55 protein-coding genes (2 of these 55 cut by a window edge) are annotated in these 55816 nt (G+C 72.6%); 25 read left to right on the top strand and 30 right to left on the bottom strand.

Annotation, left to right across the window (positions count from 1 at the left end):
• Positions 1-1539: the 3' portion of a sigma-54-dependent Fis family transcriptional regulator gene (locus AA23TX_RS18005; RefSeq protein WP_439328769.1), read on the top strand. It extends 258 nt beyond the left edge of the window; 1539 of the gene's 1797 nt are visible here — the last part of the coding sequence; its start codon lies off the left edge, out of view; the stop codon is at positions 1537-1539.
• Between the two features lie 142 nt (positions 1540-1681).
• Here the strand turns inward: AA23TX_RS18005 and AA23TX_RS18000 are convergent, their stop codons facing one another.
• On the bottom strand, positions 1682-2836 hold the full coding sequence (locus AA23TX_RS18000) for an FAD-dependent monooxygenase (protein ID WP_155543654.1): 1155 nt from the start codon (positions 2834-2836) through the stop codon (positions 1682-1684).
• Between the two features lie 92 nt (positions 2837-2928).
• On the opposite strand from AA23TX_RS18000, the gene AA23TX_RS17995 reads away from it, so the two are divergent.
• Together AA23TX_RS17995 and AA23TX_RS17990 are read left to right on the top strand one after the other, a co-directional pair.
• A complete protein-coding gene (locus AA23TX_RS17995; RefSeq protein ID WP_155543653.1) occupies positions 2929-3504 on the top strand; it encodes a TetR/AcrR family transcriptional regulator in 576 nt (191 codons plus the stop codon).
• 26 nt (positions 3505-3530) lie between these two features.
• Positions 3531-3965 carry a DUF5655 domain-containing protein gene (locus AA23TX_RS17990; RefSeq protein ID WP_155543652.1) on the top strand — a complete coding sequence of 145 codons (435 nt, stop codon included), beginning with the start codon at positions 3531-3533 and terminating at the stop codon, positions 3963-3965.
• Between the two features lie 4 nt (positions 3966-3969).
• Here AA23TX_RS17990 and AA23TX_RS17985 read toward each other — a convergent pair whose 3' ends face one another.
• The gene (locus tag AA23TX_RS17985; protein WP_196425369.1) at positions 3970-5223 is read right to left on the bottom strand and encodes a YncE family protein; all 1254 of its coding nucleotides are present in this window, start codon (positions 5221-5223) and stop codon (positions 3970-3972) included.
• A gap of 172 nt (positions 5224-5395) precedes the next feature.
• Between AA23TX_RS17985 and AA23TX_RS17980 the strand changes: the two genes are divergently transcribed.
• The gene (locus tag AA23TX_RS17980) at positions 5396-6511 is read left to right on the top strand and encodes a helix-turn-helix domain-containing protein (RefSeq protein ID WP_230862553.1); all 1116 of its coding nucleotides are present in this window, start codon (positions 5396-5398) and stop codon (positions 6509-6511) included.
• A 15-nt stretch (positions 6512-6526) separates the two neighbouring features.
• On the opposite strand, the gene AA23TX_RS17975 is transcribed toward AA23TX_RS17980, so the two are convergent.
• From AA23TX_RS17975 to AA23TX_RS17960, 4 genes are all read right to left on the bottom strand, one after another.
• Positions 6527-6736: a hypervirulence associated TUDOR domain-containing protein gene (locus AA23TX_RS17975; RefSeq protein ID WP_155543651.1), complete on the bottom strand. Its 210-nt coding sequence runs from the start codon at positions 6734-6736 to the stop codon at positions 6527-6529.
• Between the two features lie 19 nt (positions 6737-6755).
• The gene (locus tag AA23TX_RS17970) at positions 6756-7973 is read right to left on the bottom strand and encodes an FAD-dependent monooxygenase (RefSeq protein ID WP_155543650.1); all 1218 of its coding nucleotides are present in this window, start codon (positions 7971-7973) and stop codon (positions 6756-6758) included.
• A 31-nt stretch (positions 7974-8004) separates the two neighbouring features.
• Entirely contained in the window at positions 8005-11025 is a 3021-nt protein-coding gene (locus tag AA23TX_RS17965) for an ATP-binding protein (RefSeq protein WP_155543649.1), read from the bottom strand.
• Positions 11026-11101: 76 nt separating this feature from the next.
• Positions 11102-12223 carry an epoxide hydrolase family protein gene (locus AA23TX_RS17960; protein WP_155544507.1) on the bottom strand — a complete coding sequence of 374 codons (1122 nt, stop codon included), beginning with the start codon at positions 12221-12223 and terminating at the stop codon, positions 11102-11104.
• A gap of 53 nt (positions 12224-12276) precedes the next feature.
• On the opposite strand from AA23TX_RS17960, the gene AA23TX_RS17955 reads away from it, so the two are divergent.
• Complete coding sequence (locus AA23TX_RS17955) at positions 12277-13242, top strand: helix-turn-helix transcriptional regulator (RefSeq protein ID WP_155543648.1); 966 nt, start codon at positions 12277-12279, stop codon at positions 13240-13242.
• Here AA23TX_RS17955 and AA23TX_RS17950 read toward each other — a convergent pair.
• Positions 13211-13690, bottom strand: coding sequence for an SRPBCC family protein (locus AA23TX_RS17950; protein ID WP_155543647.1), 480 nt, complete (start codon positions 13688-13690; stop codon positions 13211-13213). The genes AA23TX_RS17955 and AA23TX_RS17950 overlap by 32 nt on opposite strands.
• A 1-nt stretch (position 13691) precedes the next feature.
• A complete protein-coding gene (locus AA23TX_RS17945; protein WP_155543646.1) occupies positions 13692-14027 on the bottom strand; it encodes an ArsR/SmtB family transcription factor in 336 nt (111 codons plus the stop codon).
• Positions 14028-14117: 90 nt separating this feature from the next.
• Here AA23TX_RS17945 and AA23TX_RS17940 point away from each other — a divergent pair, with 90 nt between their 5' ends.
• The 6 genes from AA23TX_RS17940 to AA23TX_RS17915 all read left to right on the top strand — a co-directional run bounded on the left by AA23TX_RS17940 (position 14118) and on the right by AA23TX_RS17915 (position 20247).
• A complete protein-coding gene (locus AA23TX_RS17940) occupies positions 14118-15314 on the top strand; it encodes an ROK family transcriptional regulator (RefSeq protein ID WP_155543645.1) in 1197 nt (398 codons plus the stop codon).
• Between the two features lie 101 nt (positions 15315-15415).
• Positions 15416-16435, top strand: coding sequence for an ABC transporter substrate-binding protein (locus AA23TX_RS17935; protein WP_155543644.1), 1020 nt, complete (start codon positions 15416-15418; stop codon positions 16433-16435).
• Positions 16432-17205, top strand: coding sequence for an ABC transporter ATP-binding protein (locus AA23TX_RS17930; protein WP_155543643.1), 774 nt, complete (start codon positions 16432-16434; stop codon positions 17203-17205). Before AA23TX_RS17935 ends, AA23TX_RS17930 begins: the two co-directional genes overlap by 4 nt.
• Complete coding sequence (locus tag AA23TX_RS17925) at positions 17202-18044, top strand: ABC transporter permease (RefSeq protein ID WP_155543642.1); 843 nt, start codon at positions 17202-17204, stop codon at positions 18042-18044. The genes AA23TX_RS17930 and AA23TX_RS17925 overlap by 4 nt, the downstream gene beginning before the upstream one ends.
• Positions 18041-19354 carry an LLM class flavin-dependent oxidoreductase gene (locus AA23TX_RS17920; protein WP_155543641.1) on the top strand — a complete coding sequence of 438 codons (1314 nt, stop codon included), beginning with the start codon at positions 18041-18043 and terminating at the stop codon, positions 19352-19354. Before AA23TX_RS17925 ends, AA23TX_RS17920 begins: the two co-directional genes overlap by 4 nt.
• Positions 19351-20247 (top strand): TauD/TfdA dioxygenase family protein, encoded by an 897-nt coding sequence (locus AA23TX_RS17915; RefSeq protein ID WP_155543640.1) that lies wholly within the window; start codon positions 19351-19353, stop codon positions 20245-20247. Before AA23TX_RS17920 ends, AA23TX_RS17915 begins: the two co-directional genes overlap by 4 nt.
• Before the next feature lie 24 nt (positions 20248-20271).
• Here AA23TX_RS17915 and AA23TX_RS17910 read toward each other — a convergent pair whose 3' ends face one another.
• The 3 genes from AA23TX_RS17910 to AA23TX_RS17900 all read right to left on the bottom strand — a co-directional run bounded on the left by AA23TX_RS17910 (position 20272) and on the right by AA23TX_RS17900 (position 22367).
• On the bottom strand, positions 20272-21459 hold the full coding sequence (locus AA23TX_RS17910) for an amidohydrolase (protein WP_155543639.1): 1188 nt from the start codon (positions 21457-21459) through the stop codon (positions 20272-20274).
• Between the two features lie 63 nt (positions 21460-21522).
• Positions 21523-22002, bottom strand: coding sequence for a hemerythrin domain-containing protein (locus AA23TX_RS17905; RefSeq protein ID WP_155543638.1), 480 nt, complete (start codon positions 22000-22002; stop codon positions 21523-21525).
• Between the two features lie 8 nt (positions 22003-22010).
• The gene (locus AA23TX_RS17900; RefSeq protein ID WP_155543637.1) at positions 22011-22367 is read right to left on the bottom strand and encodes a hypothetical protein; all 357 of its coding nucleotides are present in this window, start codon (positions 22365-22367) and stop codon (positions 22011-22013) included.
• 98 nt (positions 22368-22465) lie between these two features.
• Here AA23TX_RS17900 and AA23TX_RS17895 point away from each other — a divergent pair, with 98 nt between their 5' ends.
• Entirely contained in the window at positions 22466-23551 is a 1086-nt protein-coding gene (locus tag AA23TX_RS17895; RefSeq protein WP_155543636.1) for a carboxylate-amine ligase, read from the top strand.
• On the opposite strand, the gene AA23TX_RS17890 is transcribed toward AA23TX_RS17895, so the two are convergent.
• Positions 23548-23934 carry an STAS domain-containing protein gene (locus AA23TX_RS17890; protein ID WP_155543635.1) on the bottom strand — a complete coding sequence of 129 codons (387 nt, stop codon included), beginning with the start codon at positions 23932-23934 and terminating at the stop codon, positions 23548-23550. The genes AA23TX_RS17895 and AA23TX_RS17890 overlap by 4 nt on opposite strands.
• Before the next feature lie 125 nt (positions 23935-24059).
• Here AA23TX_RS17890 and AA23TX_RS49630 point away from each other — a divergent pair, with 125 nt between their 5' ends.
• Positions 24060-24224: a hypothetical protein gene (locus AA23TX_RS49630; protein WP_196425367.1), complete on the top strand. Its 165-nt coding sequence runs from the start codon at positions 24060-24062 to the stop codon at positions 24222-24224.
• Between the two features lie 74 nt (positions 24225-24298).
• Here AA23TX_RS49630 and AA23TX_RS17885 read toward each other — a convergent pair whose 3' ends face one another.
• Complete coding sequence (locus AA23TX_RS17885; protein ID WP_155543634.1) at positions 24299-25060, bottom strand: ATP-binding protein; 762 nt, start codon at positions 25058-25060, stop codon at positions 24299-24301.
• Positions 25061-25433: 373 nt separating this feature from the next.
• Between AA23TX_RS17885 and AA23TX_RS17875 the strand changes: the two genes are divergently transcribed.
• The 3 genes from AA23TX_RS17875 to AA23TX_RS17865 all read left to right on the top strand — a co-directional run bounded on the left by AA23TX_RS17875 (position 25434) and on the right by AA23TX_RS17865 (position 28515).
• The gene (locus tag AA23TX_RS17875) at positions 25434-26936 is read left to right on the top strand and encodes an FAD-dependent oxidoreductase (protein ID WP_155543632.1); all 1503 of its coding nucleotides are present in this window, start codon (positions 25434-25436) and stop codon (positions 26934-26936) included.
• A gap of 96 nt (positions 26937-27032) precedes the next feature.
• Positions 27033-28046 (top strand): DNA topoisomerase IB, encoded by a 1014-nt coding sequence (locus AA23TX_RS17870; protein ID WP_155543631.1) that lies wholly within the window; start codon positions 27033-27035, stop codon positions 28044-28046.
• Between the two features lie 133 nt (positions 28047-28179).
• Complete coding sequence (locus tag AA23TX_RS17865) at positions 28180-28515, top strand: hypothetical protein (protein ID WP_230862552.1); 336 nt, start codon at positions 28180-28182, stop codon at positions 28513-28515.
• A gap of 63 nt (positions 28516-28578) precedes the next feature.
• Here AA23TX_RS17865 and AA23TX_RS17860 read toward each other — a convergent pair whose 3' ends face one another.
• Positions 28579-28956, bottom strand: coding sequence for a VOC family protein (locus tag AA23TX_RS17860; protein WP_155543630.1), 378 nt, complete (start codon positions 28954-28956; stop codon positions 28579-28581).
• Between the two features lie 4 nt (positions 28957-28960).
• Positions 28961-29977 (bottom strand): YihY/virulence factor BrkB family protein, encoded by a 1017-nt coding sequence (locus AA23TX_RS17855; protein ID WP_155543629.1) that lies wholly within the window; start codon positions 29975-29977, stop codon positions 28961-28963.
• Positions 29978-30031: 54 nt separating this feature from the next.
• Here AA23TX_RS17855 and AA23TX_RS17850 point away from each other — a divergent pair, with 54 nt between their 5' ends.
• Positions 30032-30496, top strand: a complete 465-nt coding sequence (locus tag AA23TX_RS17850; protein ID WP_155543628.1) for an SRPBCC family protein — start codon at positions 30032-30034, stop codon at positions 30494-30496.
• A 21-nt stretch (positions 30497-30517) separates the two neighbouring features.
• Here AA23TX_RS17850 and AA23TX_RS17845 read toward each other — a convergent pair whose 3' ends face one another.
• The 5 genes from AA23TX_RS17845 to AA23TX_RS17825 all read right to left on the bottom strand — a co-directional run bounded on the left by AA23TX_RS17845 (position 30518) and on the right by AA23TX_RS17825 (position 36320).
• Entirely contained in the window at positions 30518-32110 is a 1593-nt protein-coding gene (locus AA23TX_RS17845) for a phytoene desaturase family protein (protein WP_155543627.1), read from the bottom strand.
• Positions 32111-32127: 17 nt separating this feature from the next.
• Positions 32128-33204, bottom strand: coding sequence for an NAD-dependent epimerase/dehydratase family protein (locus tag AA23TX_RS17840; RefSeq protein WP_155543626.1), 1077 nt, complete (start codon positions 33202-33204; stop codon positions 32128-32130).
• Between the two features lie 235 nt (positions 33205-33439).
• Positions 33440-34630, bottom strand: a complete 1191-nt coding sequence (locus tag AA23TX_RS17835; protein ID WP_155543625.1) for a zinc-dependent alcohol dehydrogenase — start codon at positions 34628-34630, stop codon at positions 33440-33442.
• 79 nt (positions 34631-34709) lie between these two features.
• Positions 34710-35705, bottom strand: a complete 996-nt coding sequence (locus AA23TX_RS17830; RefSeq protein ID WP_155543624.1) for an inorganic phosphate transporter — start codon at positions 35703-35705, stop codon at positions 34710-34712.
• On the bottom strand, positions 35706-36320 hold the full coding sequence (locus AA23TX_RS17825; protein ID WP_155543623.1) for a DUF47 domain-containing protein: 615 nt from the start codon (positions 36318-36320) through the stop codon (positions 35706-35708).
• 205 nt (positions 36321-36525) lie between these two features.
• On the opposite strand from AA23TX_RS17825, the gene AA23TX_RS17820 reads away from it, so the two are divergent.
• Complete coding sequence (locus AA23TX_RS17820; protein ID WP_155543622.1) at positions 36526-37131, top strand: flavodoxin family protein; 606 nt, start codon at positions 36526-36528, stop codon at positions 37129-37131.
• A 4-nt stretch (positions 37132-37135) separates the two neighbouring features.
• On the opposite strand, the gene AA23TX_RS17815 is transcribed toward AA23TX_RS17820, so the two are convergent.
• Positions 37136-38308, bottom strand: coding sequence for an FUSC family protein (locus AA23TX_RS17815; protein ID WP_155543621.1), 1173 nt, complete (start codon positions 38306-38308; stop codon positions 37136-37138).
• 297 nt (positions 38309-38605) lie between these two features.
• On the opposite strand from AA23TX_RS17815, the gene AA23TX_RS17810 reads away from it, so the two are divergent.
• Genes AA23TX_RS17810 through AA23TX_RS17800 form a run of 3 tightly spaced genes read left to right on the top strand, consistent with a single transcriptional unit; the run spans position 38606 to position 39815 of the window.
• Positions 38606-39031: a DUF4383 domain-containing protein gene (locus tag AA23TX_RS17810; RefSeq protein WP_155543620.1), complete on the top strand. Its 426-nt coding sequence runs from the start codon at positions 38606-38608 to the stop codon at positions 39029-39031.
• Positions 39028-39456 (top strand): hypothetical protein, encoded by a 429-nt coding sequence (locus AA23TX_RS17805; protein ID WP_155543619.1) that lies wholly within the window; start codon positions 39028-39030, stop codon positions 39454-39456. Before AA23TX_RS17810 ends, AA23TX_RS17805 begins: the two co-directional genes overlap by 4 nt.
• Positions 39453-39815, top strand: a complete 363-nt coding sequence (locus tag AA23TX_RS17800; protein WP_155543618.1) for a VOC family protein — start codon at positions 39453-39455, stop codon at positions 39813-39815. The genes AA23TX_RS17805 and AA23TX_RS17800 overlap by 4 nt, the downstream gene beginning before the upstream one ends.
• Position 39816: 1 nt before the next feature.
• Here the strand turns inward: AA23TX_RS17800 and AA23TX_RS17795 are convergent, their stop codons facing one another.
• Both AA23TX_RS17795 and AA23TX_RS17790 read right to left on the bottom strand, forming a co-directional pair.
• Complete coding sequence (locus AA23TX_RS17795; RefSeq protein WP_155543617.1) at positions 39817-40251, bottom strand: DUF6292 family protein; 435 nt, start codon at positions 40249-40251, stop codon at positions 39817-39819.
• 59 nt (positions 40252-40310) lie between these two features.
• Positions 40311-40967, bottom strand: a complete 657-nt coding sequence (locus tag AA23TX_RS17790; RefSeq protein ID WP_155543616.1) for a phosphoribosyltransferase — start codon at positions 40965-40967, stop codon at positions 40311-40313.
• Positions 40968-41149: 182 nt separating this feature from the next.
• Here AA23TX_RS17790 and AA23TX_RS17785 point away from each other — a divergent pair, with 182 nt between their 5' ends.
• The gene (locus tag AA23TX_RS17785; RefSeq protein ID WP_155543615.1) at positions 41150-42586 is read left to right on the top strand and encodes a glycoside hydrolase family 76 protein; all 1437 of its coding nucleotides are present in this window, start codon (positions 41150-41152) and stop codon (positions 42584-42586) included.
• A gap of 53 nt (positions 42587-42639) precedes the next feature.
• On the opposite strand, the gene htpG is transcribed toward AA23TX_RS17785, so the two are convergent.
• Complete coding sequence (gene htpG / locus AA23TX_RS17780; RefSeq protein ID WP_196425366.1) at positions 42640-44544, bottom strand: molecular chaperone HtpG; 1905 nt, start codon at positions 44542-44544, stop codon at positions 42640-42642.
• A 163-nt stretch (positions 44545-44707) separates the two neighbouring features.
• Between htpG and AA23TX_RS17775 the strand changes: the two genes are divergently transcribed.
• The 3 genes from AA23TX_RS17775 to AA23TX_RS17765 all read left to right on the top strand — a co-directional run bounded on the left by AA23TX_RS17775 (position 44708) and on the right by AA23TX_RS17765 (position 47667).
• Positions 44708-45646 carry a CE1 family esterase gene (locus AA23TX_RS17775; protein ID WP_155543613.1) on the top strand — a complete coding sequence of 313 codons (939 nt, stop codon included), beginning with the start codon at positions 44708-44710 and terminating at the stop codon, positions 45644-45646.
• 62 nt (positions 45647-45708) lie between these two features.
• Positions 45709-46170, top strand: coding sequence for an HNH endonuclease (locus AA23TX_RS17770; RefSeq protein ID WP_155543612.1), 462 nt, complete (start codon positions 45709-45711; stop codon positions 46168-46170).
• 138 nt (positions 46171-46308) lie between these two features.
• Positions 46309-47667: a protein kinase domain-containing protein gene (locus AA23TX_RS17765; protein ID WP_155543611.1), complete on the top strand. Its 1359-nt coding sequence runs from the start codon at positions 46309-46311 to the stop codon at positions 47665-47667.
• Between the two features lie 6 nt (positions 47668-47673).
• On the opposite strand, the gene AA23TX_RS17760 is transcribed toward AA23TX_RS17765, so the two are convergent.
• The 6 genes in view from AA23TX_RS17760 to AA23TX_RS17735 are tightly spaced (at most 2 nt apart) and all read right to left on the bottom strand, a layout consistent with a single transcriptional unit that may run on beyond the window.
• A complete protein-coding gene (locus AA23TX_RS17760; RefSeq protein WP_155543610.1) occupies positions 47674-49497 on the bottom strand; it encodes a sialidase family protein in 1824 nt (607 codons plus the stop codon).
• A gap of 2 nt (positions 49498-49499) precedes the next feature.
• A complete protein-coding gene (locus tag AA23TX_RS17755; RefSeq protein ID WP_155543609.1) occupies positions 49500-51461 on the bottom strand; it encodes a beta-galactosidase in 1962 nt (653 codons plus the stop codon).
• The gene (locus tag AA23TX_RS17750; RefSeq protein WP_155543608.1) at positions 51461-52384 is read right to left on the bottom strand and encodes a dihydrodipicolinate synthase family protein; all 924 of its coding nucleotides are present in this window, start codon (positions 52382-52384) and stop codon (positions 51461-51463) included. The genes AA23TX_RS17755 and AA23TX_RS17750 overlap by 1 nt, the downstream gene beginning before the upstream one ends.
• A complete protein-coding gene (locus tag AA23TX_RS17745; protein ID WP_155543607.1) occupies positions 52384-53328 on the bottom strand; it encodes an oligopeptide/dipeptide ABC transporter ATP-binding protein in 945 nt (314 codons plus the stop codon). The genes AA23TX_RS17750 and AA23TX_RS17745 overlap by 1 nt, the downstream gene beginning before the upstream one ends.
• Positions 53325-55229 carry a dipeptide/oligopeptide/nickel ABC transporter permease/ATP-binding protein gene (locus tag AA23TX_RS17740; RefSeq protein WP_155543606.1) on the bottom strand — a complete coding sequence of 635 codons (1905 nt, stop codon included), beginning with the start codon at positions 55227-55229 and terminating at the stop codon, positions 53325-53327. The genes AA23TX_RS17745 and AA23TX_RS17740 overlap by 4 nt, the downstream gene beginning before the upstream one ends.
• Positions 55226-55816: the 3' portion of an ABC transporter permease gene (locus tag AA23TX_RS17735; RefSeq protein ID WP_155543605.1), read on the bottom strand. Its footprint extends 369 nt past the window's final position; the window shows 591 of its 960 coding nt (coding positions 370-960); the start codon falls outside the window, past its right edge — the gene reads right to left on this strand; the stop codon is at positions 55226-55228. Before AA23TX_RS17735 ends, AA23TX_RS17740 begins: the two co-directional genes overlap by 4 nt.

The raw sequence follows: 55816 nt of genomic DNA, 5'->3' as shown, positions 1-55816 counted from the left end.
CTGATCCTCACCGACGCCAGCGGCGTCGTGCTGACCCAGCGGACCGGCGACGCGGACCTGAAGCGGCACCTCGAACGCGTCGAGCTGGTGCCCGGGTTCAGCTACGGCGAGCAGTCCGTCGGGACCAACGGCATCGGCACCGCGCTGGAGGACGGCCGCGCGACCACGGTGTTCGGCCACGAGCACTACGCCGAGCACCTGGAGAACCTGGCGTGCGCGGGCGTGCCGATCCACCACCCGATCTCCGGCAAGAAGATCGGCGCGGTCGACCTCACCTGCTGGTACAAGGACGCGGGCGGCCTGCTCATCGCGCTGGCCCGCTCGACCGCCGAGCAGATCCGGCAGGCACTGCTGCGACACGGTGACCTGCGGGAGATGATCCTGTTCCAGGCGTACCTGCAGACCTGCCGCCGCTGGACCGGCATCGTGCTGGCGTTCAACGAGGACATCGTGATGATGAACGACCGGGCGCGCCAGCTGCTCGACCCGGTCGACCAGTCGGTGCTGCTGAGCCACGCCACCGAGGCGCTGGCCGACGGGCGCCGGACGTCGGCGACGCTCGCGCTCTCCAGCGGCCTGCGCGTGCGCGTGTTCTGCCGCCGCGTCCCGGGCCAGCGGGAGACCGACACCGCGGGCGGCGTGCTGTCGGTGAAGCTGATCGAGGCCGACGAGACCCTGGCCGTGCCGTCGACGCCGATGCTGCCGATGTACCTGCCGGGCGTGGTCGGGCAGGCGCCGCTGTGGCTGCGCTGCGGGCACGAGCTCGACACCGGCCACGAGCGCGGCGAGTGGGTCGCGCTGGAAGGCGAGGCGGGGACCGGGAAGCTGACCCTGGCGAAGGGGCTGCACCAGCGTCACCACCCGGCGGCGCGGCTGCTGTCGGTCGACGCGGCGGTGACGACCGGCACGGACTGGGCGGCCGAGCTGCTGCGCGAACACCTCGACGCCCCGATCCGCACCCTGGTGATCCGCCACGCCGACCGGCTCACGGCGCCGGCGGCGAACGCCCTGTCGGCGACGTTGCGGGAGCTGCGCGAGCGGGCCGACGCGCCGTGGGTCGTCGTCACGCTCGTGCCGGAGGCCGAGACGAAGCCGGCGCTGGCGGAGCTGCTGAAGTCGTTCCCGCGGACGGTTCGGGTCCCGCCGCTGCGCCACCACGTCGAGGACCTGGCGGAGCTGGTCCCGCTGGTGCTGAGCAAGCTCGGCTACGGCGGCAGGCTCACCTGCTCGGCGGCGGCGCTGCACCTGCTGATGCGGGCGGAGTGGCCGGGCAACACCGGCCAGCTCTACCAGGTGCTGCGGAAGGTGGCCCAGCGCCGCCGGGCGGGGACCATCCGCCCGGGCGACCTCCCGGCCGAGTTCCACACGGTCGCGCGGCGGCCGCTGAACCGGTTCGAGTCGATCGAGCGCGACGCGATCGTGCGCTGCCTCGAAGACGCGGACGGCAACAAGGTCCGCGCGGCGAAGCTGCTGGGCATCTCCCGGGCGACGATCTACCGCAAGATCCACGAGTACGGGATCGTGCCGCCGACCCGCTAGCCCGACGGCTCGTGCTCATCGAGCTGTTCGCCTGACCAGAGGTCGGCACGTACTCGGCTACCTGTTCCTGCCGAACGCGCGGGGCCGCGGGTATGCCCCCCGAGACCTGCGCGGTTGTGCTCGGCTGGTTCGCCGGGGAGTGTCAGCGGGCGGCGAGTTCGGACAGCTGGTAAGCCAGCTTCTCCCGCATCGGCGGCAGCGAGAACACCGTCTTCAGCACGGTGTTGCGCAGCAGCCGGGCCGGGCGGGGGCGCAGCGTCGCCATCCGTGTCATCCGGTCGGTGAACGCCACCACGCCCGTCGCGATCGGGCGGCGGGTGGTCTCGTACTCGTCCAGCAGCGCGTCCGGCTCGCCGGCGGCCACCCGGGCCAGCAGGCGGCCGAGCGCGACCGCGTCCTGGATGCCGGTGTTCATGCCCTGGCCGCCGGCCGGGCTGTGCACGTGGGCCGCGTCGCCGGCCAGCAGCACCCGGCCCGCGCGGTAGTGGTCGGCCACCCGGTGGTGCACCCGGAACCGTGAGCTCCACACGACCTCGGTGACCCGCGACCGCGCGCCCTCCGGTCCGCGAGCGTCCACAATGGACTGGATGTCGGCGATCCCGGGGTGCTCGGGAGCCTCGGCGACCGTCGCGACCACCCGGTAGCGGTCGTCGCTGCCGGGCAGCGGCGCCACCACCGTCACGCCCTCCGGCGACAGGTGCAGGCTGACCTCCGCGCGGTCGAGCGGCCAGCTCATCCGGACGTCGGCCAGCACGAACGACTCCGCGTAGCTGGCGCCGGTGAACCCGATGCCGGTCTGCTCGCGGACGGTGCTGTGCATGCCGTCGGCACCGACCACGTACTGCGCGCGCACGGTGCCCCCGGTCGTCGTGACCGTGACGCCCGTGTCGTCGCCGGCGACGGCGGTGACCTCGTACGGCCGGTGCACGTCGCCGCCCAGCTCGCGCAAGCGCGCCAGCAGCACGGCTTCGGTGCGGTCCTGCGGCACCATCAGCGTGTACGGGTAAGCCGTGGGCAGCCCGCCGAAGGGCACCTTGGCGAGCACCGTGGCGCCGTCGCGGACGGTGAACGTCGGCACGACGACGCCCAGCTCCTTCAGCCGCTCGGTGACGCCGAGCTCGGCCAGCACCTCCAGGGTCCGGGCGTGCACCACGCAGGCCCGGGACGTGTTCGCGCCCTCGGCCTGGCGGTCGAGCAGCACGAAATCGACGCCGGCCTCGGCGAGGACGATCGCGGTGGCCAGGCCGACGGGGCCGGCGCCGGAGATCAGGACGTCGGTACGGGTGGGCAGGGACATGACGGCACCTCCGAGTTTGCCAACAACTGTTGGCATCACGGTAGGCACGCCCGGACTGGCTTGTCAACAAGTGTTGGCCTACACTCGTTGGCATGACCGAGTCACCGCGCCGATCGGACGCCACCCGGGCGACCATCCTCGAAGCCGCGCGCCGCCGGTTCGCCGCCGACGGCTTCCGCCGCGCGACGATCCGCGCCATCGCCGCCGACGCGGACATCGACCCGTCGATGGTGATGCGCTACTACGGCAGCAAGGACGGCCTGTTCGCGGCGGCCGTGGACGTCGAGCTGGACCTGCCGGACCTGGCCGCGGCCGACCCGGGCACCGTCGGCGAGCTGCTGACCCGGCAGTTCCTGGCGCTGTGGGAGCGGCCGCCGACCGACGAGATCCTGCTGACGCTGCTGCGGTCGGCGGTGGCCGACGACGCCGTGGTCGAGAAGATGCGGCAGGTGTTCGCCGGCCAGGTCACGCCGGCGGTCCTGCGATTCGGCGACCCGGCCGACGCCCCGCGCCGCGCGGGGCTGGTGGTGAGCCAGCTGCTCGGCCTGGCGTTGACGCGCTACGTCCTGCGCCTGCCCCCGGTGGTCGCGCTGACGCCGGCGGAGGTCGTCGCCGAGGTCGGCCCGACGGTGCAGCGCTACCTGGCGGGGGTCACTTCGGCGGGTTGACGGCCTCGGCGAGCACAAGCACCGCCGTGACTGCCATCCTGGACGGCATGCCGACCCGGTGGACGTGCCCGCGCTGCGATCGCGAGTTCGCGCGCGCCGGCCAGGGCCACACGTGCGTCCCCGGCTGCACCGTCGACGAGACGTTCGCCGGCCGCGACCCGCGGTTCCGCGCGATCTACGACGCGGTCGCCGAGCACCTGCGGTCCCTGGGCGACGTCCACGAGGACGCCGTCAAGGTCGGGGTCTTCCTCAAGCGGGAGCGGAAGCTGGCCGAGCTGCGGCCGCGGTCCCAGGACGTCCTGGTCTACCTCTTCCTGCCCCGCCCGATCGAGACGGCCCGCATCGCCCCGGCCCGATGGGCGAGCGGACCCCGCGTGGGACACCAGCTCAAGCTGCGCGAAGTGTCCGATGTGGACGACGAAGTCCGCGAGTGGCTGACGATCGCCTTCGACTTCGCCTGAGGCCTCAGGCGGCCGGGCCGGTCCAGCCTTCCGGCACGTGCCCGATCCGGACCCGCTGCGGGTGGTCGCCGACCGGCACCGAGACGAGCTTCCGCCCCGTCGCGAAGTCGATCGCCGTCACCTGGTCCGCGCCGGCTTCGGAGATGACGCACGCGCTGCCGTCGCCGCTCACCGTCGCCCAGTACGGCTTCACCGCGGGCACCAGCGTGCCCTGCTGCAGGGTCGCGCGGTCGACGACCGTCGCGTAGTCGTCCATCGTGCCCGCGACGCAGAGCTTGGTCCCGGCCGGGTTCATCGACAGGCCGTGGTGGCGGGAGTCGTTGACGAACGTGGTGCGGTCGTCGCTCGTGGCCGGGTTCTTCGGCAGCTCCTTGAGCCGCGTGATCCGGTCGCTCGCGACGTCGTACTCCAGGAAGCCGTTGAAGAACGACACCTGGAAGTACAACGTGGACTCGTCCGGGGTGAAGGCGACCGGCCGGACGGCGTCCGAGAGGTCCCGGCGGCCGAAGGCGTCGAGGCGATCGCGCATGTCGATCACCTTGACCTGGCGGAACGTCGTGGCGTCGACGACCGTGATGCGCCGGTCCCCCTTGGTGAAGTCCCAGCCGGGGTCGTCGAGGTTCGTGTCGACGTTGCCGATCGACATGTTCCACAGGTACCGGCCGCCGTCGGTGAACACGTTCTCGTGCGGCTTGTCCCCCGTGGCGAACGAGCCGAGCTGCTGCCCGGTGCCGATGTCCAGCACGTGCACGGTGTTCGACGTCGAGGCGGACACGGCGACGCGGCGGCCGTCCGGCGAAACCGCCATGTGGTCGGCGCGGAACCCGGAAACCGGGAAGCGCCAGTTGATCCGGCCGGTGGCGAGGCTGATCGAGACGACGTCGGCGAAGCTCGGCCGCGACGCCACCACCGAGGATCCGTCCGGGGTGGTGTACATGTCGTCGACGAACTGGTCGTGCCCCTCGCCGGGCCCGTTGCGGATGCCGAGGAAGAACGCCAGCTTGATCGGGTTGAGGTAGATCTCCCGCAGCCGGTCGTCCTTGTCCGGGATGATGTTCACCCGCCCGATCTTCGCGAAGGAACCGCGGGACTGGATGACGTCGGCCGTCCCCTCCCAGTTGTTGCCGACGAACATCACCTCCCGCAGGGCGGCGGGTGCACCGGTCGCCGGCACCGCCGCGCCGGTCGTCAGCAGGAGGGCCGCGGCCAGGCACGAGAGGTACGAGCGCCGTCGGCGGGTGCTCGGGAGAATGCGCACGGAAGACACCTTTCGACGCTGAAGAGGTGCGGCGGTGGTTTTTGCGCGGGACAGGGGTTACTGTCCGGTATTGCCACGATAACCGGCCCCGGGAGCTCCTCCGGTAGGGCCGATCGCCCAACGTCGGGGGTGGCGGGTTGTGGCCGTGCCACAACGGGTCCGGGAGGTGCCGGTGACGCCGCTGCTCCGCCGGATCCTCGACGACCTGGCCGGGGACGAGACCGTGCTGGACGAGCTGGTGAAGGCCGCGCGCAGCGAGTCCGCCGAGGTCGCGCGGCTCCCGGAAGCCGAGAACCGGCGGCACATCCAGGTGCTGCTGTCGGCCGCGCTGCGGGCGACGGCGAGTCCCGGCGAAGCCGACTACACGGCCGCGGAGGCACTGGGCGCCGATCGCGCCGCGCAGGGTGTCCCGCTCACCGAGCTCCTGCGCGGGGTCCAGGCGGGCCGCACGCACGCGGGGCGCGTCGCCGTCGAACGCGCCCGGGCGGCGGGCGTGCCCGACGACCTCATCCTCGAGACGGTCCTCGACGCCGGTCGCTACACCGGCGCGCTGGAGCACCACATCGTCAAGGGCTACCACGCGGCCGAGCTCCAGCTGTCCCGCACGGTGCGCGACGCCCGGACCCAGCTGCTGCGGTCCCTGCTGCTCGCCGGGCACCCGCCCGCGCCCGAGGAGCTCCGCCGAGCGGGCCTGCACCCCGACGTCCGGTACTTCTGCGTGGTGTCCGACGTGAGCGACCCGGCGCGGGCGCGCACCCTCGAGCAGGCGCTGCTGGAGTTCGGCGGGGTCTACGGGCTGGTCGAGGGCAGGCTCACCGGACTGGCGGCCCGGTCACCCGCGCGCGTCCCGCTGGACGGCGACGTCCTGCTGGTCGTCGCCCCGGCCGTCGCCTTGGCCGAGCTGCCCGAGGTCCACCGCCTCTGCACGGCGGCGGCGCGCCTCGCCGGGCCCGGCTGCCACGACCTGACGGCGCTGGCGAGCGAACTCGCCCTGACCGCGCAGCCGGTCCTCGGCGGCCTCCTCACCACGGCCTTGCTCGGCGCGCTGGACCCGGCGAACCCGTTCCACCGCGAGCTGGCGGGGACGGCGCTGGCGTACCTCGACCACGGCCAGCGCCTCCGTCCGACGGCGGAGGCCCTGCACCTGCACCCGAACACGGTCCGGTACCGCCTGGACCGGCTGGCGGAGCTGACCCCGTTGGCACTGGCGGAAAACAGCGGGTGCCGGGTCCTCGACGCCGTGCGCTCGTGGTGGGCCCTGCACTGCTGGCTCACCACGCCGGGGTAGGTCGCCGGGGCGCCGTCAGGCGGGGTGCAGCTTGTCCGGGTGGTGAACGGCGGTCTTCCCGGACTTCTCGCTCTTGACGAGGTACTGCGGTTCGTCCGGCGACGCCTTCACGGCACGCTTACCCGCGTGCGTGTCCTCGGTGATCTTCTCCTCGACGGTCCCGATCGAGCTCTCGTTGCCCGCGTCCCAGCGGACGCGGTCGCCCTTCTTGAAATCCTCGCTCATGGGTGCCGGGTACCCGTGATCACCGCGGATACGCACCCGCGTAGTCCTTCAGCACCAGAGCGTTCGCCGCTTCGCGAATCGGGCGGGCCATCTGCTCCAGGACGCGGTTGCGGCCCGGGAGGTACGGCATCAGCCTGATCATCCGGGTGTTGAACCACGCGAACGCCCGCGACCGCGGGATGATCCCGCGCAACGCCGTCTTCGCCAGGGCCTGGTTCTTCTCGATGTACGGGCGCATTTCGCTCTCGTAGCGGGCGAACGCCACCGTGTGGTCGCCGGACGCCGCTGCCAGCTCCCCCGCCAGGACGTACGCGCCCACCAGCGCGAGGCTCGTGCCCTGGCCCGACGCCGGGGAGGCGCAATATCCCGCGTCGCCGAGCAGGGTCACGCGGCCGGCCGACAGGTGGTCCATGACGATCTGGCACACCGGGTCGAAGTAGAAGTCGCCCGCCTCACGCATGGCGCCGAGCAACGCGGGGATCTCCCAGCCCAGGCCCGCGAACCGGTCCGCGACGAGGTCCTTCTGGCCCTCGACGTCCCGGCGGTCGTAGGTCAGCGGCGGGGCGGTGAACCAGAACGCGGCCTTCGCGTCGTCGGCGCGGGCCGTGCTGTAGACGTTCACCATCTTGCCCGCGGCCGCCGAGTGCAGCAGCTCCCAGCGGTCCAGCTCCAACGTGTTGGGCACGGTGGAGATCGAGATGTACGCGTCGAACCGGCGCAGGAAGTCCTCCTCCGGGCCGAACGCCAGCGCGCGGACGCCGGAGTGCAGGCCGTCGGCGCCGGCCACCAGGTCGAACCGGCGCGGTGCGCCGTGGGCGAACGTCACGTGGACGCCGTCCGCGCGCTCGTCGAGGCCGGTGATCCAGTCGCCGAAGACGTACTCGGTGTCGTCCCGCGTCGCGGTGTAGAGGATCTTCGCGAGGTCGCCGCGCAGGATCTCGGTGTCGTCGCCGTGGCGGAAGCCGAACGTGTCGGCGTCCAGTGTCGCCAGCTCCTTGCCGCGCTTGTTCACGAACGCCGCGCCGAGCATGTCGGTGCTCGCCGCGTGCACCTCCTCGAGCAGGCCCATGCGGCGGACGACGTCGACGGCGACACCGCGGATGTCGACCTTGTAGCCGCCTTCGCGCAGGCTCGGGGCGCGCTCGACGACGGTGGTGTGGAAGCCGTGGCGGTGCAGCCAGAAGGCGAGGGCGGGGCCGCCGATGCTGGCGCCGGAGATCAGGATGCTCTTCGTCATGGCCCGAACTCTGGGCGCGGCCGCTGACCGCTCACGAACCGAGCGCGAACCGCCGCTGACCGAACTCGCTCAACGCCTGCTCAGGGGGCATTTCGCGGCCGCGATCGAAGGCTTCCGCGTACGCCTCGGCACCGATCCGCGCCCGCACGCGGTCGGTCACCGAAGCCACGTCGGCGTCTCCGGCGACCGGTGCGCCGCGCAGACCGACCGCGACGCCGAGCAGGAACGCGGCCCGCGCGTCCTCGGTCCGCGCGGCGAGGACACCCGCCAGCCCTTCGACCGCTTGGGCCGCGCCCGGCAGGTTCCCGTGCTCGAGCGCCGTGGCCAGCGCCTCCTGGTGCAGGTCGGTCGCCTCGTCGAGGTGACCTTCGGCGACGGCCGTCCAGCCGAAGCCGGTGTGGAGCCGGATCCGCGTCTCGCCGCCGGTGACCGGGTCGACGGCGAGACCGACGGCCGCGGTGTACCAGCGCCGGGCCGCGGCCAGGTCGCCCGCGCGCCGGGCGATCTCGCCCAAGCCGCCGCGAGCCCGCGCGAGCGTCACCGTTGTCCCGGCCGCGCGAGCCATGTCGGCCGCGGCTTCGTAATCGGCGCGAGCGGTCTCGGCGTCTCCGGCCCGCAGCACGCCGTCGGCGCGGCGGCAGCGCAGGTCGGCGGCGTCCTCGAACGCACCCAGCTCGCCGGCCAGCCGCACGGACTCGTCCATCAGCTCCCGGAACCGCACGTGGTCGCCGCGCCAGTCCGCGAACTCCGCGAGCTTCTCCAGCGCGCTGGCCTCGCCCCAGCGGTCGCCGAGGGCGCGGAACCCGTCCAGCGACGCCGAAAAGTGCGTCTCGGCCTCCGCGATCCGGCCGCTGTACTGCGCGCCGAGGCCGTCGCCGATCCGCGTGAACGCCCGCGACCACGGATCGTCGCCGACGAGCGCGGCCAGCCGGGCGCCGTCCCGCACCTTGGTGTGCGGGGAGAACGCCCACAGCAGGAAGAGGTACGGGTACCGCAGCGGCCCGTCGAGCGCCCGCAGGATCGGCTCCGGCTCGACACCGGCGCCCGACGCCTGGATCAGGCACAGGACGTACTCCTCGGCCAGTCCCGGCGGCGGCTCGGCCCCGAAGGCGGCGACGACGGCGTCCGCGAACGGCGTCACCTCGCTGCGCAGGCCGCGCAGCCACCAGTACCAGGTCAGGGCCGCGATGAGCCGCACGGCGGTTTCCGGTTCCTCGGCCGCGCTCCACCGCAATGCCGCGTGCAAGTCGGCGTGCTCGGCGGTCAGCGCCGCCAGCGCGGTCAGCTGGTCCGCGCCACGCAGTTTCGGTTCGGCGGCGCGGGCGAGGTCGAGGAAGTACCTCGCGTGCTCGGCCCGGCGGTCGTCGCCGTGCTCGGCGCAGAACGCGCGGATCGTCTCCAGCATCCGGTACCGGCCGTCGGCGAACTCGACGAAGGACTTCTCGACCAGGCCCGTGAACAAGGCCTCGGCATCGGGGTCGGTGTCGCGGTGGGCGTCGGGCTCGGCGCAGACGCGTTCGACCGCCTCCAGCCGCGCGCCGCCCACGAACACCGCGAACCGGGCCGCGAGCCGCTGTTCGTCCGGTTCGAGGAGGTCCCAGCTCCACTCGACGACGCCGCGCAGGGTCCGGTGCCGCGGCTCGGCCGTGCGGTCGCCGCGGGACAGCAGGCGGAAGCGGTCGCCGAGCCGGGCGGCGATGTCGTCGGCGGACAGCGAGCGCAGGCGGGCGGCGGCGAGTTCGATCGCCAGCGGGAGGCCGTCGAGGGCCGCGCAGATCCGGGCGACCGCGCCCGGGTCGGGCACGCTGCCGGGGGCGACCGCCGCGGCCCGGTCGGTGAACAGCCGCGCCGCGGCGCCGGCGGGCAGGGCGCCGACCGGCACCACCTTCTCGCCGGTCAGGCCCAGCGGTTCGCGGCTGGTGGCGAGCACGCGCAGGCCGGCGCACGCGCCGAGCAGCCGCCGGACCAGCCGCGCCGCCTCGGCGACGACGTGCTCGCAGTTGTCGAGCACCAGCAGCAGCGACCGGTCGGCGAGCGCGGCGGCCAGCCGGTCGGCGGGTTCCCCGGCCACGCCCGGCGCGAGCACACCTTGTTCACGCAGGCCCAGCGCGGCGAGGACGGCCCGCGGCACGTCGGTCGTCGTCGCCAGCTCGACGAAGCACGCTTCGCCGGCCGCGGCTTCGATGGCGAGCCGGGTCTTGCCGGCACCGCCCGGCCCGGTGAGCGTGACGAGCCGGGCGTCCGCGAGGGCTCCGCGGAGGTCGTCGAGCTCGGTCCGGCCGACGAACCCGGTGAGCGGCACCGGCACCGGCCGGGCGGGCGCGGGTTCGGCGGCGCGCAGGACGGCGACGTGCGCGTCCGCCAGCTCCGGCGACGGGTCGGCGCCCAGCTCGTCGGCGAGGCGTTCGCGGATCTCGGCGAAGGCGGTCAGGGCCTCGGCGGACCGGCCGCTGCCGTGCAGCGCGCGGATGAGCTGGGCGGTGAGCCGTTCGCGCAGCGGGTGCTCGCCGGCCAGCTCCCGGAGTTCCGCGACGAGCTGTTCGTGCCGGCCGAGCGCGAGATCGGCTTCGACGCGGTCCTCGGTGGCGGCCAGGCGCAGCTCGGCCAGCCGCGCGGCCCGCGGCGGGTCGGCGAGCCCGTCCAGCGCGGGTCCACGCCAGAGTGCGAGCGCTTCGGTCAGCAGCGCCGACTTCGCAGCGGGGTCGGGGGTCGCCCGCGCCTCGGCGGCGAGCCGTTCGAACCGGTGGACATCGACGTCCTGGGGGTCGACGGCCAGCCGGTACCCGGCGGGGCCGAACTCGACGAGCCCGTCCGCAGCCCCGCCGTCCCGCAGGCGCCGCCGCAGCCGCGAGACCTGTGATTGAAGTGCTTCGGCGGCACCCTCGGGAGGGCGGTCCCCGTGCAGGCCGTCGATGAGCCGACCGGCACTGACGACGCGGCCGGCGTCGAGCGCGAGAAGGGCGAGGAGGCCCCGGAGCTGCGGACCGCCGAGGGGGACGGAGGTCCCATCGGGACGGCGGGCTTCGACCGGCCCGAGGATCGCGAACTGCACGCCGCCGATTCTGGCTCAGGACGGGGTCCGGCGGTGCGATTCCGCGAAGTCTCGCCGGACCCGGCGACGACGCCGTCTACCGCAGCTTCCGGAAGAACGCCCGGATATCCCCCACCAGCAGCTCCGGCGTCTCCATCGCCGCGAAGTGGCCGCCCTCGGCGAACTCCGACCAGTGCTCGACCTTCTCCTCCGGGTCCATGATCCGCCGCACCACCGGCGACGTGTTGAACACCGCCCAGCCCGCGGGCACCGCCGACGGCGCCAACCACCCGTGCCCGGAATGCGCGGCCTCGTAAAGGAACCGGGCCGCCGTCGCGCCGCTGCGCGTGAACCAGTACAGGCTGACCGTCGTCAACAGCCTGTCCCGCGAGATGCCCCGGCCCGTCCACGCCTGGAACTTCTCGGCGATCCACGCCAGCTGCCCGACCGGCGAATCGGTGAGGGCGGCCGCGATCGTCTCCGGCTTGTGCGACTGCAGGTCCAGGTACCCACGGCCCGCCTTCCACGCCTCGCGGGCCGCGTCCAGTTCGGCCTGCTCGGCCTCGGTCAGGTTGTCCGGCAACGGAAGCTGCTCCCCCGCCAGCGCGATCGTGCCGCGGTCGCTGGTGACGTGCGTGCCGAGCCCGCGGTCCGGGAACAGCGCGGCCAGCCGTCCGGTGACGCCCGCGCCGATGTCGCCGCCCTGGGCGGCGAAACGGTCGTACCCGAGGCGCGTCATCAGCTCCGCGAACGCGTCCGTCGTGCGGGCCAGCTCCCAGCCGGGCCCGCTCAGCGGCGTCGAGAACCCGAAGCCCGGCAGCGAGGGCACCACGACGTGGAACGCGTCGGGGCCCGGCTCGGTCAGCGGCCCGATGACGTCCAGGAACTCGGCGAAGGTGCTCGGATAGCCGTGCGTGAGCAGCAGCGGGACGGCGTCCGGGTCCGCCGACCGGACGTGCAGGTAGTGGATCGTCTGGCCGTCGATCTCAGCCGTGAACTGCGGAAACGCGTTGATCGCCGCCTCCTGCGCGCGCCAGTCGAAGCCGTCGCGCCAGTACTCGGCCAGCTCCCGGACGTTCTCGGTCGGGATGCCGCGGGACCAGTCCGGGGCATCACCGGGCACGGGGTCGGCGAACCGGGCCTCGGTGAGGCGCCGGCGCAGGTCGTCGAGGTCGGTCTGCGGGATTTCGATGCGGAAGGAGTTCGTCATGAGCAGCACGCTACGAACCATTGCGGAAGACTTTCTTCCGCGATTCGTGCGATGCTCGGGAAATGTTGCAGACCTCCGCCCGCCTGCTCCGGCTGCTGTCGCTGCTCGAGACCCGGCGCGACTGGACCGGCGCCGACCTCGCCGGGCGGCTGGGTGTCACCCCGCGCACCGTCCGCAGCGACATCGGGAAGCTGCGCGACCTCGGCTACCCGGTCGAGGCCTCCCCCGGCGTCCAAGGGGGCTACCGGCTCGGCGCGGGCGCGCAGCTGCCACCACTGCTGCTCGACGACGACGAGGCGGTGGCCGTCGCGGTCGGGCTGCGGACGGCCACCGGCGTCGCCGGGATCGGCGAGACGTCGGTGCGCGCGCTCGCGAAGCTGGAGCAGGTGCTGCCGTCGCGGCTGCGGCACCGGGTGCACGCCCTGCAGGCCGCGACGGTCTCGGTGCCGGGAACCGGCCCGTCGGTCGACGCCGACGTCCTCACGGCGATCGCCTCGGCCATCCGGGCCGGCGAACGGCTGCGGTTCGACTACACCAGCCACGACCGCGCGGCCAGCCGCCGGGACGTCGAGCCGCACCGGCTGGTCAGCCTGAGCCGGCGCTGGTACCTCGTCGCGTGGGACACCGCGCGCGACGACTGGCGCACCTTCCGCGTCGACCGGATGACGCCGAAACTGCCCAACGGGCCCCGTTTCACCCCGCGCGAGCCGCCGGAGGGGGACGTCGCGCAGTTCGTGCAGCGCAGCGTGGGCGCGGCGACCTGGCGCTACCACGCGAAGGTCCGGCTGCACGCGCCCGCGGAGTACGTCCGCGCCCGGCTGCCGCTCGCGGTCGAGCTGACGCCCGAGGGGCCGGACCGCTGCGTCGCCGCGGTCGGCTCGGACAGCGCGGCCATGCTCGCGCTGTACCTCGGGCTCCTCGAAGTGGACTTCGAGGTCCTCGACGCGCCGGAGCTGGCCGCCGAGCTGGCCAGGACGGGCGAACGGTTCCTGCGGGCTAGCGCAGGGAGTTCGCCAGCTCCTCGATGATGACCATCTGCTCCCGCACGCCGACCTCCATGCCGGACTCGAGGATCATGTCGCGCAGTTCCTTGCTGCCGGTCACGGTCAGCAGCTCCAGGCGCGTGCGGTCGCCGTCGAGGGCGGTGAAGGTGGCCGTGTTGAGCGGCCCGTCGACGGAGTCGAGGTCGACGCCCGGCATCTCGAACACCTCGGTGTAGACGATCTTCTCGTCCGGCACGACCTCCCGGTACTCCCCGTGGAAGCCGACCTCGGCGCCGTCGTTCGTCTCCAGCACGTACCGCCAGCGGCCGCCGGGCCGCAGGTCCATCTCGACCTTCGTGGTCGTCCCGCGCTCCCCGGCCCACCACCGCTTCACCAGCTCCGGCGTCGTCCACGCGCGGTAGACCAGGTGCCGGGGCGCGGCGAACTCGCGCGTGATGAGGATCCGGTCGTCGGCCGGGGTCGTGATCTCCATGTCACCGCTCCTGTTCCTTGAGTTCTTCGAGGACGTCGTCCAGCAGCTCGAAGCGTTCCGACCAGGTCCGCTCGTAGCGCTTGACCCAGTCGTGGATGGGCTTGAGCGCGTCGCCGTTGAGCCGGTAGAGCCGCTGACGGCCGTCACCGCGCACGTCCACCGCACCCACCTCCCGCAGGACGCGCAGGTGCTTCGACACCTGCGGCTGGGCCAGGCCGAGCGCGTCGACGAGGTCGCCGACGGACCGCTCGCCGTCCATGAGGACGTCGAGGATCTGCCGCCGCCGGGGCTCGGCGACGGCGTTGAAGGTGTCCGCCGTTGTCGCTGCTCGTGCCACGGGAGCATCATATGCCCATATGGGTATGCGTCAAGAGCCCGCATCCTGGGCACGCTGGGCTCCGGCGCCGCCGTCTGCCACGATCGGCCCATGACCTCCCGGGGCGACGGTCCACAGAGGACGGACGCGCGCGGCGCCCGGCGGAGTGCCAGCGCGAGCGCCGTCCTGCGGGCGATCCTCGACGACGGCCCGATCGCGCGCAGCACCATCGCGCGGCGCACCGGGCTGTCCGCCGCGGCCGTCACCGGGCACGCGGCCGAGCTGCTGCACCGCGGACTCCTGCGCGAACTCCCGGGAGCCGGACGGCGAAGCGTCGGGCGGCCGCACGTGCCCGTCGACCTCGACACCGCGCGGCACGTCGCCGGCGCCCTGCACCTGGCCGTGCACCACGCCACCGTCGCGCTGCTCGACCTGCGCGGGAACGTCCTGGTGCAGCACGAAGAACCGCACGACGGCCTGGCCGCCGAAGACCTCCTCGCCCGTGCCGCCGAGATCCTCGACGACCTGCTGCTCGGGCACGCCCCGGACCGCGAGCCGCTCGGCCTGGGCGTCGCCACCGGCGGCTGGGTCGACCGCGCGTCCGGCACCGTGGTCGACCACCCGCTGCTGGACTGGAAGAACGTGCCCGTGCGCGACCTGCTGGCCGAGAGCACCGGGCTCGCCGTCGAGGTGGACGGGCACGCGCGCGCCCTCGTCCACGCCGAACGTCTTTTCGGCCACCCGAAGGCGCGCGAGAGCGTCGTGCAACTGTTCGCCGGCAACGTCGTCGACGCCGCGTTCGCGACCGGCGCCACCGTGCACCACGGGCCGCGCTCGGCCGCCGGGGCCGTGGCGCACCTGCCGGTGGACGACAGCGCCGAGCCGTGCCGCTGCGGGCGCACCGGCTGCCTCGAAGCCACCGTTTCGGAAGCGACGCTCGCGCGCAGAGCCGGCGTGCCCTTTCCGGAACTGCTCGCTCTCGCCACGGCCGGGGAAACCGCGGCGGTGCGGATGTTCCACGACCGCGCCCGGCTGATCGGGCAGGCGGCGGCATTGCTGCTCGACGTGCTCAACCCGGCCGTGCTCGTGGTGGTCGACCGGAGTGTAGCCCAGGTGCCCGGCTGCCTTCCCGCCATCCGGGACGAGGTCCGCGAACGCTCGCGAGGATGCGCCGATCCGGCGGAAACCGTTGTGCCGACGAGCTTCCCGGGCACGGAGCTGGCGACGGCCGGCGGCGCTGTGCTCCTCGACGTCCTCTACGACGACCCGCTCGGCCCGCTGCTGTCCGGGTTGCCGCGCGCCTCGTGAACCACCCGAGTTATTTCACGAACTCGCAAAATTGACCGTCCGCTCGGCCGCCCCGAACAATCGAGGCATCCCCGCCGACTCCCGGAACGGACGAAACCACCGTGAAGAAAACCTTGCCCCTCTTGGCCGCCGCCGCGGTGCTGCTCGCCGGGTGCGCGTCGGCCACCGCGACCGGGGCCCCCGGCCAGCCCGAGAAACTCGAGCTGCGCTACCAGGGCAGCGCGAACTCCGTGACCCTGCCCGAGCTCGCCGAGGACCTGGGCTACTTCGGCCCGGTCAAGCTGAAGTGGGTCGGCAACACGATCAGCGGCCCGCAGGACATCCAGTCCGCCGCCACCGACCAGACCGACTTCGGCGGCGCCTTCACCGGCGCGGTGGTCAAGCTGGTCGAAGCCGGCGCCCCGGTCAAGGCGGTCGTCAACTACTACGGCTCCGACGCCAAGGCGTTCATCGGGTACTACACCAAAGAGGACAGTCCGATCCGGACCGCCCGTGACCTGATCGGCAAGAAGGTCGGCGTCAACACCGCCGGCGCCAACCTGGAGGCGGCACTCGACACCTGGCTGAAGAACCAGGGGCTCTCCGGCGACGAGATCAAGCAGGTCCAGCTCGTCGTCATCCCGCCGGTGAACGCCGAGCAGGCCCTGCGCAACGGCCAGCTCGACGTCGTCGCACTGCAGGGCATCCTGCAGGACCACGCCCTCGCGGCCGGCGGCGTCCGCTCGCTCTTCAGCGACGTCCAGGCCTTCGGTCCCTACAACGGCGGCCCGTACGTGCTGCGCACCGACTTCATCAAGAAGTACCCGGAGACCACGAAGATCTTCGTCTCCGCGGTGGCCAGGGCGATCGAGTGGGAGCGCACCACCCCGCGCGAGCAGGTGATCGCCCGCTTCACCAAGATCATCGAAGCCCGCGGCCGCAACGAGAACACCGGCACCCTCAAGTACTGGAAGAGCGTCGGCGTCACCCGCGGCGGCCTCATCGGCGACCAGGACTACACGCTCTGGCAGCCGTGGCTGAAGGAGCAGGGCTACATCAAGGGCGACAAGATCGACACCTCGAAGCTCTACACCAACGAGTTCAACCCCTACCGTGACGGTGCCCCGGCGGTGACCAAGTGATCGGCATCCGTTCGGTGACCAAGACCTTCGGCGCGCTCACCGCCCTCGACGACGTCTCCCTCGACGTCGCCGACGGCACGTTCCTCTCCCTCGTCGGGCCGAGCGGCTCCGGCAAGTCGACGCTGCTCGACCTGCTCGGCGGGCTCACCACCCCGACGTCCGGCGAGGTGCTCATCGACGGCGAACCGGTGCGCGGCCCGGGACTCGACCGCGGGGTCGTCTTCCAGCAGTACGCGCTGTTCCCGTGGCGCACCGCCCGCGCCAACGTCGAGTTCGGCCTCGAAGGCGGGCCACTCGGCAAGCGGCACCGAGCCGAGCGGGCGCGCGAATACCTCGCACTGGTCGGGCTTTCCGGGTTCGAGGACCGCTACCCGCACGAGCTGTCCGGCGGGATGAAGCAGCGGGTCGCGATCGCCCGCAGCCTCGCCTACGACCCCGCCGTGCTGCTGATGGACGAGCCGTTCGCCGCCCTCGACGCGCAGACCCGCGAGCAGCTGCAGGACGAGCTGCTGCGGATCTGGCGCCGCACCGGCAAGACGATCGTCTTCATCACCCACGGCATCGACGAAGCCGTCTACCTCGGCCAGCGGGTGGCCGTGCTGACCTCGCGGCCCGGGCGGCTCAAGGCCGTCGTGGACATCGACCTCGGCGACCGCGCCGGTGACGTCCGCTCCGACCCGGCGTTCGGGCGGCAGCGCCACCGGCTCTGGGAACTGCTGCACGACGAGGTCCGCAAGGCGGCCGAACACGAACGGAGCGCGGCCGGATGACCACCACCCTCGAGAAACCATCCGTCCACATCGGACCTGCGAGCCCGCCGGCGAAGCCGCGGCGGTGGCGCGAGCGACTCGCCCGGGCGGTCCACGCGTCCGCCGCGATCGTGCTGTTCGTGGCGCTGTGGGAGCTGGTCCCCCGGTTCGTCCTCGACGAGGGCACCCGGACCTTCCTGCCGCCCCTGTCGGAAGACCTCCAGGCGCTGTGGGACCTCGTTCTCGACGGCGAGCTGGCCGACCACCTGCTCGCCAGCGTCGGCCGCTCGGCCGCCGGCTTCGCCGTGGCCGTCGCGGCCGCCGTGCCGCTCGGGCTGCTGATCGGCTGGTACCGGCCGGTCGCGCGGTTCCTGCAGCCCCTGCTGGAACTGGCCCGCAACACCGCCGCGCTGGCCCTGCTCCCCGTGTTCACGCTGCTGCTGGGCATCGGCGAGCTGTCCAAGGTCACGCTCGTGGTGTACGCCTGCGTGTGGCCGGTGCTGCTGAACACGATCGCCGGCGTCAACACCGTCGACCCGCTGCTGGTCAAGGCGGCCCGCTCGCTCGGGCTGTCCAGTCCGCGGCTGTTCCGGAAGGTGATCCTGCCCTCGGCGGTGCCGACGGTGTTCACCGGCATCCGGATGGCGGCGTCCTACTCGATCCTGGTGCTGGTGGCCGCCGAGATGGTCGGCGCGAAGGCCGGGCTCGGCTACCTGATCAACACCAGCCAGGTGAACTTCCAGATCCAGCAGATGTACGCCGGGATCATCGCGGTCTCGCTGCTCGGCGTGCTCGTCAACGCCGGCTTCGTCGCCCTCGAACGGCGGTTTTCCACCTGGCGCCCCAAGGAGAAGCCATGATGCACCTCAACGCGTTCGTGATGCCGAACGGCCACCACGAAGCCGCGTGGCGGCACCCCTCCACCGACCCGCACCGGGCCCGGACGCTGCAGCACTACGTCGACATCGCCCGGACCGCCGAGCGCGGCAGGCTCGACTCGCTGTTCCTCGCCGACGGTGTCGCGCTGTGGGGCAACGTCAAGCACAACTCCCACAGCCACTTCGAGCCGTTGACGCTGCTGTCCGCCCTGGCCGCCAGCACGGTCCACATCGGACTCATCGCCACGGCGTCGACGACCTACAACGAGCCCTACCACCTGGCGCGCAAGTTCGCCTCGCTCGACCACCTCTCCGGCGGCCGCGCGGGCTGGAACATCGTCACGTCGGCGGGCATCGACGAGGCCCGGAACTTCAACCTGGCCAAGCGACCCGCGCACGCGGCCCGCTACGACCGGGCCGAGGAGTTCGTCGAGGTCGTCAAGAAGCTGTGGGACAGCTGGGACGACGACGCCGCGCTCGTCGACCGCGCGACCGGCGTCTACGCGGACACCGACCGGATCCGCCCGATCGCGCACGACGGCGAGCACTTCCAGGTCGGCGGGCCGCTCAACGTCGAACGCCCGCCCCAGGGGTACCCGCTGCTGGTGCAGGCGGGCTCGTCCGAGACCGGCAAGGAGTACGCGGCCCGGCACGCCGAAGCCGTCTTCACCGCTCAGCAGACTTATCCCGAGGGCAAGGCGTTCTACGACGACGTCAAGGGCCGGCTCGCGAAGTACGGCCGGGCGCCGGAGGAGATCAAGATCCTCCCCGGCATCTCGCCGATCCTCGGCCGCACCGAGGCCGAAGCCCGTGAGCGCGAGGCCGAGCTGAACGCGCTGATCACGCCGGACTACGGGCTGCGGCAGCTGTCGAAGATGCTCGACCACGACGTCACCGGCTACCCGCTGGACGGCCCGCTGCCCGACGTCGGCAGCTTCACCGAAGGCGGCCAGAGCCGGTTCGAGCTGGTCGTGGGCCTGGCCCGGCGCGAGGACCTGACCATCCGGCAGTTGCTCGAACGGCTGGCCGGCGGGCGCGGGCACCGCGTCTTCGCCGGGACGCCCGTCCAGGTCGCCGACGAGCTGGAGGCCTGGTTCACCGGCGGCGCGGCGGACGGCTTCAACGTCATGCCGCCCACCCTGCCCGGCGGGCTCGACGACTTCGTCGACCTCGTCGTGCCGGAACTGCAGCGGCGCGGGCTCTTCCGCACCGAGTACTCCGGCACCACCCTGCGCGAGCACTACGGCCTCGCGCGTCCCGTCAACCGCAACCGAGTGAAGGAGCCCGCATGACCACCATCGGCACCGACGTCCGCAAGCTGACCGGGAGGATCGGCGCCGAGATCATCGGCCTCGACCCCGCCGGGGATCTCGACGCCGCCCAGGTGGCCTTCCTCACCGACGCCCTGTACGAGCACAAGGCGCTGGTGTTCCGGAACACCGACCTTGACGACGACGGCCAGCTGCGGTTCGCCGCCCGCTTCGGCGAGCTGACCAAGGCGCACCCGACGGTGCCCGCCGCCGAAGGCGCGCCGACGATCCTGCCGGTCGACAGCGAGCTGGGCCGGGCCAACCACTGGCACACCGACGTCACGTTCGTGCTCAACCCGCCGAAGGCCAGCACGCTGCGCAGCCTCGTGGTGCCGCCCTACGGCGGGGAGACACTGATCGCGAACGCCGCCGCGGCCTACCGGGACCTGCCGGAGCCGCTGCGGGCGTTCGCGGACACGCTGCGGGCGGTGCACACCAACGACTACGACTACGTCCAGCCGCCGGAGACGGTGGACGAGCGGGAGCAGGCGCGGCGGGCCCAGTTCGTCTCGCGCAAGTACCGGACCGTGCACCCCGTGGTGCGGGTGCACCCGGTGACCGGCGAGCGCGGCCTGTTCATCGGCGGGTTCGCGCAGCGGATCGAGGGGCTGTCGGTGAGCGAGTCCCGTGATCTGCTGCGGCTGCTGCAGTCCTACGTGACGCGCCCGGAGAACATCGTGCGCGTCGCGTGGGAGCCGAACCAGCTCGTGCTGTTCGACAACCGCATCACGCAGCACTACGCGATCGACAACTACGACGGCCTGCCGCGGCGCCTGAACCGCGTGACGGTGGCCGGCGACGTCCCGGCGGGCATCGACGGGCGGCCGAGCGAGTCCCGGGAAGGGGACGCCTCGCACTACACCTCGGTGGCGTGACCCGGGGGCGGGACGGGCGTGCGCTCAGCGCCCGTTCCGCTCCATCGCGCGAAAGTAGTCCCAGGCCCGGCTGACCAGCGCGGGGTGCGTCCGCAGGTCGATCGCCGTGCGGGCCAGCGCGGCCGCCGAGGCCAGCATCGCCGACCGGCCGCGCTCGCCGGCCGACGCGGCCGCGAACTCTTCCGTGTGCACCGCGTGCTCCTCCGCCGCGATCGCCACGAACGGGTGGATCGTCGGGACCCGGACGCTCACGTCCCCGATGTCCGACGAACCCGGGTACACCCCCGGCGCGGGTGGTGTCGCGTGGATCCCGCGTGCCGCCAGGTGTTCGGTGAACCGCTCCGACAGCACCGGGTTGTCGCGGAAGTGCGCGAACCCGCGCCCTAGGCGTTCGACGTCGACCTTCGCGCCGGTCGCCAGCGCCGCGCCCTCGGCGCAGGCGCCGACGTCCTCGGCCAGGCGGTCCAGCGCCGCGGTCGTCAGCGCTCGGAGCCCGAAGCGGCCTTCGGCGCGGTCGGGGACGATGTTCGTCGCCTCGCCGCCGTGGGTGATGATGCCCTGGACGTGGGAGCTCGCGGGCAGCCGCTGGCGCAGGGCCGCGACCGCGCCGAACGCCTGGATCAGCGCGGCGAGGGCGTCGACGCCCTGCCCGGGATCGCCGGCCGGGTGCGCCGCGCGACCGTGGAAGGTCACCTTCAGCTCGACCTGCGCGGTCAGCGGTGCCCACGACCACGAGTGGACGCCGGGGTGGACCGTCAGGGCCGCGTCGACGTCGTCGAAGACGCCGGCCTCGGCCAAGGCGACCTTGCCGCCGCCGCGTTCTTCGGCGGGGCAGCCCACGGCGAGCAGCGACCCCGGGCTGTCGGCCAGGATCTCCTTGGCGGCGAGGGCGGCGCCGAGCCCGGCCGCGGCGATCAGGTTGTGCCCGCACGCGTGGCCGAGCCCGGGCAGCGCGTCGTACTCCAGCAGCAGCGCGACGCACGGCCGCCCGGTCCCGGCCCGCGCGACGAACGCCGTGGGCAGGCCGCCGACACCGGTCTCGATCTCGAAGCCGTCCGCGGCCAGCTCGGTGGTCAGGCGTTCGGCGGCCGCGTGTTCCTCATAGGACAGTTCCGGCCGCTCGTGCAGTGCGGTGGCCACCGCCCACAGCCGTTCGTCCAGCCGCTCGATCCGCTCGTCCGCCCGCTCATGCAGTTCTTCGTGCCACTCCATGCCCACCGGCCTACCCCCACCACGCACGGTCACGCCACCGTCAGTCTTTCACAGGTCGCGGGGCTAGGCCTTCGCGCTCTTCAGCGCCAGCGGGTTCTTCGGCGCGGCCGAGCGGGCGTCGATCATCCGCTGCCCCAGCTCCTGCAGCCGCTTGCGGCCCATCGCGGAGCGGACCTCGGGGAACCACTCGTCCTCTTCCTCCTCGACGTGGTGGCGGACGTTCTCCGTCAGCACCGTGACCTTCGCGTCGAACGTCTCGTGGTGCGGGTCGAGGTCGACCAGCTCGGAAAGCATCCACACCACCACGTGGTGCTCCTCGACGCTCTCCAGGACGTGATCCTTCGTCTCCGGCACGGCCTCGCGCGCGGCCGGGTAGAAGATCTCCTCTTCGATGTACGCGTGGACCGTCAGCTCTTCGATGATCGCGTCGGCGATGCGGCGCTTCTCGCGGTACGCCTCGTCCCCCGCCTTCTCGAACTCCTTGAACAGCTTCTCGACGGTCTTGTGGTCGTTCTTCAGCAGCACGATCGCGTCGGTCGACATCGGTTTCCTCACGGTGTGGCCAGGTCCCGCAGGGCGACCTGGGAGTTCTCCAGTTCCTTCGTCATCAGCAGGGCGATGGTGCCGGCGTGGGCCAGTGCCCGGCCGACGTTCCCCACCGAGTCCCACGTCGCCGCGACGCCGTCTTCGGCGACGCGGCCGGCCAGCAGGCCCTCCTCGAGCCGGTCCTGCAGGGCGGGCAGCAGGTGGGTCAGGTCGTCCGCCAGCAGCCGCAGCGAGCCGAGCACGCGGTACATCTCGGCCGGGGAGTCGATGTCGCCGTCACCGACGCAGCGGGACAGCCGGCGCACGGTGGCCCCGGCGTCGGCGGCCAGCAACGACGGCGAAGAGGCGGTGCTCGGATCCATAGCCGCCCGGTTACCCGCTCGCCGACAGGGGAAACGCCGTTTGCGCGGCACCCCGCCCGGGTATCCCACCGGCTCCCCCGATCCCCAGGAGAACACCGGTGAACGCAGACGTGCTGACCTTCGGCATCGAAGAGGAGTTCTTCGTCGTCGACCGGCGTGGCCACCTCTCTCAGGCCGGCGACGACGTCGTCGACGCCGCGGAAGCCGCGGCCGACGGGCGGGGCGAGTTGCAGCACGAGCTGAACCTGTCCCAGGCGGAGGCCGCCACGGACATCTGCAGCACGCACGCCGAAGCGCTGCGCCAGGTGAGCGGCCTGCGCGACGACCTCGCCCGCGCGGCCCGCGCCCGCGGCTACCGGCTGCTGCCCGCGGGCGCGCCCCCGCTGTCCGAAGTGGACCCGCCGCGCATCACGCCCAACCCGCGCTACCAGCGGATGGCCGAACACTTCGGCGCGACCGCGTGGACCTCGCTCACCTGCGGCTGCCACGTCCACGTCGCGATCCCCGGCAAGGAAAGCGGGATCCACGTCCTCAACAGCGTCCGGCCGTGGCTGCCCGCGCTGCTGACGATCACCGCGAACTCGGCCGTCGTCGACGGCTACGACACCGGCTACGCCAGCTGGCGCTACCACCAGTGGAGCCGGTGGCCTTCGGCCGGGCCGCCGCCGCGGTTCGCGTCGCTCGACGAGTACGAGAGCATCGTCGACGGCTGGCTGCGCTCGGGCGCGATCCTGGACCGCGGAATGGTCTATTGGGACGTCCGGCTGTCGGAAAAGCAGCCGACGCTCGAATTCCGCATCTCCGACGTCGCCGCCACGCCCGTGGAGGCGGTGCTGCTGGGAGTGCTGGCCCGCGGCCTCGTCGCGACGGCGCTGGCCGACGACGCCCGGCCGCCGGAGCTGTCGAACGAGGTGCTGCGCGGGCAGCTCTGGCGGGCGTCGAAAGAAGGGGTGACCGGCTCGTGCCCGCATCCGCGGACCGGCGACCTGCAGCCCTCGAAGACGGTGCTCGACGATCTGATCGAGCTGATCGCGCCCGCGCTGGAAGCGGCGGGGGATCTCGATTTCGCGCGGGAGACGACGGCCCGGCTCATCGCCGAAGGCGGCGGTTCCGACCGGCAACGGCGTGCGTTCGCGGAGAAGAACCGGGCGGAAGCCGTCGTGGACCTGCTGACCGGCGGCTAGAAGACGGGCCCGCCGAGGTCACCCAGCACCCGGAGCGCGCGCCCGGCGGCGTGGGAGCGGCCGGGGTCGACGACGAGGTGGACATCCGCGGCTTCGGCGTCCCGCTGGGCCTGCAGGAGCACTTCCAAGCCGGCGGAACCGAGGAACCCGACCTCGCCGAGGTCGACGCGCAGGACGGCGGGGCGGGCGCGCAGGTGCCCGGCCAGCGTCGCGCGCAACCGGGGTGCGGTGCGGCCGTCGATTTCGCCCGTCACCTCGACGACGATCGCGTCGGCGCTCTTGCAGCGGACCTCGGTGCGCAGGTCGGAGGGGGCGCGCGGCGAAGGCAGACGGTCGTGCGCCGTAGCCGTGCGGGCCTCTCCCGGCCGGGAACAAGTCGTCATGAACGGAGAAGTACCCCTGGCGCGTCGAGCACCAAACAACGCCACGGCCCAGGCACGTTTCCGGCGGCTTGAACCGGCTCCGGCGGGGTATCCGCCCGGAAAGGATCCCGACGGAAGGCACCGCGATGACGTCCCAGGACCACACGCAGGACCCGGCCAAGCCGGCGGAAGGCACCGGCGGCGAAGACCCGCACGGCGACACCTCGCAGGCCCAGCGCGAAACCCTGCGCGGTGAGCAGGGCACGTCGAGCGGCGACCAGCACGACGACAGCGACCCGCAGTCCGGCTGACCCGGTTCGGAACCGCCGGCGGCCGAGGTCGCGTTCGGACTGTCCGAACGCGACCTCGGCGTGCGCGTCGACCGCTACCCGCCGCCGAGACCGCCGGAAGCGTCGGTACGCCGGGTGAGCACGGCCCAGACGGTTTTGCCGCCCGACCAGGAACGGCTACAGCCCCACACCCGCGCCACCTGGGCGATCATGCGGAGACCGAGCCCCGGTTCGAGGGCTCCCAGCCGCTCCAGCAGGACCGCCTGCGCCGCGTCGTCGTCGCTGACCGCGACGCTCAGGACGCCGCGCCGCAGCTCCAGGCGCAACCGCGGGAGCGAGTCGGTGTGGCGGATGGCGTTCTCGACGAGTTCCGTCGCGACCAGCAGCGCATCCTCGGCGAAGTGCGGCACGCCCCACTCGGCGCAGATCCGGCGGACGAAGTCGCGGGCGAGGGCCGAGGAGTTCGCCGAGCGGGCGAGCAGCTGGGCGGCCCGCCGCCGCGGCGGCCGGGACAGCAGGTTCTCGGCCGTCTCGCGGTCGTCGTGCACCGGGACGAACCGGTCGACGGTCCGCTCGGCGAACATCGTCCGGTGCTCGGGACGGCCGGTGACGACGGTGAAGGGGATGCCCGGCCAGTCACCGATCCGCAGGGCGACCAACGAGAACACGGTCACCAGCGCCGCGTCGCCGATCTCCAGCCCGTCGATGTCCGCGATCAGCCCGTCGGGTGCCTCCGTGGCGATCTTGAGCAGCCCGTCGCGCAGGTGGGGGTAGGACTCGCCGTCGAGGACCCCGGTCACGAGAGTGGTCGTCGCCGCGGCCCGGTGCCGCGTCTCCAGGTGTAGCCGGCCGCTCACCGCGTGGTCCCCTCCCCCGCGTCCGCCGACAGCGTGAGCGGCGACCGAACCGGCGCAGGTACGGCTTCGACACCGCCGGCGCACGCGCCGACGACCACGACGTCCCGCGGGGATGCGGGCAAGGCCACCACCTCCTGCGAACACGGTAGACCCAGAGATCCCGCGCGGGTAGCCCAGCGGAGGCAGGACGAAACGCGTGGTCACGCCCCGGCGAACTCCGGCGCGTCCACGCACGCTTGGTACTTGTGCGTCCTCTCGTGCTCGGTGTGCGCCGCCACGAACAGCCGTCCTGTTCGGTCTACCCGGCTCCCGATCGGCCGAATCGGCCCGCCCGGCCGAGTTTCGGCCCACCTGCAGCGGGCATCCCGCGCGCATGACCGCACTGCCCGAACCGCTTTCCCTCTGGGTCGAGACCGCGCCCGCGCCGGACCGCACCGGGGTGCCGCTGCCCGCGGAGGCCGACGTCGTGGTGCTCGGCGCGGGCATCGCCGGGCTCACCACCGCCGTGCTGCTCGCCCGCGCCGGGCGGTCGGTCGTCGTGCTGGAGGCGGAGCGGGTCGCCGCCGGGGTGTCCGGCCACACCACGGCGAAGGTCAGCGCCCAGCACGGGGCGAAGTACGCGAAGCTGGCGTCCCGGCACGGCGCGGACGCTGCCGGGATCTACGCCGCGTCGCAGGCGGCCGCCCTCGAGTGGATCGCGGCGACGGCGGCCGACGACGGGATCGACTGCGGATTCACCCGCGAAGACAGCTACGTCTACACGACGCGCGAAGACACCGTCGACTCGCTCAAGCGGGAGGCGGCCGCCGCCGCGGCCGCCGGGCTGCCCGCGTCGTTCGTCGAAGACGTCCCGCTCGACGTGCCCGCGCTCGGCGCGGTCCGGACCACCGGGCAGGCCCACTTCCACCCGCGCCGGTGGCTGCTCGGGCTCGCCGCCGGGATCGAGCGCGCCGGCGGCACGGTCGTCGAACACGCCCGCGCGACCGCGCTGAACGGGCATACCGTCCGCACCTCGCGCGGCGACGTCGTGGCGGGCGAAGTCGTCGTCGCGACCCACTACCCGGTGCTCGACCGCGGCCTGTACTTCGCCCGGCTCGAGCCGGTCCGCGACCTCGTCGTGGCGGGCCCGGCGGCCGGGAACGCCCCGCCGGCGGGCATGTTCCTCGACGCCGACACGCACCACTCCGTGCGCGGGTACACCGAGCAGGGCACGCCGATGGTGATCGCCGGCGGCGAGCACTACCGCGTCGGGGCGCACGTGAACGTCGAGCGCCGGTACGGCCGGCTCGCGGACTGGGCGGACGCGCACGCGGGCCTGCACCGCGTGACCCACCGCTGGTCGGCCCACGACATGTCCACTCCGGACGGCATGCCCTACATCGGCCGCTACCTGCCGGGGACGAAGAACCTCCGGGTGGCCACCGGGTTCGGCCAGTGGGGCATGACCGGCGGCACCGCGGCCGGGCACATCCTCGCGGCGGGGATCCTCGGCGAGCCGCACCCGGCCGCGGACCTGTTCGACCCCAACCGGTTCGACGCCCGCTCGGTGCTCGGCGTGGCCGAGGACAACCTCACCGTCGCGCGGTACCTGATCGGCGACCACGTCGCCGCGCTGTGGCGCACGGAGAAGCTCGACGACCTCCGGCCCGGCGACGCGGCGGTCGTGCGCGTCGGCGGCGAGCTCGTCGCCGCCCACCGCGACGAAACCGGCCGGCTGCACACCGTGGGCGCGCACTGCACCCACCTCGGCTGCCTGGTTTCGTTCAACGACGCGGAAAAGACGTGGGACTGCCCCTGCCACGGCTCACGGTTCGGCGTCGACGGCGAAGTCGTGCAGGGCCCGGCGGTCCGGCCGCTGCGCCCCGGGCCCGCGTGAGCCGCCCGCGCGTCGTCACGATCGACGTGCCACCTGGCCCGGGTGATCTCCCCGGACCGCGGGTTTTCCCGGTACACCGGGCGGGTATTCGCGCCGATGGGACGCACCAGACTCCGGCGCAGTGACCTGCGCGGCCCGGGTATCCGGCGGGTCCGCCGCGGGCGCGGGTTCTCCTACGCCACCTCCGATGGCGAGCCGGTCACCGACGCGGAGCTGCTCACCCGGATCAAGGACCTGGTCATCCCGCCCGCGTGGCGGGACGTGTGGATCTGCCCCTACCCGAACGGGCACGTCCAGGCCGTAGGGACCGATGACGCGGGCCGGCGCCAGTACCTCTACCACGAGCAGTGGCGCCGGGACCGCGACGAGGAGAAGCACGACCGCGTGCTGGCGATGGCCCGCCGGCTCCCGGACTGGCGGGCGGCGGTCGAGGCCGACCTGGCCGGGCGCGGCCTCACCCGGGAGCGGGTCCTCGCGGCGGCGCTGCGGATGCTCGACCGAGGGGTCTTCCGCACCGGCGGCGAGGAGTACGCCGAGGAGAACGGCACCCACGGCGTCGCGACGCTCCTGCGTTCCCACGCGGCGGTCCGCGGCGACGAGTGCCGGTTCTGCTACGTCGCCAAAGGCGGTCTCGACCGCGAAGTGGCGATCCGGGACGCCGCGCTGGCCTCGGTGGTGAAGTCGCTGTTGCGCAGCCGGGCGGGCAGTGACCGGCTGCTCGTGTACCGCGCGGGCCGGACGTGGCACGAGGTGCACGCGGCCGACGTCAACGAGCGGTTCAAGGAGCTGGCCGGCGACGACTGCACCGCGAAGGACCTGCGCACCTGGAACGCGACGGTACTGGCGGCGACCGCGTTCGCCACGGCGGACCCACCCGCTTCGGAGGCCGCCCGCAAGCGCGCGGAGGCCGGCGTGATGAAGGAGGTCTCACGGGCACTCGGCAACACCCCCGCGGTGTGCCGATCGTCCTATGTGGACCCGCGGCTGGTGGAGGCGTACCGCGACGAGCGCACGATCGCGCCGGCGCTGAAGCGGGCCGCACGCCTCGAGGGCGACGACGCGCGGGCCGTGCTGGAGAAAGCCTGCGCGCGGTTGCTCAGCCGCGCGTGATTGAACATCACCCGGGCGGGGAAACCGTCCGATGGTTCCGCACCGACGAGGGACAGGAGACACGGTGAGTGAGCGACGATCCACCCGTCCGTGTACTGGTCCGCCGACCCGTTCTTCCGGGAGCCTGGGACCGATGAATCCCGACACCTCTTCCGTGCGCTGGCGCGCGTCGATCGCCTTGGCGGTCGGCGGCGACGGCCCGGTGTCGAGCATCGTCGAGTCCGACCACGGGAGCGAGGGCTCGGCCCGGGAGTGGATCGAGCGGAAGCTGCCGGGCACGAGGTTCCCGGCGTGGATCCCGGCCGCCCGGCGCGCCGACGGCGTGGAGTTGTTCGGCCGGGTCGCCCGCGGGCGGGTCGTGACGGGCCGGCTGCTGCCGACGTGGGAGTCCGAGGCCACTCAGGTGTGGCACGCGGACCGGGCCGGCGATCAGGTGTCGTGGCGCCGCTGCGCGGCCGAAACCGACTGAGACCGCTGCGGAACGAGCCACCGTCGGTGGCGGATTGCCGCGACCCGACACGTCCTGAACGCGTCAGGCCCCCACATCCGTGCGCAGCAAGCAGAACTCGTTCCCCTCCGGGTCCTGCAGCACCTCCCAGGACTCACTGCCGTCCTGACCGACGTCCGCGCGCCGCGCGCCCAGCGCCACCAGCCGGGCCAGCTCCGTCTCGTGGTCGCAGCCCGCCGGGCTCACGTCCAGGTGCAACGGCAGCTTGCCGCCGCGGGGGTTCGCCGTCCGGGCCAGCACCAGCGTCGGCGGTCCGGCGCCGAAGCGACCACCGGGCGGGCCCAGCTCGAGGCCGTCCGGCTCGTGGCCGACGACCTCGTAGCCGAGCACCGCGCACCAGAACTCCGCGAGCCGGTCGGGGTCCCGGCAGTCCAGCACGAGCTCGGTGATCCGGCAGGCCATCCGCTCAGCTCCGTTCGGTTTCCCTGGCCACGTCCGCGGCTTCGTCGTCGTCCATCGCCTTCGTGTCGCGCGGGGGCAGGAACGGCTCCTCCTGATCCTCCGCACGCCCCGCCTCGATCGTGCGCCCGCGGGCCACCTCGGCGTCCAGCTCCGCCCCCAGCAGCACGGCGAGGTTCGAGATCCACAACCATACAAGGAACACGATCACGCCGGCCAGCGAACCGTAGGTCTTGTTGTACGAGCCGAAGTTCGCGACGTACAACGCGAATCCCGCCGACGCCAGCACCCACAGCACCACCGCGACCAGCCCGCCCGGAGTCAGCCACTTGAACCCCGGCTGCCGCACGTTCGGCCCGACCCAGTACAGCAACGCGAACGCCAGACTGACGAGCAGCGCGATCACCGGCCACTTCGCGATCTCCCACACCAGGACGCCCGTCGAGCCGAGTCCGATCAGGTCACCGATCCGGCGGGCGACCGAGCCGGTCGCCACCACGCCCAGCGCGCACGCCGACAGCAGCACGACGATGCCGATCGTCAGGCCGACCCGCAGCGGGATCGTCTTCCAGATCGGGCGTCCTTCGGGCATGCCGTAGATCGAGTTCGACGCGCGCATGAACGCACCGACGTACCCCGACGCCGTCCACAGCGCACCGAGCAGGCCGATGATCGCCAGCGGCCCGGCCAGGCCGCGCGAGCCGGCCAGCTCCTTGATCGCGCCGACGAGGATGTCCTTGCCCTGGCCCGGAACGACCTGGTTGATCGTGTCGATCACCGTCTGGATCGCGGTCGGGCCCAGCAGCCCGAGGATCGCCGTGAGCACGATGATGCCCGGGAACAGCGACAGCACGGCGTAGTAGGTGAGTGCCGCCGCCCAGTCGGTCAGGTTGTCCCGGTTGAACTGCTTGAAGGTGCGCTTGAGCACCGCGCCCCACGTCCGCTTGGACAGCTCGCCCGGTCCTTCGGGCTCTTTCCGCGTTCTGGCCACCATTGCCGCCTCCTGCTTCGTCGGCGCAGGCATACCCCGTCCGCGACGGGGTACTCCTGGCTCGCCGCCGACGAGCAGGAGGAAGCCGTGACCGAGGTCAGCCGCGTGATCGACGTGCCACCCGAGGCCGTGTTCGAGGTTCTCGCCGACGGCTGGCTCTACGCCGGCTGGGTGGTCGGGAGCTCGCACATCCGAGATGTCGACCTGGACTGGCCGCAGGTGGGTTCGCGGATCCACCACAGCGTGGGCCCGTGGCCGGTGCACATCCAGGACGAGACGGTCGTGACGGCGGTCGAGCCGGGCCTGTCGCTGTCGCTGGAGGCGCGGGGCTGGCCGCTCGGCGCGGCGGCGGTCGGCCTCACGCTCGTGCCGCACGGCGAAGGGACCCTGGTCCGGATGACCGAGCACATCGTCCGCGGGCCGGGGAAGGTGCTGCCGGCCGCCCTGCAGTCGCTGCTGATCAAGCCGCGCAACACCGAGTCCCTGGCCCGGCTGGCCGACCTGGCGACGGGCAAGCACGCCCGTGCGGAGAGCGGCCACCCGCGCCCGTGACGCTCGAAGCCGGACCGCGGGTCAGCCGTAGATCGCGCGGTGGGCCGCCCGGATCACGGCCGCGTATCCCCCGCCCAGCCGGCCGCCTCGCGCCAGGGCCGCCCGGGCCGCGTTCGCTCCCGGTCCGCCGTGCACCGCGCCGCCCGGGTGCGCCGACGCTCCCGCCAGGAACAGCCGGTCCACCGGCGTGTCCGCGCGCCCCGTCCCCGGCACCGGGCGGAAGAACAGCTGCTGGTGGATCGCCGTCGTCCCCGCGTTGATCGCGCCGCCCACCAGCCCCGGGTTGCGGTCCGCGAGCTCGGCGGGCCCCTGCACGTACCGGGCCTTGATCAGGGCGGTGAACCCCGGCGCGTTCGCCTCGACCGTCTCCTCGATGCGCTTGGCCCGCCGCTCCAGGGCCGCGCGGTTCTCCATCGTGCCGCGCGGCACGTGTGTGTAGGCCCACGCTGCCTCCGTGCCCGCCGGCGAACGCGTCGGGTCGGTCGTGGTCATCTGACCGAGCAGCAGGAACGGGCGGCGCGGCGTCCGGCCGCGGGCCAGCTCGCCCCCGAACGCCGAGAGCCCGTCGAGATCCGTGCCGAGGTGGACTGTGCCCGCGCCCCGGGCACCCGGTGCCGTCCACGGGATCGGGGCGGACAACGCCCAGTCCACCTTCACCGTCGCGCTGTCCCATTCGAACTTGCCGAGGTCCTCGACCAGCCGCGGCGGCAGCCACTCCTCCCCCACCAGCTCGCGGTACAGCAGCGGCGCGGGGACGTCGGCGAGCACGGCCTTGCGCGCCCGCACCGGGTCGCCGTCGGCGTCGCGCACGCCGAGCGCGCGGCCGTCGCCGACGAGGACCTCCCGCACCGGGCGTCCACAGTGGACCTGACCGCCGCGGGACTCCAGCCGCCGCACCAACGCCGAGATCAGCTCGCCGGCGCCGCCTTCGGGGACCGGGAACCCTTCGTCCTGCCCGATCATCGCGAGCAGCCAGCCGAAGACCGCGCTGCCCGCGTTGTCCACGGACAGGTCGCTGTGCGCGGAGTTCCCCGCCACCAGCAGCCGGGCGCCTTCGCCGTCGAACAGCTCGTCGCCGAACCGGCGGGCCGGCAGCGTCAGCATGCGCGCGAGGCGCAGCGCGTCCGCCGTACCGGTGCGGCGCAGCAGCTTCAGCGCCGGGCGGACCGGCGGGAACGGCGTGAACAACGCGTTCAGCAGGGGCTCGCGGATGTCCCGCCACTCCTCGAACAGCCGCTTCCACGCGTCGCCGTCGCCGGGCGCGAACTCGTCGACCGACGCCGCCGTGCGGTCGACGTCCCGGGACAGCACCACGCTCCGGTCGTCGGGCAGGACGTGCGCCAGGACGTCGGGCGCGTGCCGCCACCGCAGGCCGTGCTCCTCCAGCCGCAGGCTCTTGATCGCCGGCGACACCGCGGTCAGCGGGTAGAAGGCGCTGAACAGGTCGTTGCGGAAGCCGGGCTCGGTGACCTCGGCGGTCCGCACCGCACCGCCCGGGTGGTCCGCGGCCTCCAGCACGAGCACCGACCAGCCCGCGTCCGCGAGGATGTTCGCCGCGACCAGGCCGTTGTGCCCCGCGCCGATCACGACGGCGTCGACGGCTTCGGTACTCACTGGCGGCCTCCCGGAACTCAGGACTGCGACTGGTGGCTCGGCCCGACCCGGACGAGGGAGCGGAGCCGGGCCAAGGCCCCGTCGCGGCGCGGCGGAGCCAGGGGCGCACTCGCCGCTCCCGCACCTGACCGGAGCCCGGCGACCAGCTCGCCGACCGCGGACGCGGCGTCGTAGCGAGGTTGCCAGCCCAGCGCGGTCTCCGCCAGCGTCGTGTCGGCGAGCGCGGCCCGGTCGGCGAGCTCGAGCCAGCCCGGGTGCAGCGGCAGCGCGCCGGTCCACCACGCGGCCCGGGCCGCGACCTGCACCAACGGCTTCGGTACCGGCACGCGGACGCCGCCGACGATCGCGGCCAGCATGTCGGCGTCCAGCACCTCGGGCGCGGCGAGGTTGACCGCGCCGGTGAAGCGGGTGTCGAGGATGCGGCGGATCGCGCCGGCGACGTCGGAGGTGTGCACGGCCTGCGCGCGCAGGTCCGTCCACAGGGGAACCGGCAGCCCGCGGCCGCCGACGAGCCGGGCGGGCACCACGGGGTCGAGCAGCCAGCGCGCGAACTCGCCCGCCGCCCGCCGGTGCAGGACGGCGCACGGCCGCAGCCGCGCGACACCGACCTCCGGATGGCGCTCCTCGAACCGGTCGAGCAAGGTTTCCAGCGCGGCCTTGCCCCGGCTGTAGGCGCTGTGCGCGATCCCGGTGCACGGATGCGCTTCGGGCACCTTCTCCCGGCGCGGCGCGGGTCCGTAGGCGGCCACCGAAGACGCGACGACCAGGTGCGGCACGTCGGCGGCCGCGGCCGCGGACAGGACGTGCCGGGTCCCGTGGTCGTTCGTGCGCCACATCGGCGGGTCACCGCGCACCGGCGAGATCGCCCACGCCAGGTGGACGACGGCGTCGGCGCCCTCGAACAGCTCGGCCAGCTCGCGATCCGCCCCGGGCTCACCGATGTCGACGGCACGCCACCCGGCGGCGCGATAGGGCTCGGCCGTCGTGTCGGGCAGCCGCCGGGCGAGCCCGACGACGTCGTGGTGGCCGGGTTCGAGGGCGTCGAGCAGCGCTGTCCCGACGTTGCCGGTGGCTCCGGTGATCACAATCCGCACACCCGGTGCGTACCCCGTCACGCCCAGGTGAAACCAGACGAGGTCGCGCGGGATCCGCCGGTGCCGGTTGCGGCGGCGGTCAGGACGACGGCCAGTACGAAGTGGACAGTGCCAGCCGGATCCGTGCCCCGCCGGGAAAGCCCGCGCCACGGCGGTCAGCACGGTTCCGTCCGACACCGGGATCCGGACGTGGCCGGTCCCGGTGCTGGCGTACGGGTGAATTCCCTCCCGACGGCTACTTCGCGGGCTGCAGCAGGATCTTCTGGGCGCCGTCGAGCTTCTTCTGGAAGATCTCGTACGCCCTCGGCGCCTCGGACAGCGGCAGCTTGTGGGTGGCGAAGCCCTCGACGCCCAGCGGGTCGCCGTCGGCGGTCAGCACCGGCATGATGTCGTCGAGCCAGTGGCGGACGTTGGCCTGGCCCATCCTCAGCTGGACCTGCTTGTCGAACAGCTCCATCATCGGCATCGGGTCGACCATGCCGCCGTAGACGCCGGACAGCGAGATCGTGCCGCCGCGGCGGACGCTGTCGATGGCCGCGTACAGCACGCTCATGCGGTCGATGCCGGCCTTCTCGGTGATCTTCGCGCCGACGGCCTGCGGGAGCAGGTTGACGAGGTTGTGCGCGAACTTGCCGACCGGCGCGCCGTGGGCTTCCATGCCGACGGCGTCGATGACGGAGTCGGCGCCGCGGCCGTTCGTGAGCTGGCGGATGGCTTCGCCGATGTCCTTGTGGTCGCGGGTGTCGATGGCGAGGGCGCCGTGCTCGCGGGCCCGGGCGAGCCGCTCGGGCACGAGGTCGACGCCGATCACCTGGCCGGCGCCGCGGTGCCGGGCGATCCGGCAGCTCATCTGCCCGATCGGCCCGAGCCCGAAGACGACGACCGTGCCGTCCTTCGGGACGTTCGCGTACTCGACGGCCTGCCACGCCGTGGGCACGACGTCGGAGAGGTAGACGAACCGCTCGTCCGGCGGGCCCTCCGGGACCTTGATCGGGCCGTACTGCGCCTGCGGGACGCGCAGGTACTCGGCCTGGCCGCCGGGGACCTGGCCGTAGAGCTTGGTGTAGCCGAGCAGCGCGGCCCCCTTGCCCTGCTCCTTGACCTGGGTGGTCTCGCACTGCGACTGCAGACCGCGTTCGCACATCCAGCAATGGCCGCAGGAGATGTTGAAGGGGATCACGACGCGGTCGCCGGGCTTGATGCCGCTGACGGCGTCCCCGACTTCTTCGACGATGCCCATCGGCTCGTGGCCGAGGATGTCGCCTTCGGTCATGAACGCGCCCAGGACTTCGTAGAGGTGCAGGTCGGAGCCGCAGATCCCGGTCGAGGTGACGCGGATGACCGCGTCGGTGGACTCCTCGATCTTCGGGTCCGGCACCTCCTCGACGCGGACGTCGCGCTTGCCGTGCCAGGTGACTGCCTTCATGGCTCTCCCATTCCGCGTGCGGGTCTCGTCGGGCTCTCTCGGGCCCCGGTTTCCCGCGCGGGGAGCAGGCAAACGCGTCTCAGGTGAGCGCGTCGGCCACCAGGTACACCGCGGCCGCGACCGCCGCCGCGGCGGGGAACGTCAGCACCCAGCCCAGCACGATGTCCCGCGCGATCCCCCACCGCACCGCCGACAGCCGCCGGGTGGCACCCACCCCCATGATCGCCGCCGTGATCACGTGGGTCGTCGAGATCGGGGCCTTCACCGCGAACGCCGTCACGTACAACACCGACGACGCCACCGACTCCGCGACGAAACCGTGCGGCGGGTCCAGGGGGAACACCCGCCGGCCCAGGGTCCGCATGATCCGGAGCCCGCCCGAATAGGTACCCAGCGACAACGCCGCGGCGCACAGCAGCGTGGCCCACAACGGCACGTCGAACGTCTTCTGCTCGCCCGCCGCCACCAGCGCCAGGACGATCACGCCCATGCCCTTCTGCGCGTCCTGGAGACCGTGGCCGAGGGCGAGCGCCGACGCCGAGAGGATCTGGAACCGGCGGAACACCCGGCCGCTGCGGTGCGGGTTGGCGCGCCGCAGCAGCCACAGCGCCGCGACCATGGCGAAGTAGCCGAGCCCCAGCCCGAGCAGCGGCGACGCCACCATCGGGATCAGCACCTTCTCGCCGATCCCGGCCCAGTGCACGGTGCTCGCGGCGGCCAGCGCCGCGCCGACCATCCCACCGATCAGCGAGTGCGAAGACGACGACGGGAGCCCGAAGTACCAGGTGGTCAGGTTCCAGGTGATCGCCCCGGCGAGCGCGGCGAACACGACCGTGAGCGCGTCCGGGCCGGCCGGGACGTCGATGATGCCCTTGGCCACCGTCGCGGCGATGCCGGTCGACAGCAGCGCGCCCGCCAGGTTCATCACCGCCGCCAGCAGCAGCGCCGCGCGCAGGGTCAGCGCCCGGGTCGACACCGCGCTCGCGATCGCGTTCGCCGCGTCGTGGAACCCGTTGGTGTAGTCGAAGAAGAGCGTCAGGACGATCACGACGACCAGGGCGGCGGTGCCCGTCACTCAGGACTCCTTGACCGCGATGGTCTGCACCACGTCGGCGACGTGCTCGAACGCGTCGGCCGCCAGCTCGAACTGCTCGACGACCTCCTTGGTCTTCAGCACCTCGAGGGCGTCCCCGCCCGGCTCGAACAGGTGAGCCAGGATGCGCCGGTAGATCCGGTCGGCCTCGTTCTCCAGCTCGTTGATCTCGATCCAGTACGGCTCGAGGTCCCCCACCTTGGCCAGCCCGGGCATCGACGTCGCGGTCAGCTCGGCGCAGCGGGACAGCACCCGGACCAGCAAGTCGGTGCCCGGCGGGAAGGCCCCGAGGCGGTACAGCACGGCCAGGTCCGCCGCGGTGTCCATGAAGTCGAGCGCGTCGTCGATCTTCCCGGCCAGCGCCTGGATGTCCTCGCGGTCGAACGGCGTGACGAACGAGCTGTTCAGCTCCACCATGATCGTGTGCATCAGCTCGTCGCCGTGGTGCTCGACCTCGTGCAGGCGCTTCGCGAGGGGTTCCCGGTCGGCCGGTTCGGCGGCGACGAGATCGTGCAGCACCGCGGTGGCGGTGACCAGGTTTCTCGCCGCGTCGGTGAGCAGGTCGAAGAACCGGGTACCCCGTGGGGTGAACCGCATGAAGAGCCGTCCCTTCGTCGACGCGACCGCCACGAGCGGCGGTACCCCTTCCGGGGCACATTCAACAGGTGTCCGCCGGGAACCGCAGCGGTGATCCCTCGCGCGCGCTGCCGGGGGTGTTTGCGACCACCGGGGCCGGGTAGCCGCACCAGCGACTCGCCCGTGATTTCACGCCGGGCGCCGGCACGGATCCACGGAGGCAGTCATGACCCTGCGCGTCCTCGCGCTGACCTGCACGCTCAAGCCGTCGCCGTCGAAGTCGAGCAGCGACCTCATCGCGCGTCAGCTGCTCGACCTCTTCGCCGAGCACGGCGCCACGGGCGAGGTCGTCCGGGTCGTCGACCACGACGTGCGCCCCGGCGTGGAAGCCGACATGGGATCCGGCGACGAGTGGCCGGATATCCGGCGGAAGATCGCCGCCGCGGACATCCTGCTCGTCGCCACCCCGACCTGGGTCGGCCACATGTCGAGCGTCGCGCAGCGCGTCCTCGAGCGGTTGGACGCCGCTTTGGCCGAAACGGACGACGAAGGCCGGCCGGCGATGTTCGGCAAGGTCGCGGTCGCGGCGGTCGTCGGCAACGAGGACGGCGCCCACAAGATCATCGCCGACCTGTTCCAGGCCCTGAACGACGTCGGCTTCACGGTGCCCGCACAGGGCGGCACGTACTGGAACGGCGAAGCCATGCAGGGTGGCGACTACCAGGACCTCGACGAGACGCCGAAGGCCGTGGCCTCGGCGAACGCGACCCTGGTCCGCAACGCCGTGCACCTGGCGACCCTGCTCGGGGAGCGGCAGTACCCGGCGTCGTGACCGGTCAGCGGTCTTCCAGCTTTTCCACCAGCAGCCGCGCGGGGAGCGTCATCGTGCCCAGGCCCAGGCGGGCCGGCACCCCGTCCTCCTCCGCCGTCACCAGCCGCTCCTCCAGCTTCTCCAGCAGGGCGCGGCACTCCTCCAGATCGACCGGCGCCCCGGCCACGGCCACCGCCTGGACGGCGCCGGCCAGCAGGTGCACCAGGTCCGCCAGCGACTCCCGCGCGTCCGGCCAGGGGTACTCGAACGGGTGCTGCTCGCGCCGGACCGCGGTGGTGTGCACCGCGGTGATCAGCTGGGCCACCGAAGGCCACAACGCGATCAGCGTCCGAAGTGGACGCTCGTGGCGCGCGCCGGCCTTCGGGCGGCCGCGGCGGAGGTTGAGCAGCCGCCCTTCCCGCGTCAGGCCGGCCGCCTCTTCGGCCGCCAGCACCTGGCTTCGCGCGTCCTGGGCCTGGGACAGCAGGTCGTCGAGGTTCCCCGGCTCGTCGCGGCGGACCAGGTCGGAAAGCGACTCGAGGAGGTCCGCCAGGGCCGTGGCGAGCCGGTCGGCCGCCGTGGCCAGGCGTTCGCCGTAGAGCGGCGGGAAGATCAAGGTGTTCACCGCGACGCCGATGGCCGCGCCGATCGCCGTCTCCAGGAGGCGGTCACCCATCAGCGCCGGGTCCCGCGCCGTGCCATAGGAAACCAGCAGCATGCCGGTGACGCCGACCCAGACCCCCGAATCCCCGAAGCGCCGCCAGTTGCCCGCGAGCAGGCCCACGAACACGACGACGGCAAGCGCGACGGCCTGCGACGGAATCAGCTGACCGGCCACCGCGGCGAGCAGCACGCCGGTGGCCACCGAGCCGACCTGCTGGACCCACCCGCGCATCGACCGGTACACGGTCGCCTCCACGAGGAAGATCGCCGCGTACGGGGCGAGGAACGGCTGCGGCAGCTTCAGCACCAGCGTCGCCAGCAGCCACGCCCCGGTCGCCGCCAGCGTGGCCTTGGCCGCCTGGACGACGATCCGGCGTTCGCGGCCCGGCACCCGCAGCGCGCGGGCGAACCAGCCCAGCGGCGTCCGGTCGTGCCGTTCGGCCTCACCCGGCGCGAAGGCGGCGGCCAGGCCGCGCTTGACGTCGTCGCCCGCCTTCAGCCGCAAGGCGCGGGCGCGGTCACGCCGTCCGGTCATCCCCACCTCCTCGGTGTCGCTCCCTGTTACCCGCGCGCGCCCCGGCCGACACGCGGGGTCTCATGTCCACTTCGGACACTTCAGCTTCCACGTTTGGCCCCGTGAGGACGGGGTAGCCGCCGGGGGAACGTCCCCCTGAAGACCAGGGGCCCGCGTCCTGGCTGCAGGGACCGGCGCGGGTCCCGGCCGCGGGCCGGACGGCGGGCCCACCAGCTCCGCCGTCCGGCCTCTTCCCCTTCCCCGTTTGCCGGTCACGACGCCGGGTATCCGCCCCTGAACGCCGAAGGAGACTCCTCTATGACGTCCGCCGAGACCCGCTCGCGCAGCGGCGCGGCCTGGCTTCGCCCGGCCGTCGCGTCGCTCGGGCTGCTCTACCTCGCACTGGGGATCGCCGGGTTCCTGACGCCGGGAACGCCGGCACTCGGGATCTTCGGCGTGACGGCGCTGCTCAATCTCGTCCACGCCGCCGTCGGCGTGCTCGGGCTGCTCGCCGCGACGCGGCGCACCGGCTCGATCATCTACTGCTGGGTCGTCTTCACCGGCTTCGCCGGGATGACCGCTTACGGCGTCCTGGCGGCGGCCTTCGGCAACCCGGAGGACCCGATCGACATCAACTGGGCGGACAACGTGCTGCACGGTCTCACCGCGGTCGCCGGGCTGGTGCTCGGGATCGCCGGGGCCCGCGCCACCGCCCCCCACCCGACGAAGGGCACGAGCGCATGACGACCACGGATCCGGCGGCGACGGAACCCGCCGTCGTCGTGCACTACCGCCTGCGCGCGGAGTTCGCCGTCGGGTTTCCCCCGCTCCGCCGCGCGCTGGGTCACCGCAGCGGGCTGGAGCTCGACGCGGACGGCCTGCGCGTCCGGCTCGGACCGTGGTTCGTCTCGACCCCGCTGAGCAACGTCGCCGGCGCCGAAGCCAGTGGCCCGTACCACCCGCTTCGCGGTCTCGGCGTCCGATTGTCGCTCGCGGACCACGGCCTGACTTTCGGCACTACGACCGAAGGCGGGGTGTGCGTGCGGTTCCACGAGCCGGTGCCGGGCATCGACCCGTGGGGCCTGATCCGCCACCCGGGACTGACGGTCACGGTGGCCGAGCCCGACCTGGTCGCCGAGGCGATCAACCGGGCGGTGGAGCGGGCGTGAGCACCCTGGGAATCCTGGCCGTCGCGGTCGACTGCCGTCGGCCGGACCGGCTGGCCGAGTTCTGGGAAAAGGCGCTGGGGACGGGGAAGACGCGGACCTGGACCGACTCCCACGGGGTGACCTACCGGCAGCTGGACCTCGACGATGGGCCGGCCTTGCTGTTCCAGCCGGTACCCGAGGAGAAGGCCGGTAAGAACCGGCTGCACCTCGACCTGGCCCCGGCGGCCGGCGACCAGCGCGCCGAGGTGGCGCGGCTGGTGATGCTGGGCGCGAAGGTCCTCGACGATCCGCCCGACGACCCGTGGATCGTGCTCGCGGACCCGGAGGGCAACGAGTTCTGCGTCCTCCCGCCGCGCTGACTCAGGCTTGGCCCTCGGGCAGGCAGACGTCGTCGCCCGCATACGTGGCGAGCCGTTCGTCGAAGCCGTCCGGGGCCCCGGGTCTCCGGAAGTCCGGCGGATCCGGCTGCCCGGGGTAGCTGTCGCCGTAGAGCCCGCGCACGAACGCCACGACCGCCTTCGGGGCCGGCAGCACGTCTTCGCCGAGGTAGGCGAGCACGACGACGTCGTCGCCGGTCGCCGACTCCACCGCCGCGGCCCAGCCGTCGCGCTCGTCCCACAGCAGTGCCGTTTCGTGCTCCGGGAACCGCGCGAGCCGCTGCTCCAGCGCGAGGTACGCCGTGGCGGGCGCGTCCACCTCGCAGAACCAGGCGGGCGCGTCCAGCTCGGCCGCGATGGCCAGCAGGTACTGCCTCAGTCCGCGCGCCGCGGCCCCGAGTCCGTCCCGTTCGATCATCACGCGCCTGCCCATCTCGCTCGGTATCCCCGCCGGGTGGTACCCCACGGCCCATCCGGTCAACCCCGGCGTTCCCCCAGGTGGAGCAGCAGGTCAAGGACATCTTCGTCACTCGTCTGGCGGAAATCCGCGTACCACTGGCCGACGGCGCGAAAGTCCGGCGGTTCGGTGACGCAGACGACCTCGTCCGCTTCGGACCGCAACCCCGCGGCCGCGCCCGGGGCGCCGACCGGCGCCGCGAACACGACGGTCCGCGGGTTCCCGGCCCGCACGTCGCGCAGGGCCGCCGTCGCGGTGACGCCGGTCGCGAGCCCGTCGTCGACGAGGATGACGTCGCGACCGGCGACGGCGGCGGCGGGCCGCCCGGCCCGGTAGCGCCCGAGGCGGCGGCGCGCCTCCGCGCGTTCCCGGCGTTCCACCCGCGCCATCCGGGCCACGGTGAGCTCCAGCCCGCGCAGGATCGCTTCGTCGTAGATCGCGGGGCCGTCCGGGGTCACCGCGCCGACGCCGAACTCGCGCCGGCCGGGCGCCCCGATCTTGCGCGCCACCGCGACGTCGAGCTCGGCGCCGAGCCGTCGCGCGACCACGGCGGCCACCGGGACGCCACCGCGGGCGAGACCGAGCACGAGCGGGCCGGACCAGGTGCGACGGGCCAGCTCCGCGGCCAGCCGGCGGCCGCCGTCCTCGCGATCGGCGAAGACCCGCTGGCCGTCCATGCCGCTCCCTCCGCGTCGGCCACCAGGGTAAGCCCGCGCTTCCCGGCCGGACGTCGTCGAAATCCGCCATGGCGGGGAGTCGCCGCGGGAATTCCTGTCCGAAACCTGTCCGACAAAGGACTGGACCAATATTATTAGCTCCCGAAAATGGAAGCATCGCCCTTCGGCGCGGAAGGTGACAGATGAGCTTCCTGATCCCCCTGCTGACCGTGGTCTTGGCGGCTACCCCCGCTCCGGCCCCTTCCCCGGCCGCCGCTCCCCTGGCGGCGATCTGCGACAAGTACTGCGACGCCAGGGATCCCGCACTCTCCCCCGGCGACCGCGAAGGCGCGTCGGCGTCCATCAACGGCCGCCGGCTCTCCCTGCACCTCGACGACGGCGACGACATGGGCTGGGCCGCGATCACCGGCGGTGCGGCCGGCGACCACGTCTGGCTGGACCGCTCGTTCGACGCCGGGCGCACGTGGGCGTCGGGCAGCAAGCTCGGCGACACCGCGACGCCGTCGGGTTCGACCGGCTGGCGGACGCTGATGTACAACGCCGACGACTGGAACAACCGCGGTGTCGGCCTGCTGCGCGCCTGCGGGCAGCCCGCGGGTTCGGGGAGCATCGCCTGCACCGGCTGGGCGCGCCCGACGTGGAACGCCTGGGACCGGCGCACCGCGGCCGCGACGGCGCTGATGGAGCGCTACAACCAGGGCTCCGGCCTCTTCGACACGACCGGCTGGTGGAACTCGGCCAACGCGCTGACCGCGATCATCGACAACGCCCGCATCAGCGGCATGGGCAGCTACCGCTACGCGATCGACACGACGTACACGAAGAACCTCGGCGCCCAGGGAGGCCAGTTCCGCAACGACTACCTCGACGACACCGGCTGGTGGGGCCTGGCGTGGGTGGACGCGTACGACCTGACCGGCGACAGCAAGTACCTGAACACCGCGCGCGCCGACGCGGACCACATGTTCGCCTACTGGGACGGCATCTGCGGCGGTGGGGTCTGGTGGAGCACGAGCCGCACCTACAAGAACGCGATCCCGAACTCGCTGTACATCCAGCTGAACGCGGCCCTGCACAACCGGATCCCGGGCGACACGGCGTACCTGGCGCGAGCGCGCGCGGGCTGGAGCTGGTTCGCCGGCAGCGGCATGATCAACGGCTCGAACCTGGTCAACGACGGCTTGACCTCGTCGTGCGCGAACAACGGCCAGGCGGTCTGGTCCTACAACCAGGGCGTGCCGCTGGCGGCGCTGACCGAACTGAACCGCGCGACGGGTGACGCGAGCCTGCTGACGAAGGCCCGCGCGATGGCGAACGCGTCGACCACGAACGGCTCCCTGAACCCCGGCGGCATCCTCCGCGACCCGGGCGAGTCGGCCGGCGGCGGTGGCGCGGACGGGCCGACGTTCAAGGGCGTGTACGCCCGGGACCTGGCGACGCTCAACTCGGCGCTCTCGGACCACCCGTACACGGCTTACCTGCAGCGCCAGGCGAACTCGGCGTACGCGAACGACCGGAACAGCGCGGACGCGTACGGCCTGCTGTGGGCCGGCCCGTTCGACCAGGCCGACGCCGCCCGCCAGCAGACCGCACTGGACCTGATGAACGCGGCCCCCTGACCGGGTCGTGAGTGAGAAACAGGGTCAGAACACTGTTTCTCACTCACGACCTCTCAGAGGGTCTTCTCCAGGCGGCTCGCCAGGAGCTTGATGAACCGGGCCGGGTCGCCCAGCTCGCCGCCCTCGGCCAGCAGCGCCATGCCGTACAGCAGCTCCGCCGTCTCCGTCAGCCCGGCGTCCTCCGGCCGCGCCGCGTGTGCCTCGCGCAGGCCGGTGACCAGGCCGTGCTCGGGGTTCAGCTCCAGGATCCGCTTGATCGGCGGCAGCTCCTGCCCCATCGCGCGGTACATCTTCTCGAGCGTCGGCGACAGGTCGTGCGTGTCCCCGACGATGCACGCCGGCGACGTCGTCAGCCGCGACGAGAGCCGGACCTCCTTGACGTCGTCACCCAGCGCCGTGCCCATCCACGACAGCAGGCCCTCGAAGTCCTTGTTCTGCTGCTCGCGGGCGACCTCGGTGGCCTTCTTGTCCTCGTCCGACTCGAGGTCGACCTGGCCCTTGGCGATCGACTGGAACTGCTTGCCGTCGAAGCCCGGCACCGCGTCGACCCACATCTCGTCGATCGGGTCGGTCAGCACCAGCACCTCGTAGCCCTTGGCCCGGAACGCCTCCATGTGCGGCGAGTTCTCGATCGCGGACCGCGACTCGCCGGTCATGAAGTAGATGTGCTCCTGGCCGTCCTTCATCCGCTCGACGTACTCGCGCAGCGAAGTCGGCTTCTCCGCGTCGTGCGTCGAAGCGAACGACGAGATCTCGAGGATGGCCTCGCGGTTCTCGAAGTCGTCGAGCAGGCCCTCCTTGACCGCCCGCCCGAACTCCCGCCAGAACGTCGCGTACTTCTCGGCGTCGGCGGTCATCATCGTCTTGACCGTCGAGAGGACCTTCTTCACCAGGCGACGGCGGATCAGCTGGATCTGCCGGTCCTGCTGCAGGATCTCGCGCGAGACGTTCAGCGAGAGGTCCTGCGCGTCGACGACGCCCTTGACGAACCGCAGGTACTCGGGGACGAGCGACTCACAGTCGTCCATGATGAAGACGCGCTTCACGTACAGCTGCACGCCGCGCTTGCGCTCCCGCAGGAACAGGTCCATCGGCGCGTGCGAGGGCAGGAACAGCAGCGCCTGGTACTCGAACGTGCCCTCGGCCTGCAGCCGGATGGTCTCCAGCGGGTCCTGCCAGTCGTGGCTGACGTGCTTGTAGAACTCGTGGTACTCGGCCTCGGTGACCTCGCTCGACGAGCGTGCCCACAGCGCCTTCATCGAGTTGACGGTCTCGGTCTTCGGCTCCTCGCCCTCGGCGGCCTCGCCCGCCATGCGGATCGGCCAGGTGATGAAGTCGGAGTACTTCTTGACGATCTCCCGGATCTTCGCCGGGGACGTGTAGTCGTAGAGGTGGTCCTCGGCGTCCTCGGGCTTGAGGTGCAGGGTGACCGTGGTGCCCTGGGGCGCGTCTTCGACGGGTTCGATCGTGTACGTGCCTTCGCCGGTCGACTCCCAGCGGACGCCTTCGGTGGTGCCCGCCTTGCGCGTCACCAGGGTGACCTTGTCCGCGACCATGAAGCTCGCGTAGAACCCGACACCGAACTGGCCGATCAGGTCCTGCGACGCCGCCGAGTCCTTGGCTTCCTTGAGCTTGGTCAGGAAGTCCGCGGTGCCGGACTTGGCGATCGTGCCGATGAGCGCGACGACCTCGTCGCGCGTCATGCCGATGCCGTTGTCGCGCACCGTCAGGGTCCGCTCGGCCGCGTCCGTCTCGAGCGCGATGTGCAGGTCGGACGTGTCCGCGCCGAGGTCCTTGTCGCGGTACGACTCCAGCCGCAGCTTGTCGAGGGCGTCGGAGGCGTTGGACACGAGCTCCCGCAGGAACGTGTCCTTGTTCGAGTAGATCGAATGGATCATCAGCTGGAGCAGCTGACGCGCTTCCGACTGGAACTCCAGCGTTTCGATCGGGGTGGTCACTTCCGGTCCTTTCGGGTGCGACGGCCGAGGTGGGGCGATCCTACCGAGGCGGTCCGACATTCCCCGTGCTCACCCGGTCGCGCACTTTATGAACGCAATGTAGGTGGGCCCCGGCTCCCGGGGTGATGCTGGCCACGCCCCGCTGCCGATCAAGGAGGATCGAGTGCCCGGACCCCTGCCCCGGTGGGCGGCCGCGTTCGCCGCGGCCTGCGCCCTGACCACCGCCTTCGCCGCTCCCGCCGCCGCGTCGGCCGTCGTCGACCACCCCGTCCGCACCACCGGCTGCGGCCGCGCCGCGCCGGTGCCGTCCGGGGTGACGACCACCCGGCACGTCGTCTCCGGCGGGCTCGACCGCGAGTACACCGTGCACCTGCCGGCGCACTACAACCCGCGCCGGGCGTACCCGCTGGTCCTGTCGTTCCACGGGCACAAGCGCACGTCGCAGTACCAGGAGGAATTGTCCGGTTTCTCGACGCTCGACGCGATCTCGGTCTACCCGCAGGGCCTGATCGGCACCGACGGCGAGTCGGCCTGGACCGGCGCGCCCTACTCGGCCGCCGCCGACGACGTCCTGTTCACCAGCGACCTGCTGAACTCGCTGCAGCGCGAGCTGTGCGTCGACAACGACCGGATCTTCGCGGCCGGGAAGTCCAACGGCGGCGGGTTCGTCGGCGTGCTGGCGTGCCGGCTGCCCGGCCGGATCGCGGCGTTCGCCCCGGTGTCGGGAGCGTTCTACCCGCAGGGCGGCGCCTGCTCGCCGAGCCGCCCGGCGCCGATCCTCGACTTCCACGGCACCGCCGACACGACCATCCCCTACACCGGCAACCCGGCGAAGGGCCTGCCCGCCATCCCCGACTGGCTGACGGCATGGTCCACAAGGGACGGTTGCTTCCCGAAGCCCGTGTCGTGGACTCCGGTCAAGGGTGTCGTCGCGCAGAAGTGGCTCGGCTGCGACCGGCGGAGCACGCTCGAGCACTACCGCGTCGAAGGTGCCGGGCACGTCTGGCCGAGCACTCAGCCGAACAACGACTCGGCCACGCCGACGGTGATCGACGCGACGCCGGTCATCTGGCGCTTCTTCCGCACGCATCCACTGCGGTGAAACACGATTGACGCACCTCTTTCCTCTCGGCGACGATTTCGCCGAGAGGAAAGAGGTGTGTTGTGAAGGTACTCGTCCTGAACGCCGGTTATGAGCCGCTGCAGACGGTCTCGGTGCCGCACGCGATCCGCATGCTGGTGCGGCACGTCGCCGAGATCCACGAGGCCGAGGACGGTCTCGCCTACGGGCTGTTCCCGCGCCCGAAGATCGTGCGGTTGCTGAGGTACGTCGTCATGAAGTGGCGATATACGCAGCCGCCCCGCTGGTCCCGCCGCGGGGTGCTGACCCGCGACGGCCACCGCTGCGCGTACTGCGGCCGCCGCGCCACGACGATCGACCACGTGACGCCGCTCAGCCGCGGCGGCGCGCGGACGTCGTGGCTGAACACGGTCGCGGCGTGCGGCGGCGCGTCCCGCAGCTGCAACGCGCGCAAGGCGGACAAGCTGCCGTCGGAGGCGGGGATGACGCTGCGGTTCGAGCCGTACGTGCCGACGTGGGACCAGCTGCACGCACCCGGCGCCTGAGGACGCGGCCCGTTCACCCGGGTGGCGGTGGGCGGGCCGCGATGCCCGGCGTTCGTCGGCGCCGCGAAGCGCGGGTCGTTAAGCTCGAACCGATCGTCCCCCGCATCCGTGTGTTCCGGGGAAGGCCGGGAGGTCGTCGTGATCGACGCAGGACCGCTGATCGCCGGGCGCTACCGGCTGACCGAACGGGTCGGCCAGGGCGCCATGGGCGTCGTCTGGCGTGCCCGCGACGAGCGGCTCGACCGCGTCGTCGCCGTCAAGCAGCTGGGCTACGACCCGGCGATCGGGCAGGCCGCCGGCGAGGAGGCCGCCCTGCGTGCGCTGCGGGAGGCCCGGCTGACCGCGCGGCTGCGGCACCCGCACGCCATCACCGTGCACGACGTCGTCGAAGAAGGCGGCGAGCCCTACCTGGTCATGGAGTACCTGCCGTCGCGGAGCCTCGCCGACGTCCTCCTCGACCGGGAGCGCCTGCCCGCCGACGAGGTCGCGCGCATCGGCGTGCAGGTCGCGTCCGCGCTGGCCGCCGCGCACGCCGAAGGCATCGTGCACCGGGACGTCACGCCGGCCAACATCCTGCTCGCCGACGGCGGCGTCGCCAAGATCGCCGACTTCGGCATCTCCCGCGCCACCGGCGAAGGCACCGTCACCGGGGGCGGGTTCATCGCGGGCACGCCCGCCTACCTCTCCCCCGAGGTCGCCGGCGGCGGCGAAGCGGGCTTCCCGTCCGACGTCTTCTCGCTCGGCGCGACGCTCTACCGCGCGCTGGAGGGCATGCCGCCCTTCGGCAACGAAGACAACCCGATCGTCCTCCTGCTGCGGGTCGCCCGGGAGGAGCCGATCCCGCCGCGCCACAGCGGGCCGCTCGCCGAGGCGCTGAGCCGGCTCCTGCACCGCGACCCCGCGCAGCGCCCGGCGATGGCGGAGGTCCAGGAGCTGTTCGAAGCGGTCACCGGCGGGCATCCGCTGCCGCCGCCGCGGCCCCGCCCGCGCACCGGGACCCGCATGCTGCGCCTCCCCCGCCCACGCCGCCGGGCGGTGCTGGCGTCCGCGGGCGGAGCCGTCCTGCTGGCCCTGGGCGTGGTGATCGGGACGGCGCTCGTGCCCGACGGCAGCACCCCGGTCGCCGCGCCGCTCTCGTCCGCGCCCCCGGTCACCACGCCGCCGACCACCACCGCACCCCCCGCCGACCTGGGCTGCGCGGCCAGCTACGCGGTGACGACGTCCTGGCCGGGCGGCTACCAGGTCCAGGTGACGGTCCGCAACGACCACGGCACCGGCCTGCGCGGCTGGAGCGTCCGCTGGTCCCTCCCCGACGGGCACCACATCACGGGCCTGTGGAACGGCACCTTCACCGTCGACGGCAAGACGGTGACAGTCGACAACGCGGACTGGAACGCGAAACTCGACGCGGGCGGCTCGACGACGTTCGGCTTCAACGCGGTGACCGGCAACGGCGACGCCACCGGACGACCACAGCTCACCTGCCGGACGGTGTGACCGCGCTCAGTGCACGCGGTCGAAGGGAAGCCGCAGGACCTGGCCCGCGGGAACCGGTGCGTTCCGCAGCCGGATCGCGTCCAGCTCCGGTGACGTCAGCGCCCGGCGGTAGAAGCGGACTTCGTCGAACGCACCGTTCCAGCGGAACTGGTTGTCCAGCCGCTGACCCAGCTGCAGCTGGAACGACACCGTCCGGCTCACCGAACCGGAAGCGGCGGGACCGGAAGCGACCTGGACGCCGTCCACCCACAGCAGCAGCTTCCCGCTCGCGCGCTCCAGGGCCACGTGGTGCCAGGTCTGGTCGTCGTACGCCTGTGCCGACGAGATCGACGCGCTTCCGGCCGCCGTCGTCATCATCGCGATCAGGCGGTGGTTGGCCGGCTCGCCGCGCAGCCACAGCTGCGGCGCGGTCGTGCCCATCCCGCCCAGCCAGAACAGGACCTGGTTACCCTTCGTGGCGCCGTACCGGAACCAGCCCGTCCACGTGAGGTCACCCTCGCCGGGTGGCTGCGCCGGGTCGTACGGGACGCGGACGTAGTCGTCGACACCGTCCAACGTCAACGCTCCGCCGAAGCGTCCCGCAGCGACAGAAGCGCCGCCGAGGACCCGGGCGTCGGCGTGCCGCGAAACGTCCGGTGTGGACGGTCCGGCCGAGTTCTTCCAGCCCAGGTAGGACTCGTCGAACCGCGCGAAGCGGATCTCGTCGCGCGCGTCGACCGCGCCGCCCTCGTACAGGAGCCCGATCTCCGGGCCGCCGATCTGCACCAGATCCGAGTAGCCGGACCAGTCCGTCGTGATCCGCGTGCCCTGCTCGGCGTTCTCCCACGTCCGGCCGCCGTCGTACGACGAGCGGATCATCATCCACCGCCGCCGGTCGGTGTCCGAGGGCGACGAGAACAGGAGGCGGTTGCCGACGCGCAGCACCGCGCCCTGCACCATCGGCGTCACGAGGTCGGGGATGGTGGTGAAGGACCTCGTGAACGTCTCGCCGCCGTCGCGGCTGACGGCGTAGTCGCGGTTGCCGATGTCCGTGCCACCCTGCTCGCGGCCGCCGGCGTAGATCGACCCGTCGGCCAGCTCGGCCACGGTCACCTCGGACGGCTTCTGCGTGTACGTCCCGCCGACCGGGTGCGGGTACGAGTTCACGGCGCCGACGTGCCAGGTGCGGCCGCCGTCGTCGCTGTAGACGAGCCCGGCGTGGTTTTCGACGGAGTTCGTGCCGTCGCTGGTTTCCGCGTTGACGCCGAACACGAGCCGTCCCGCGTGGCGGCCGTGCGTCAGCTGGATCCCGTGCACCGGCCCGGACGCGTACCACGAGTCCCAGTTCGGCAGCTTCGCCTGCGCGCTGATGTCGACCGGCGCCGACCAGGTCAGGCCGTCGTCGTCGCTGTACTGCGAGTGCGGGGTGCGCGGGCAGGGGACGTCGCAGCCCTTGTCGTCGGTGCGGCCCTGGTTGTACGTCGTGATCAGCACGATCCGGCCGGTGCGGCTGTCCACGATGGGCACCGGGTTGCCGTGGGTGTCCCCGCCACCGCGGTTGACGACCTGCAGCGGCGACCACGTCCGGCCGCCGTCGGTCGACCGCTTGAGCACGAGGTCGATGTCGCCGGTGTCGCCGCAGTTGTCGATGCGGCCTTCGGCGAACGCCAGCAGCGTGCCGTGGGTGGACTTCACGATCGCCGGGATCCGGAAGCAGCTGTACCCGGGATCCTGCGACGCCTTGAACAGCACCTGCTGGTCGAACTGCGGCGCGGCCTGCGCCGGGCTCACGGCGAGCAGCGTGCTCGCCACCAGGGCCACCAGCGCGGCCCATCTCCCCAGTGTTCTCATTCTCATCCTTTCAGGACGGCGACACCTCGCGGGGCGAGCCGGACCTCGCGCACCGGCCGCGACGGGTCGGTCAGCAGGTCCGGCGCGGCGTGCGGCAGGTCGACGGTGACCGGCGCGGTGCCGTGGTTGAGCAGGATCAGGTAAGCGCTTTCCGCACCGTGCCGGACGACCGCCTGGACCCCGGGCGGGGTGTCGAGCACCGGCGTCACCCCGGCTTCGGCGGTGATGCGGCCTAACAGCGCCGCCAGATCGGGCCGGGTGCCGAGGTACCAGGCGACGCCGTCGCCGAACACGTGGCGGGTGATCGCGGGCCGCCCGGCCAGGTCACCGGAGGCGAGGGACGCGACGACTTCGGCGCCTTCGGGTTCGATCCATTCGGACCAGATGACCCCGGAACCCGTTGTCCCGTCCGCGAAATCGAGATCGACCGGCCCATCCGGGGGCCAGAACTCGTCGACCCGCAGGCCGAGGATGTCCCGCAGCGGCGCGGGATGGCCGCCCGGGTACGCGCGGTCGCAGCCGTCGACGATGCCGGAGAAGTACGACACCACGAGGTGCCCGCCGCCCGCGACGTACGCGCGCAGGTTGTCGGCGGCCGCCTGCTCCAGCAGGTACAGGTTCGGGACGACGACCAGCTTGTACGACGTGAGGTCCCGCGAAGGGTGGACGACGTCGCAGGTGACGTTGGCGTCGAACAACGGCGCGTAGTGCGCGAGGTGCGTTTCGAGGTACTCCAGCCGAGCCGGATGCGAGTCGAGTTCGAGCCCCCACCAGCTCGGCCAGTCGTGCAGCAGGGCGACGTCGGCGCGCACGCGCGTCCCGGCCAGCTCCGGCACGCGGGCCAGCTCCTGCCCCAACGCGGCGGTCTCGCGGAACGTCCGGGTGTCGCGGCCACCGTGCGGCACCATCGCGGAGTGGAACTTCTCGGCGCCGCCGCTGGTCTGGCGCCACTGGAAGAACAGGACGGCGTCGGCGCCCTGGGCGATGGCCTGCCAGCTGCCGAGCCGCATCGCGCCGGGTGGCTTGGGACTGTTGCGCGGCCGCCAGTTCACCGCGCTGGGCGCCTGTTCGAGCAACATCCACGGTTGGTCCTTCGTGGACCGGATGAGGTCGTAGGCGAACGCGGCTTCGACGTGGGCGCGCGGGTCGGACGGGTCGGGGTAGGAGTCCAGGCTGACGACGTCCTCGTGCGGCGTCCACAGGTGCCAGTCGAGCGCTTTCTGGACCAGGCCGACGAAGTTGGTCGTGATCGGGACGTCCGGCGTGACGCGGCGCAACACCCGCTGTTCGGTGAGGAAGCAGCCGAGCGCGGCGTCGGAGGAGAACCGGTGGAAGTCCAGCTGCTGCGCGGGGTTCGGGAACGTCGGTGCCACCCGGGGTGGCAGGATCTCGGCCCAGTCGTCGTACCGCTGGGCCCAGAAGGTGGTCGTCCACGCCGCGTTGAGCGCCTCGATCGTGCCGTACCGGTCCTGCAGCCAGACGCGGAAGTCCGACGCGGACTCGTCGCAGTAGCACGCCCGGACGTGGCAGCCGAACTCGTTGCCGACGTGCCACATCGCCAACGCGGGATGGCCCGCGTACCGCGTCGCCAGCTCGCTGACCAGCCGGGCGGCGTGCGCGAGGTAGACCGGGCTCGACGGGCAGAACTGCTGCCGCGCCCCGGGTGAGAGCCGGACGCCGTCGGCGCGCACCGGCAGGATCTCCGGGTGCGCGTGGGTCAGCCACGGCGGCGGGGACGCGGTCATCGTCGCCAGGCACACCTGGACGCCCGCGCCCGCGAGGTCGTTCATGACCCCGTCGAACCAGCCGAAGTCGTACTCCCCCGGCCGCGGTTCGACGCCGGCCCACGAGTAGATCCCCGCCGTCACCATCGTGACGCCCGCTTCGGCCATCAGCTTCAGGTCTTCCCGGCGGACCTCTCCGGGCCAGTGCTCCGGGTTGTAGTCGGCGCCGTAGCGGATCATCAGAGCAGCCCCGCTTCGGCGAGCTTCTCCTTGATCCGCAGCAGTTCCTCGTCGTCCAGGGGCAGTTGCGGCGGCGCCATGACCGCGTTGTCGATGAACCCGCGCATCTTCATCGCGGCCTTGAAGGCACCGAGGCCGGCCGAGCCGCGGCCCATCCGGCTCGGCGGGGCGACGGACGTGATCGAGAACAGCTTCATCAGCCGTTCCTGCTCGCGCCTCGCCGCGGCGAGGTTGCCGGACTTGAAGTGGTCGTGGATGAGCACGTACCCGACCGGGTCGACGTTGCCGAGACCCGGGACGGCGCCGTCCGCGCCCATCGCCAGGGCCGCGTCCACGATCAGCTCGGACCCGGTGAAGACGGCGAAGGCGTCCAGGCCGCGGTCGCGCTTGCCGAGCAGCACGGCCCGGAACGCGGCTTCGTCGCCGCTCGAGTCCTTCAGGCCGGCGAGGACGCCGTCGGCGGCGAGATCGAGGACCATCCCGCCGTCGAGCTTGGTGTGCACCGCGACCGGGATGTCGTAGGCGACGATCGGCAGCGCGGTCCGCTCGTGCAGCAGGCGGAAGTGCCGGTCGATCTCCGCGACGTGGGTCCGCGTGTAGTAGGGCGCGGTGACGACGACGGCGTCGGCCCCGGCGGCTTCGGCCACCTTGATGTGCTCGGCGACGCGCAATGTCGTCATGTCGATACAGCCGACGAGCACCGGGACGCGCCCGGCGACCTGGTCGACCGTCGTTTCGACGACGACGCGGCGCTGGGCGTCGGGCAGGAAGGCGACCTCGCTGGAGGAGCCGAGGACGAACACGCCGTGGACGCCGGCGTCGAGCTGGAACTCGACGTGGCGCCGCAGCGAGTCGGTGTCCACGCTGAAGTCGTCGGTGAACGGCGTGCACAGCGGCGGGACGATTCCGGCGAACTTCGGCATCAGGTGCTCACTCCGGTGGGGATCTCGGGATGGATGCAGCGGTACGTGTGGCCACCGTCGGCCACGGCGAGCGGCGGCAGCTCGGCCGCGCACTCGTCGGTGGCCTTCGGGCAGCGGGTGCGGAACGGGCAGCCGCTCGGCGGGTGCGTCGCCGAGGGCACCGGGCCGGTCAGCACGATCGGCTCGACCGGGTTCAGCAGGCTGGGCGTCGCCGAGAAGAGGGCCCGCGTGTACGGGTGCCGGGCCTCGGCCCCCACCGGCGCCTCCTCGACGATCCGGCCCAGGTACATCGTGACGATCCGGTCGCTCATCTTCGACACCGTCTGGATGTCGTGGGAGACGAACACCATCGCCAGGTCCAGCTGTTCGCGCAGGTCGAGCAACAGGTTCAAGATCTGGGCGCGGACCGAGACGTCGAGGGCGGACGTCGGCTCGTCGGCGACCAGCAGCGCGGGCCGCAGGGCCAGGGCCCGCGCGATGGCGACGCGCTGGCGCTGGCCGCCGGAGAGCTGGCCCGGGACCGCGTCGGCGGCGCTGGCGGGCAGGCCGACCAGCGACATCAGCTCGCGGACGCGGTCGTCGCGCTCGGCCGGCGTCCCGGCTTTGTGCACGTCCAGGGGGTCGCGGATGATCTTGGCGACGGCGAGCCGCCGGTTGAGCGCGGTCGACGGGTCCTGGAAGACCATGCCGACCTCGCGTCCGAATCCCGCGTCCAGGGGCTTCCCGCGGAACCGGACCGTGCCGGCGGTCGGGGACTGCAGGCCGACGATCACCTTGGCCAGGGTCGACTTGCCGCAGCCCGACTCGCCGACGACACCGATCGTCTCCCCCGGTGCGACGACCAGGTGGGCGTCGGTGAGGGCGTAGACGCTGTCGTGGCCGAAGAGGCCGCGGCCGCGGATCTTGTGGACGACGTGGACGCCGTCGAGCTCCAGGAGGCTCACGCCGTCGCCTCCTTCTCGCGAGCGATGTCGACGGCCGGGAAGTGGCAGGCGACGAGGTGCTCGACCGGCTCGCCGAAGCGGACCGGCGTCTCGTCGTGGCACTTGGCGCGGGCGGCCGGGCAGCGGTCGGCGAAGCGGCAGCCGGCCGGGAACTCGGCCGGGGCCGGGACGACGCCCTTGATCTGGGTGAGCCGCGCCTCGTTCTCCTCCAGCGACAGCACCGCGCTGAGCAGCCCACGCGTGTAGTGGTGCCGGGGCGAACCCACGACCTCGGCGGTCGCGCCCAGCTCGGCGACCTGGCCGCCGTACATGACGACGACGCGGTCGGCGATCTCGGACACCAGCGCGAGGTCGTGCGAGACGAGGACGAGCGCGAACCCGAGCTCTTCCTGCAGCCGCAGCAGCAGTGCCATGATCTGCGCCTGCACGGTGACGTCGAGGGCCGTGGTCGGCTCGTCGGCGACGATCAGCTTCGGGTCCCGCGAGAGCGCCATCGCGATCAGCACGCGCTGGCGCTGGCCGCCGGACAGCTCGTGCGGGTACGCGCGCAGCGTCCGTTCCGGGTCGAGGTTGACCAGTTCGAGCAGCTCGGCCGGGGTGCGGGTGCCGCCGCGGCGGGTGAACTGCTTGAGCTGGGCCCGGATCGTCATCGCCGGGTTGAGCGAACTCAACGCGTCCTGGTAGATCATCGCGATGTCGTGGCCGAGGTGCCTCCGTCGTTCACCGGGGCGCAAAGCGAGCAGATCGCGCTGGGCGAAGCGGATCTGGCCGGACACCCGGGCGGTCGCCGGCTGCAGGCCGAGGATCGACAACGCCGTGAGCGTCTTGCCGCAGCCGGACTCGCCGATCAGGCCGAGGACTTCCCCGGCACGGACGCTGAAGGACACGCCGTCGACGACGGCCACCCCTTCGTGGCGGCCGGGGAACGCGATCGCCAGCCGGTCGACCTCCAGGACGGTCTCGCGGTGGTCCAGGGACCGGGCGGTGCGGGCCAGCCGCTCCCCCGCTTCCCGCAGGCCGGCGATCGGCAGGACGGGCGCGGTGTCGGCGTCTTCGCGCTTCTCGACGGCCTTCGCGACTTCGGCCGCCTTGACCGCGCGGGCCGACGGCGCGGCCCAGGCGTCCGAGATCCGCTCGGACAGGATGTTGAGCGCGAGGACCGTGACCAGGATCAGCAGGCCGGGGAACAGCGTCGCCCACCAGCCGCCGGTCAGCACGAGGTCCTTGCCGTCGGCCAGTACCGAGCCCCACGACGGGTCCGGCGGCTGGATGCCGGCGCCGATGAACGACAGGGACGCCTCGAACACGATCGCGTCGGCCACCGTGACCGTGCAGTAGACCAGCACCGGCGCGGCGCAGTTGATCGCGACGTGCCGCGTCAGCACGAAGAACCGCCTCGCGCCGATGACGCGTTCGGCCGCGACGTAGTCCTCGCCGTACTGGGCCAGGACGTTCGCCCGGATCACCCGCGCCACCGCGGGCATGTTCAAGAACCCGATGGCGAGGATCAGCACCAGGATCCCGTGGCCGAACACCGCCACCAGCACCGCGGCCAGCGCGATGCCGGGGAACGCCATGATGACGTCGAGGACCCGCATGACGACGGCGTCCACGCGGCGGTTCGAGGTCGCGGCGAACGCCCCGATCACCGCCCCCGACACGAGCGCGAGCGCCACCGCCCCCAGGCCGATGGCGAGCGACCAGCGCGTGCCGGCGACGAGCCGGGAGAAGATGTCGCGGCCGGAGGTGTCGGTGCCGAACCAGTGGGACCCGCTCGGGCCGCCGGTGTCGGTGCTGAGCGCGTCCGGGTTGTGCGTCGCGACGAGCGTGCCGAGCACGGCGACCAGGAGCAGCACGCCGAGGATCGCGAGCGCGGGCCAGGCCGCGCGCAGGCGCTTCACGCGTGGCTCCGCAGGCGCGGGTTCGCGATCAGGTACAGGACGTCGACGATCAGGTTGACCAGCACGAACCCGATCGCGATCGTGATGACGAAGCCCTGCACCTTGGCGGTGTCGCCGTCGGTGACGGCCTGGATCATGTTCTGCCCCATCCCCGGCAGCGCGAACATCGTCTCGATGACGACGGCGCCGCCCAGCAGGTAGCCGACCCGCAGGCCGAGCACGGTCAGCGGCGTGACCAGCGCGTTGCGCAGCACGTTGCGCCCGACCACGACCACCGGCGGCAGGCCGCCGCCGCGCGCGGTGCGGACGTAGTCCTTGTCGAGCTCTTCGACCATCGACGTCCGGATCACCCGGGTCAGCTGCGCGGCCACCGGCAGCGCCAGCGAGACCGCGGGCAGCGTCAGCGAGTTCAGCCACCCGCCGAAGGAGTCGGCCGGGCTGACGTAGCCGCTGGTCGGGAACAGGCCCTGGCCGACCGCCAGCCACTGGACCAGCAGCAGCGCCACCCAGAACGCCGGCGCGGCGACCCCGGCCAGGGTGACCACACGGATCACCTTGTCCGGCCAGCGGTCGCGGAACAGCGCCGA

Source organism: Amycolatopsis camponoti (assembly GCF_902497555.1).
Classification (GTDB): domain Bacteria; phylum Actinomycetota; class Actinomycetes; order Mycobacteriales; family Pseudonocardiaceae; genus Amycolatopsis; species Amycolatopsis camponoti.
Note: the sequence above shows the minus strand (reverse complement) of the source record. Positions and strands in the feature narration are given on the sequence as shown.

Excerpts from the sequence above, each read along its gene's own strand:
- AA23TX_RS18000 (WP_155543654.1), bottom strand. The coding sequence starts at position 2,836 with ATGTCCCTGCCCACCCGTACCGACGTCCTGATCTCCGGCGCCGGCCCC.
- AA23TX_RS17995 (WP_155543653.1), top strand. The coding sequence starts at position 2,929 with ATGACCGAGTCACCGCGCCGATCGGACGCCACCCGGGCGACCATCCTC.
- AA23TX_RS17975 (WP_155543651.1), bottom strand. The coding sequence starts at position 6,736 with ATGAGCGAGGATTTCAAGAAGGGCGACCGCGTCCGCTGGGACGCGGGC.
- AA23TX_RS17970 (WP_155543650.1), bottom strand. The coding sequence starts at position 7,973 with ATGACGAAGAGCATCCTGATCTCCGGCGCCAGCATCGGCGGCCCCGCC.
- AA23TX_RS17955 (WP_155543648.1), top strand. The coding sequence starts at position 12,277 with ATGTTGCAGACCTCCGCCCGCCTGCTCCGGCTGCTGTCGCTGCTCGAG.
- AA23TX_RS17950 (WP_155543647.1), bottom strand. The coding sequence starts at position 13,690 with ATGGAGATCACGACCCCGGCCGACGACCGGATCCTCATCACGCGCGAG.
- AA23TX_RS17940 (WP_155543645.1), top strand. The coding sequence starts at position 14,118 with ATGACCTCCCGGGGCGACGGTCCACAGAGGACGGACGCGCGCGGCGCC.
- AA23TX_RS17925 (WP_155543642.1), top strand. The coding sequence starts at position 17,202 with ATGACCACCACCCTCGAGAAACCATCCGTCCACATCGGACCTGCGAGC.
- AA23TX_RS17920 (WP_155543641.1), top strand. The coding sequence starts at position 18,041 with ATGATGCACCTCAACGCGTTCGTGATGCCGAACGGCCACCACGAAGCC.
- AA23TX_RS17915 (WP_155543640.1), top strand. The coding sequence starts at position 19,351 with ATGACCACCATCGGCACCGACGTCCGCAAGCTGACCGGGAGGATCGGC.
- AA23TX_RS17910 (WP_155543639.1), bottom strand. The coding sequence starts at position 21,459 with ATGGAGTGGCACGAAGAACTGCATGAGCGGGCGGACGAGCGGATCGAG.
- AA23TX_RS17905 (WP_155543638.1), bottom strand. The coding sequence starts at position 22,002 with ATGTCGACCGACGCGATCGTGCTGCTGAAGAACGACCACAAGACCGTC.
- AA23TX_RS17900 (WP_155543637.1), bottom strand. The coding sequence starts at position 22,367 with ATGGATCCGAGCACCGCCTCTTCGCCGTCGTTGCTGGCCGCCGACGCC.
- AA23TX_RS17890 (WP_155543635.1), bottom strand. The coding sequence starts at position 23,934 with ATGACGACTTGTTCCCGGCCGGGAGAGGCCCGCACGGCTACGGCGCAC.
- AA23TX_RS49630 (WP_196425367.1), top strand. The coding sequence starts at position 24,060 with ATGACGTCCCAGGACCACACGCAGGACCCGGCCAAGCCGGCGGAAGGC.
- AA23TX_RS17875 (WP_155543632.1), top strand. The coding sequence starts at position 25,434 with ATGACCGCACTGCCCGAACCGCTTTCCCTCTGGGTCGAGACCGCGCCC.
- AA23TX_RS17870 (WP_155543631.1), top strand. The coding sequence starts at position 27,033 with ATGGGACGCACCAGACTCCGGCGCAGTGACCTGCGCGGCCCGGGTATC.
- AA23TX_RS17865 (WP_230862552.1), top strand. The coding sequence starts at position 28,180 with ATGAATCCCGACACCTCTTCCGTGCGCTGGCGCGCGTCGATCGCCTTG.
- AA23TX_RS17860 (WP_155543630.1), bottom strand. The coding sequence starts at position 28,956 with ATGGCCTGCCGGATCACCGAGCTCGTGCTGGACTGCCGGGACCCCGAC.
- AA23TX_RS17855 (WP_155543629.1), bottom strand. The coding sequence starts at position 29,977 with ATGCCTGCGCCGACGAAGCAGGAGGCGGCAATGGTGGCCAGAACGCGG.
- AA23TX_RS17835 (WP_155543625.1), bottom strand. The coding sequence starts at position 34,630 with ATGAAGGCAGTCACCTGGCACGGCAAGCGCGACGTCCGCGTCGAGGAG.
- AA23TX_RS17825 (WP_155543623.1), bottom strand. The coding sequence starts at position 36,320 with ATGCGGTTCACCCCACGGGGTACCCGGTTCTTCGACCTGCTCACCGAC.
- AA23TX_RS17820 (WP_155543622.1), top strand. The coding sequence starts at position 36,526 with ATGACCCTGCGCGTCCTCGCGCTGACCTGCACGCTCAAGCCGTCGCCG.
- AA23TX_RS17815 (WP_155543621.1), bottom strand. The coding sequence starts at position 38,308 with ATGACCGGACGGCGTGACCGCGCCCGCGCCTTGCGGCTGAAGGCGGGC.
- AA23TX_RS17810 (WP_155543620.1), top strand. The coding sequence starts at position 38,606 with ATGACGTCCGCCGAGACCCGCTCGCGCAGCGGCGCGGCCTGGCTTCGC.
- AA23TX_RS17805 (WP_155543619.1), top strand. The coding sequence starts at position 39,028 with ATGACGACCACGGATCCGGCGGCGACGGAACCCGCCGTCGTCGTGCAC.
- AA23TX_RS17795 (WP_155543617.1), bottom strand. The coding sequence starts at position 40,251 with ATGATCGAACGGGACGGACTCGGGGCCGCGGCGCGCGGACTGAGGCAG.
- AA23TX_RS17790 (WP_155543616.1), bottom strand. The coding sequence starts at position 40,967 with ATGGACGGCCAGCGGGTCTTCGCCGATCGCGAGGACGGCGGCCGCCGG.
- AA23TX_RS17785 (WP_155543615.1), top strand. The coding sequence starts at position 41,150 with ATGAGCTTCCTGATCCCCCTGCTGACCGTGGTCTTGGCGGCTACCCCC.
- AA23TX_RS17760 (WP_155543610.1), bottom strand. The coding sequence starts at position 49,497 with ATGAGAACACTGGGGAGATGGGCCGCGCTGGTGGCCCTGGTGGCGAGC.
- AA23TX_RS17755 (WP_155543609.1), bottom strand. The coding sequence starts at position 51,461 with ATGATCCGCTACGGCGCCGACTACAACCCGGAGCACTGGCCCGGAGAG.
- AA23TX_RS17750 (WP_155543608.1), bottom strand. The coding sequence starts at position 52,384 with ATGCCGAAGTTCGCCGGAATCGTCCCGCCGCTGTGCACGCCGTTCACC.